This is a genomic window from Streptomyces sp. TRM70350 (assembly GCF_019219825.1).
GTDB lineage: Bacteria > Actinomycetota > Actinomycetes > Streptomycetales > Streptomycetaceae > Streptomyces.
Map to the genome: position 1 here is coordinate 1 of NZ_JAHUXH010000035.1, position 56,911 is coordinate 56,911.

Here is a 56,911-nt window from a genome sequence, read left to right on the forward strand (position 1 = left end):
CTAACCCGCGCCCCCGCTGATGCGATCGGCGGGAAGCGTCCGGCTGCACCGGACTTCGTCAAACGGGACTTCGCTGCCGAGGAACCCGATCTCGTCTGGGCGGGCGACGTGACAGAGATCGTCACCGAGGAGGGCAAGCTCTGCCTCGCCACGGTCATCGACCTGTTCTCCCGGCGCCTGCTCGGCTACGCGATGGGTGCCCACCATGGCGCGGACCTGGTCGTGGCAGCACTGAACATGGGCCTACGACATCCGCGCTCTGGAGATGGACTCGTACAGCATCGCTGAACGGCTGCGCTCCTGGCGCCTCGCCTGACCTCGTGGTCCCGGCTAGCGCCGGATTTCGAGAACGCAACGGCCGCTGGATAGCGTCGTGTTACACCGAACTGGGAGGGCAGTTTCATGGCCAGCGAGATCGTGATTGCGCAGACGACCATCGACGACGAGGAGCAGGCGAAGGTCCTCGCCCGCGGCGCGGTCGAGGACCGGTTGGCCGCGTGCGCCCACATCGACCATCCGTTCACCGCGGTGTACCGGTGGAAGAACGCTATCGAGACGGCTCAGGAGTGGCGGATCTCGTACAAGACGACCACGGACCGGCTGCCGGAGCTGGAGGCGTGGGTGTCCGAGAAGCACAGCTACGAGGTGCCTGAGTGGATCACCCTCCCGGTGACGGGGGGCTCCGAGGCCTATCTGGCGTGGGTCGTCGACGAGTCCGCGCCGCAGTCCGCCGGGTGACGCCTCACGCGGCGAACTGCCGCAGATGACGAGCGAACTCGCGCTCATGGGCGTCACCCGCGGGTGGCTGAACCGCATCTGGCGGCGCGAAGAGGTCCGCAGCGCGATAGAGCTGGCCACCCCCCGTTCCGACTGCAGCGGTCAAGGCCTCGGTCCAGGGCAGGCGGAGCGATCCCCGCCAGGTCCGCCGTACCGCGTTGTCCGCCGCCTCCTGCCTCCTGCGGTGGCGGCACCGCCCCACACCGCTCGGCCTGTTCGCCGGCATCGCTCCCCTATCCGCGGGGCCCCGGGTGAGCGTGCCGTAGCGAGGTAAGCACCGCGTTAGCGATCCGGCGCGACGCCGAGTGGTCACCGACATCATCCTGCGCCTTCAGTGAAGCCCCGAACTGCTGAAGCGGCTACCGCTGATCGCCAACAACGCCGCCCGTACCCGCGGCGACCGCGTCGCCGCCAAGCCCGGCCTCAACCACTCGATCCGCAGCGGGGCTCGGAGCCGTGCAGTGGCGTCTTACACCTGTACCGAACGGGCCACGCCCTCGTCCCGACTGCCGGGAGGGCAGTCGTCAGGCGTCCACGAGGCGTCAGGCCCGCCACCGCGAGAACACCTCAGGTGCACCACCACAGAAACCGATCGCACGTCTCCGAAGGCGACGGCTCCGGAGTCGGTTCCGACGTCGTCGGGTCCGCCGTCGGGGTCGGGGCCGGGGCCGGGGCTGGTGGGGCCGCCGGGGTGGAGGTCGACGGGGCGGGGGCCGTGTCCGACGGGGTCGACTCGTCCTCCTCCGTCGGGCTCGGCGACTCCTTGTCGTCCTTCTCGTCCTTGTCCGACTCCGACTCCGACGGGGACGGGGACGTCGAGGCATCCGGGGAGGCCGTGCTCCTGCCCGGGGTGATGCCCGTGGAGGCGTCGGTCAGCGGGTCGGTCGTCTCGTCCACCTCCTTCGACGCGCCGCCGTCCGCCGAGGTGTCCCCGGCCGCCGCCGGGTTCGGGGCCGACCCGGGGGCGTCCAGGCCGAGTTCGGCGAGGCTGAGGGCACCGGCGGCCAGCACGAAGCCCGCCGTGATCAGCAGGGTGCGGCGGCGTCGGCGGCGGTGGGCCGCGGCCTTGCGGTCGCGACGACTCACGCCCGGCTGGCGGCGCCTGGACTCCCGGCGCCCGGCGCGGTCGTCGTCAAGGGCGTCGGCGTCCTCGTCGTCCGGCTCGTCCGGCTCGTATGGCTCGTATGGCTCGTCCGGCTCGTCCGGCTCGTCCGGCTGCGCCGCCCGTACCACCGTGACGACATCCGTGCGCACGTCGGTCCGCACATCCGTCCGTACGACGGTGTGCACGACGGTCTCCTCCGCGTACGCGGGAAGCTGTTCGGCCGGCGTGCCGCACCCCGGGCAGGCCAGGGCGCCGTTCAGGTGCCGTCGGCACGAGTGGCAGTAGTCCATGACGCGGGAAGGTTAAGTTTTTGATCGGTAACGTTCATAGTCGCCGCTGTGAATGTTCTGTGCGGAACAATCGCTTCCGGCGCGTCGACTTGAGGGCAAGCCACTCTCATCATCCCGAAACCGGCCGTCGAAAGTGTCGAAACCGTTATCCGCCAGACCCATTGACACCCCCACCGCCGCGTCCTTACTGTCACGCCAGCATTTCGAACGTGTGACGAAATTTCGAACAGAGCCGACCTTCACGAGGGGCAACTGCCGTGCGCATCACCGGAATCAGCACACACGTGGTCGGGACGCCGTGGCGCAACCTGACCTACGTCCAGGTGCACACCGACGAGGGGATCACTGGAGTCGGGGAGACCAGGATGCTGGGCCACACCGACGCCCTCCTCGGCTACCTGAAGGAGGCCGAGGCCAACCACATTCTCGGCTCCGACCCGTTCGCCGTGGAAGACCTGGTACGCCGTATGAAGTACGGCGACTACGGGCGGGCCGGCGAGATCGTGATGTCCGGGATCGCCGTGGTCGAGATGGCCTGCTGGGACATCAAGGGCAAGGCCCTCGGCGTGCCGGTGTGGCAGCTGCTGGGCGGCAAGGTCACCGACAAGGTCAAGGCGTACGCCAACGGCTGGTACACCACGGAGCGCACCCCCGAGGCGTACCACAAGGCCGCCCAGGAGGTCATGGCGCGCGGCTACCGGGCGCTGAAGATCGACCCCTTCGGCACCGGCCACTTCGAGCTGGACCACCAGCAGACCCTCTACGCCGTCTCCCTCATCGAGGCGGTCCGCGACGCCATCGGCCCCGAGGCCGAGCTGATGCTGGAGATGCACGGCCGCTTCTCCCCCGCCACCGCCGTCCGGCTCGCCCACGAGCTGGCGCCGTTCAAGCCGGCCTGGCTGGAGGAGCCCGTCCCGCCGGAGAACCTCAAGGCCCTGGAGAAGGTCGCCGCCAAGGTGGACATGCCGGTGGCCACCGGTGAGCGGATCCACGACCGGATCGAGTTCCGCGAGCTGTTCGAGAGCCAGGCCGTCGACATCATCCAGCCGGACGTCGGCCACATCGGCGGCATCTGGGAGACCCGGAAGCTGGCCGCCACCGCCGAGACCCACTACATGCTGGTCGCGCCGCACAACGTGGGCGGCTCGGTGCTGACCGCCGCGTCCCTCCAGGTCGGCTTCACCTCCCCCAACTTCAAGATCCTGGAGCACTTCAACGACTTCGCCGACGCGGAGATCAAGAAGGTCGTCAAGGGCGCGCCCCAGGTGAACCCGGAGGACGGCTGCTTCCACCTCTCCGACGCCCCCGGCCTCGGCGTCGAGCTGGACACCGACGCGGCCGCCGAGTTCCCGCAGCAGCAGGCCCGATTCGACCTGTGGGCCGAGGGCTGGGAGCAGCGCAAGCCGAAGGCGACGAAGCCATGAGCACCGCCGTCCTCGTCGAGGCGCCCGGCGAGCACCGGCTCGTCGAGCACACGCCCCGCCCACCGGGCCCCGGTGAGGCGCAGGTGCGGGTGCACGCCGTCGGCATCTGCGGCAGCGACCGCGAGGTCTACCAGGGCAACCGGCCCGAGGGGTACGTCCGTTACCCGCTCACCCCCGGCCACGAGTGGTCGGGGACGGTCACCGAGGTCGGCCCCGGGGTCCCCGCCTCCCTGGTCGGCCGCAAGGTCGTCGGTGAGGGCTTTCGAAACTGCCAGGTGTGCGACCGCTGCCACGCCGGTGAGACCACGTTGTGCGGCGCGGGGTACGAGGAGACCGGGTTCACCCAGCCCGGCGCCATGGCCGCCACGCTCACGCTCCCGGCCCGGCTGCTGCACGTCCTCCCGGACGACTGCGACCTGACCGCCGCCGCCCTGCTGGAACCGGCCGCCTGTATCGCGGCCGCGGCGATCAAGGCGAACGCCCTGCCGGGCGAGCGGGTGGCGGTCGTGGGGACCGGGACGCTGGGCATGTTCGCCGTGCAGTTCCTGAAGGCGGGATCACCGGCCGAACTGCTCGTCGTGGGCACCCGGCGCGACCGGGAGCAGCTGTCGCGGCAGTACGGCGCCACCGACTTCCGCACCAAGGATCAGGAACTCCCGGACGACTTCGACGTCGTCATCGAGACCGCCGGGTCCGCCGACGCCGCGCGCACCTCCGCCGCCCTGCTCAGGCGCGGCGGGCGGCTGGTTCTCACGGGGATCCCTGCGCCGGGTGCGCAGGGGCTCGACCCCACCGATCTCGTCGTACGGCAGCTGGAGGTGCACACCGTCTTCGGGGCGCCGCCGGACGCCTGGGCGCACACGGTGCGGGTGTTCGGCGCCGGGCTGCTGGATCCGGTGCCGCTGGTCACCCACGAGCTGCCGCTGACCGAGTTCTCGCAGGCCATCGAGCTGGTCGGAGCCGGCGACCCGAAGGTCGGCAAGGTGCTGCTCCGCCCCTAGTCGTACGCCGGTACGGGGACAACCTGACGGCCGCCGTACCGGCGTACTCCCAGCCTTCGCATCCCCAGTGCCGCGAACCTCGTCCGAAATACCGAACACGAAGGACAGCTTGTGACCGACGCTTCCGCCACGGCAGCCCGCAGGCCCGGTGAGCAGGCGCTCACCGCCCTCGGCCTGGGCGCGCCCGCCCTCGACCCCGCCGACGCCTCACCGCACAGCTTCCCGGGCGGTGGCCGCTGGCGCACCGAGATCCCCTCGTGCGAGGGCCCCGAGGCGCTGGCGGTCGTCCTCAAGGAGTCCTCGCGCCTCGATGTGCCGATCCACCGGATCAGCCAGGGCAGCGGGGTGTGGATGCTGACCGACGCCGAGATCACCGAGATGGTGGAGGCGACCGGTGAACGTGACATCGAGCTCTGCCTGTTCACCGGCCCGCGCGGCACCTGGGACATCGGCGGGTCGACCCGTACCGACTCCCGCGGCGCCGGGCTGCGGGCGCGCGGCCACGACGCCGTCGCCGGATGCGTCGAGGACGCCGTACGGGCAACGGAGTTGGGCGTGAAGTGCCTGCTCGTCGCGGACGAGGGCGTGCTGTGGACACTGCACCGGGCGCGCGCACAGGGCATCCTCCCGGCCGACACCACGCTCAAGGTGTCGGCGCTGATCGGGCCCGTCAACCCGGCCTCGTACGCGGTGTACGAGCACCTGGGCGCGGACTCCGTCAACGTGCCCAGCGATCTGACGCTGGATCACCTCACCGAGATCCGCAGGGTGTCCGGCGCTCCCATGGACATGTACATCGAGGCCCCCGACGATCTCGGCGGCTATGTGCGGATGTACGAGGTCGCCGAGCTGATCCGGCGCGGCGCGCCGCTCTATCTGAAGTTCGGCCTGTCCAAGGCGCCCGGGATGTATCCCTACGGGCACCACCTGCGGGAGCTGACCCTGGCCACCGCCAAGGAGCGGGTGCGGCGCGGCCGGCTCGCCCTCGATCTGCTGGCCCGCCACGGAGCGGACGGCGACATGGCGCCGCTCGGCTCCCGGCTGCCGGGCGAACTGCGCCGGTTCGAAACCTCGTCATAACGTTCCGGAAAACGGGCTTACAAAACAAGACACAGCCGCGCACAATCCCACACACCTCGTCTCGGTTCCACACCGCACACATCAAGGATGACGATCATGCGTAACCGCAGAGCCGCACTCGCCGCCATAGCCACCGCCGCCTCCCTCGCCCTCACCCTGACCGCCTGCGGCCAGAACAGCGAGGGCGGCAGCGAGGAGGACCCGGGCAGCACCGAGGGCGCCACCATCGGCATCGCGATGCCGACCAAGTCCTCCGAGCGCTGGATCGCCGACGGCAACAACGTCAAGAAGGACCTGGAGTCCAAGGGCTACAAGACCAGGCTCGTCTACGGCGAGGACGACCCCGACCAGCAGGTCTCGCAGGTCGAGAACCTGATCACGCAGGGCGTGAAGGCCCTGATCATCGCGGCCATCGACAACAAGTCGATGAACAACGTCCTGCAGCAGGCCAAGGACGCGAACATCCCGGTGATCTCCTACGACCGCCTGATCCTCGGCACCGAGAACGTCGACTACTACGCGTCCTTCGACAACGAGAAGGTCGGCGAGCTCCAGGGCAACTACATCGTCGAGAAGCTCGGCCTGAAGGACGGCAGCGAGAAGGGCCCCTTCAACATCGAGCTGTTCGCCGGCTCCAACGACGACAACAACACCCGCTACTTCTTCCAGGGCGCGATGAACGTCCTGCAGCCCTACATCGACAAGAAGCAGCTCGTCGTCCGCTCCCAGCAGACCGACCTGAACCAGGTCACCACCCTGCGCTGGGACGGCGGCACCGCCCAGAAGCGCATGGACGACATCCTGACCTCCGCCTACCGGAGCGAGCGGGTCGACGCGGTCCTCTCGCCGTACGACGGCATCTCCATCGGCATCCTGTCCGCGCTGAAGTCGGACGGCTACGGCACCAAGAGCAAGCCGCTGCCGATCGTCACCGGTCAGGACGCCGAGGTCGCCTCGGTGAAGTCGATCATCGCGGACCAGCAGTCGATGACCGTCTACAAGGACACCCGCGAGCTCGCCAAGGTGGCCTCGAACATGGTCGACGCGGTGCTCAACGACAAGAAGCCCGAGGTCAACGACACCAAGACGTACGACAACGGCGCCAAGGTCGTCCCGGCCTACCTGCTGGAGCCGGTGGCAGTCGACAAGGCCAACTACAAGGAAACCGTCGTCGACTCCGGCTACATCAAGGAAAGCGACCTCAACTGACCGCCGCACCCTAGGGATTGGAAGGCACGACCATGGCGGGACCCGTCCTGGAAATGCGCTCGATCGTCAAGACCTTTCCCGGCGTCAAGGCGCTGTCGGACGTCACGCTGACCGTCCGGCAGGGCGAGGTCCACGCCATCTGCGGGGAGAACGGCGCCGGTAAGTCGACCCTCATGAAGGTCCTCTCCGGCGTCCACCCGCACGGCACGTACGAAGGGGAGATCCTCTTCGAGGGAGAGGTCTGCCGATTCAAGGACATCCGGGCGAGCGAGCACCACGGCATCGTCATCATCCACCAGGAACTCGCACTGGTGCCGTACCTCTCCATCGCCGAGAACATCTTCCTCGGCAACGAGCACGCCACGCGCGGGATCATCAACTGGACCGAGACGCTGAAGCACGCCACCGAGCTGCTGCGGCGGGTCGGGCTCAGCGATCACCCGGACACCCGGGTCGCCGACATCGGCGTGGGCAAGCAGCAGCTCGTCGAGATCGCCAAGGCGCTGTCCAAGAAGGTGAAGCTGCTCATCCTGGACGAGCCGACGGCCGCCCTGAACGACGAGGACAGCGGCAAACTCCTCGATCTCATCCTGGAGTTGAAGAAGCAGGGCATCACCTCGATCATCATCAGCCACAAGCTCAACGAGATCCGCAAGGTCGCGGACTCGGTGACGATCCTGCGCGACGGCCGGAGCATCGAGACGCTCGACGTGAAGGCCGCGGAGACCACCGAGGACCGGATCATCAGCGGGATGGTCGGCCGCGACCTGGAACACCGTTTCCCGGAACGGACCCCGCACGAGGCGGAGGCGGACGCCGCGCCCGCGCTGGAGATCCGCAACTGGACCGTGCACCACCCGATCGACCAGCAGCGCAAGGTCGTCGACGATGTGTCGATCCACGTGCGGCGTGGCGAGATCGTCGGCATCGCGGGCCTCATGGGCGCCGGGCGCACCGAACTCGCGATGAGCGTCTTCGGCCGCACCTACGGCCGGTACGCGGGCGGTTCGGTCGTCAAGGACGGTCGCGAGATCCGTACGAAGACCGTGGCGGAGGCGGTGAAGAACGGCATCGCGTACGTCACCGAGGACCGCAAGCACTTCGGCCTCAACCTCATCGACACCATCAACCGGAACATCTCACTGACCGCGCTGGGCAAGGTCGCCAAGCGTGGCGTGGTCGACGAGCACGAGGAACGGCAGGTCGCCGAGGGCTTCCGCAAGTCCATGAACATCAAGGCGCCGACCGTCTTCGAGCCGGTGGGCAAGCTGTCCGGCGGCAACCAGCAGAAGGTCGTCCTCAGCAAGTGGATCTTCGCGGGTCCGGATGTGCTGATCCTGGACGAGCCGACGCGCGGCATCGACGTCGGCGCCAAGTACGAGATCTACACGGTCATCGACCAACTGGCCGCCCAGGGCAAGGCGGTCGTCTTCATCTCCTCCGAGCTGCCGGAGCTGCTCGGCATGTGCGACCGCATCTACACGATGGCCGCGGGCCGGCTGACCGGTGAGTTCTCGCGGGCCGAGGCCTCACAGGAAACGCTGATGCGTCAGATGACGAAGGACAAAGAGGTAACCCGATGAGCACGGATGTGACCGCCAAGACGCCGGCCCCCGCGCCGCCCGGCAAGGGCGGTACGACCTCGGGCGCCGGACTGCTCCAGTTGCTGCTGGACGGCATGCGCCGCAACATGCGGCAGTACGGCATGCTGATCGCGCTCGGCCTGATCGTGGCGCTGTTCGCGGTGTGGACCGACGGCGACCTGCTGCTGCCGCGCAACGTCTCCAACCTGGTGCTGCAGAACAGCTACATCCTGATCCTGGCGATCGGCATGATGCTCGTCATCATCGCGGGACACATCGACCTGTCGGTCGGCTCGCTGACTGCGTTCATCGGGTCGATAGCCGCGGTGTTCATGGTCAAGAACGACATACCCTGGGTCCTCGCCGTGGTGCTGTGCCTGGCCGTCGGCGCGGCCGCGGGTGCCATGCAAGGCTTCCTCATCGCGTATTTCGGCATACCGTCGTTCATCGTCACGCTGGCGGGCATGCTGCTGTTCCGCGGTCTCACCGAGATCTTCCTGGAGGGCCAGACGCTCGGCCCGTTCCCCCGGGGCCTGCAGAAGGTCGCCAACGGATTCCTGCCCGAGGTCGGCCCGGAGACCAACTACCACAACCTGACACTGCTGCTGGGCTTCGTCGTCATCGCGTTCGTGGTGCTCCAGGAGGTCCGGGACCGCAGGCGGCAGCAGGAGTTCGCCCTGGAAGTGCCGCCCACCCAGCTCTTCCTGCTCAAGCTGGTCGCACTGGTCGCCGCCATCCTCACCGTCACACTGCTGCTCGCCAGCTACAAGGGCACCCCGATCGTCCTGCTGATCCTCGGCGTGCTGGTCGTCGGCTTCGGCTACGTCATGCGCAACGCGATCATCGGGCGGCACATCTACGCCATCGGCGGCAACCTGCCCGCCGCCAAGCTGTCCGGCGTGAAGGACAAGAAGGTCACCTTCCTGGTCTTCCTGAACATGGGCATGCTCGCTGCCCTGGCGGGTCTGGTCTTCGCCGCCCGCTTCAACGCGGCCTCGCCCAAGGCCGGCCTCAACTTCGAGCTGGAGGCGATCGCGGCCTCGTTCATCGGCGGCGCGTCGATGAGCGGCGGTGTCGGCACCGTGCTCGGCGCGATCATCGGCGGTCTGGTCCTGGGCGTGCTGAACAACGGTATGAACCTCGTCGGCATCGGCACCGACTGGCAGCAGGTCATCAAGGGCCTGGTGCTGCTGGCGGCGGTCGGCTTCGACGTGTGGAACAAGCGCAGGGTCGGTTCGTAAGTCCATCAGGGCCCCGCTCTCCAGAGCGGGGCCCCTCCATTCAGAGGAGCCGCACATGGAACTGAACAGACGAACGGTCATCGCAGGAGCCGCGGCGGCGGGCATGGCCGCCACCACGCTGGGCGGAACCGCGCACGCCACGGGAGGCAGGAAGCCGGTGAAGTCGCTCTTCGGGAAGCTCGCCGACGGCACCAAGGTGTACAGCTGGGCGCTGGAGAACGGCGGCACCCGGCTGAAGGTCCTCTCCTACGGCGGGATCGTGCAGTCCCTCGAAGTCCCGGACCGGCGCGGGCGCTACGCCAACGTCTCCCTCGGCTTCGACAACATCGAGGACTACGTCGCCAAGAGCCCGTACTTCGGCGCTCTGATCGGCCGGTACGGCAACCGCATCGGCAAGGGCCGCTTCACCCTGGACGGCAAGGCCTACCAGCTCTCCGTCAACGACGGCGAGAACAGCCTGCACGGCGGCGCCAAGGGCTTCGACAAGGTCGTCTGGGACATCGAGCCGTTCACCAAGGGCCGGGACGTCGGCCTGTACCTGTACTACACCAGCGTCGACGGCGAGATGGGCTACCCCGGCACGCTGAGGACCAAGGTCACCTACACCCTCACCCGGCGCGGCGACTGGCGCGTCGACTACGAGGCCACCACCGACAAGGCCACCGTCGTCAACCTCACCAGCCACGTCTACTGGAACCTGGCCGGCGAGTCGAGCGGCACGATCTACGACCACGAGCTGTCCATCGCCGCCTCCCGCTACACGCCGGTCGACTCGGGGCTGATCCCCACGGGCGAGCTGGCGCGGGTCTCGGGCACCCCCTTCGACTTCCGCCGCACGAAGACCGTCGGCGAGGACATCCGCGTACCGCACCAGCAGCTGCTGTACGGCAAGGGCATCGACCACAACTGGGTCCTCGACAAGGGCCTCACGGCCCGCCCGGAGCACATCGCCACGCTCCGCGACCCGTCCTCGGGCCGCACCCTGAAGATCGCGACCACCGAGCCGGGCCTGCAGTTCTACTCCGGCAACTTCCTCGACGGCACCCTCGTCGGCACCGGCGGCACCGTCTACCGGCAGGGCGACGGACTGTGCCTGGAGACGCAGCACTTCCCGGACTCGCCGAACAAGCCGTCGTTCCCGTCGACCGTGCTGCGGCCGGGGCAGACATACCGCACGACGACTGTCCACTCGTTCAGCGCGTGACTTCATACTTTCGTCACATGTGTTGAACGGGGCCACCCCGGCCTCCGTATGTATGGGCGGCCCGCGCTCCCCCGCGCGGGCCGCCCATGGACGGAGGTTCCCTTGGCTGACAACGTCACCTCGCTGTTTCGCAGCACCTCGGCGCACAGTCCGTCGATGGCCGCGCTGACGCGAGAGAGCGACGGGGCCGGGCCGGTGGACTTCTGCATCCCGTGCAACCCCTACTTCCCTACTCCCGCCATGTACGACGAGATGGCGGCCCGGTTGCGCGAGATCATCACGTACTACCCCTCCAGCGCCGACACCATCACCGCCGAACTGTGCAGCCTGCTCCAGCTTCCGCCGCAGTGCGTGGCGATGGGCAACGGCTCCACCGAGCTGATCACCTGGATCGACCACCTGCTCGTCCGGGAGTCCCTCGCCATCCCCGTCCCCACCTTCGGCCGCTGGACCGACCAGCCCATGGAGACCGGCAAGCGGGTCGACATGTTCCCGCTCCAGGAGTCCAGCGGCTTCGCCCTCGACCTCGCGCAGTACGCCGAGTTCATCCGCGCCCGCGGCACCCGGGTCGCCGTGATCTGCAACCCCAACAACCCCGACGGCGGCTTTCTGCACAAGCACGCGGTCGTGCAGTTCATGGACGCGATGGCGGACCGGGACCTGGTCGTGATCGACGAGTCGTTCCTGGAGTTCGCGGACGCCGAGGCCGAACCCAGCGTCGTACAAGAGGCCATGCTCCGCCCCAACGTCATCGTCCTGCGCAGCCTCGGCAAGAACTTCGGCCTGCACGGCGTCCGCTTCGGCTACCTGGTGGCCAACCCGGCCCTCGCGGGCCGCGTACGCTCCATGCTCCCGAAGTGGAACCTCAACTCCTTCGCCGAGCACGTGGTGTTCATGCTGAAGGAACACGGCACGGAGTACGCCCAGTCCCTCCAGCAGGTGCGCCGCGACCGCCTGGAGATGGCCAGCCAGCTCTCCGCGCTCCCCGGCCTCATGGTCTACCCCTCCCAGGGCAACTTCCTCTTCGTGCGCCTCCCCGTGGGCGCCGAGGGCACCGTGGTCCGGGACCGGCTGCTCACCGAGCACCGGATCCTGGTCCGTGAGTGCGGCAACAAGATCGGATCCTCCAGCCGCTTCCTGCGACTCGTGGTGCGCCCCCAGGTGGATGTGCGTCGCCTGGTGTCCGGCCTGGAACAGGTGCTCTACGGGACCAGGAGGGGAGCCGCCGTGCCCGAGCTGGGCACCGGGACCAGCTACAGCTCGGGTACGGCGGCGGTGGACCGGCTGGTCAGTGCCACCAACGGGGCCGGCATGCAGGGCCTTGCCGCTCAGGCCGTCGCTGCCGCCGGTCCCGTTGGTGCGGTCGGCGCCGGTGTGCCGATGCCGGCGCCGGCGGCTCAGACGTTCCCGCAGCCGCCGGTGCCGCAGCAGATCCCGCAACCGGCGATGCCCCAGCCCGCGATGCCCCAGCCCGTGCCCCAGCCTGCCGTGGCCCAGCCCGCCGTGGCCCAGCCTGCCGTGGCCCAGGCGGTCCCCCAGCCGACCCCCGTCCCCGCGCCCGCCCCCGCTCCCACCCCGCCCGGCGTCCCCGCGCGCGGCGGCCTCACCGCGGCGCAGGTGCGCGGCACCACGGGCACGGGCAGCCCGAGCGCCCCAGGCCTGACCCCGGCAGCGGCGACCGGGTGGCCGGGGGCGACCAGCTGGCCGAACGCGGCGGGGATGGGGCAGGCCGGGTAGGCGGGCGGCTGCGGGTCCGTTGTGGCTGGTCGCGCAGTTCCCCGCGCCCCTGAGTCGGCTGTCTACACCGGCGTCAGGCGCCACTGTTGGCAGGTGTTGTTCAGCCAGGACCACTGGCGTACGTCCGTCCCGTCCGCCGTCCCGCAGTTCGCCACGTCGGCCACCTTGCCCGTGGCCTGGTTGACGATGCGGACGTGACCGCTGTCCGTGGCCAGGAAACGGAACCGCTGGCAGGTGTTGTTCAGCCAGGACCACTGGCGCAGGTCGGCGCCGTCGGCGGTGGAGCAGTTCGCGGTGTCGAGGACCTTGCCGGTGGCGACATTGACCAAGCGGTGGGTGTCGTCCCCGAGGTCCTCAAGCCGCCACCGCTGATTGCTGCCACCGTGGCAGGCGTACTGCTGCACATTGGCGCCGTCGGCGCTGGAACCCCCGGCGACATCGAGGCACTTGCCGCTGTTCCGGTTGACCACGGTGTACGTCGTCGAGGCGGCCGCCGGTTCCCCGGACGGCCCCGCGAGCGAGGCGCCCAGCCGCACCGGCGTCCCGAGGTTCGGGGTGCCGTCGGCGTTCCAGGTGAACCTCTGCGCCCGGGTGGTACGGCCGTTGTCGCAGCCCTCGCTCGCGTTGTCGTTGGCGTGGTAGACGATCCAGCTCTCGCTGCCGTCCGGCGAGGTGAAGAAACCGTTGTGGCCGGGCCCGTACACCCCGTTTCCGTCGCTGCGCTGGAAGACGGGCGTGGACTTCTTCGTCCAGGAGGAGGCGGACAGCGGATCGGAGCCGGTCAGCTCCAGTTGCCCGAGCTTGTAGTCGGGTGTCCAGCAACCGCTCGCCGAATAGATCAGAAACGTCCGCCCGCCGCGCTGGAGGATCTCCGGCCCCTCGTTGACCGTGCCGCCCTGCCGCTCCCAGTCGTGAGTGGGCGTGGAGATGGTCGAGAAGGACCCGCTGACGGTGTACGGATTCGACATCCGGGCGGCGACGAGATTCTGCGTCCCGCCGCTCGCGCTGCCGAACAGATACAGCTGGCCGCCGATGGTCCCCACCGTCGGATCCAGCATCCAGGCGGAGTTGAGCTGACCCCGGTACGTGTACGGGCCCATCGGGTCGGACCCGGCGCTCTCCAGCACATGGCTGCGCTGGGTCGGGATGTAGTCGGAGACGTTCTGACCGGCGACGTAGTACAGATACCAGCGCCCGTTGAGGAAGTGCAGCTCGGGCGCCCAGATGTTGCAGCACCGGGACGCCGCGTCGCCCTGCCACACCTGCACGCTGGGCGCGGTGGCGAGCCCGGCGAGGGTGGGGGACGTGCGGATGGTGATGACGTCGGTCCAACTCGTACTGACCAGGTAGTAGTTCCCGTTGTGGTACGAGATCCAGGGGTCGGCGCCCTTGACGGACTTGACCGGGTTGGAGAACGAGGCCGCGCTCGCCGGGGACTGTCCCAGCCCGAGCAGGAAGACCAGCGCGGCGAGCATCATCAGTACGCGACGGGCCATCCGCTGCTCCAGTTCAGAAGGTTGATGCCGAGCTTGGGGGTGCCGTTGGCGTTGCCGTCGTAGTAGTGGTAGACGATCAGGTCCCCGTCGACGTCGTTCATGATCGACTGCCCGCCGGGTCCGATGACGCTGCCGTGCGATTCGAGGACGGGCGTGCCTCCGTTGTTCATCATCGAGACGCCGTTCCTGTCGTAGTACGGCCCGGTGACGCGCGTGGCCCGTCCGACCTTGACCTTGTACGTGGAGCTGGTGCCGGCGCAGCAGGTGTCGTACGAGGCGAAGAGGTAGTAGTAGCCGTTGCGCTTGACGATGAAGGGCGCTTCGACGGCCTTGGTGCCGGTCGGGCGGGAGGCGAGCGCATACCGGGTGGTGTTGGAGGAGAGCTGCTTCCCGGTGGACGGGTTGATCTGGATCATCTTGATCCCGGTCCACCAACTGCCGAAGGACAGCCACCACTTGCCGTCGGAGTCGACGAAGAGGTTGGGGTCGATGGCGTTGTAGTCGCTGGAGGAGCTGGAGGAGTAGACGATCCCCTGATCGGTCCAGCTGCCGGGGCGGCCGGTCGTGGAGGTGGCGAGGCCGATGGCCGAGGTGTTCGAACCGAAGGACGAGACCGAGTAGTACAGCAGGTACCGGCCGCCCTGGTAGGAGAGGTCCGGCGCCCAGGCCTCCGGCACGGAGGAGTAACGGGACCACCAGCTCGGGCGGGAGGAGAAGGCGTCGGCGCCCGCGCTGAAGGCGATGCGGTCGGTGGAAGTCTTGTTGGCGATGCCGCCGCCGGTGGCGTAGAGCAGGTACTGCCCGGAGGAGGTGCGGATCATGGTCGGGTCATGGGTGATGACGGACCCCGTGACCCGGCCGGGGTTGGGGTAGGCGCTCGCCGTGCTCGGGACGAGGGCGAGGAGGGCGGCTGCGGGGAGGGCGGCCAGGAAGGTGATTCTTCTGCGGCTCACGTGAACGCTCCTGTTCTGTATATCGAACAACGATCGCCACTGCGAACGGAACGTAGAATCGAACCACTTGCGCGTCAATGGTTTACGCAGAAAGGAGCCGAGCCGTCTGGGGCAGCAGGGGTTTACGCCTGTTGGTGACGTGACCGTCGGGGCCGCCCGCTTCTTTGCCGGTGTCGTGCTTCCACGGGCCGAGTACAGGGCGCTCCAGCACGGGTGAGAAGCGAGCGGGCGGCCCGGAAAGGCGGGTGGCCCAGGTCGGTTTGCGGGCAGCGTCGGCCGCGCGGCCAACCGGCGTCGGCGGGCGCGGTCGCGCCTGTCTGACTGGGGTGTTCTGCCCTCTCCGGGTGCCCAAATCGGCCAATTGCCGCTCCACGGGAGGTCCGCCCACCGGCCGAAAGCCACCCCGTGCTGGAACGGACCGGGTCAAGGGGCGGTCGCAGGCCGATCGCCGTCAGGCGACGCGACGCGCCCTTGACGCGGGCCGTGGAAGCACGACAGTGGCCAAGAAGCGGGCGGCCCCGACGGTCACGTGCCAGTCCCGGTCATCGTCCGGGCAGGGACAGCCAACCCGGCACATCGATCTCCGCGCGTACCGTCTTGCCCGGCGGTGGCTCTCGGTCCAGTACCTCCCAGCGGGCGGCCAGCGCGGCGACGAGTGCGAGGCCGCGCCCGGATTCCGCGAGCGGCTCCGGCGTCCGTACGGCGCCCGGCTCCGGCGGGCGTGGCTCCGTAAGGGTGTCGGTGACCTCGATGCGGACGCTGCCGGGGACCAGGGAGAGGCGCAGTTCGAAGTCCCTGCCGGGTACGCGGCCGTGGGTGACGGCGTTGGCGGCGAGTTCTGCGACGATCACCGCGGTGGCCTGTGCGGTGTCGGAGTCGTACGGGAGGCCCCAGGCCCGGAGTTGGTCGAGAACGAGGTACCGGGCGAGGCGGGCGCCTCGGGGCGTTGCGCTCAGGCGCTGAGTGAACACACGTACGGTAAGCGGGCCTTGTGGGGTCGAGGGTGCTGTCATGCGCCCAATGTGGCGGTGGGGAAGGGTACTTCTCCAGGTCGGCGCCGCGTACGCTGCGCGAGCGTACGCGGTGACAGACTGGACAGTACTCGTGACATCCCGTAACCATGAGCCCGGGAGGTGACCGGCTGTGGTCGATGGTGCGGTGGGTACGGGTGGCGAGCCGGAGTCGTCGGACAGTCTGCGGACGTTCGGGGCGGTGGTCCAGGCGTTGCGGGAGCATGCGGGGCTGAGCCGGGAGGAGTTCGGGGATCTGGTAGGGCTCTCCAAACACACGGTGGCGTCGGTGGAGTTGGGGCGACGGATGCCGGACCCGAAGTTCCCGGATCGCGCGGAACCGGTGCTCGGCAACACAGGGGCCCTGAGGCGGTCGGCGCAGCATCTGGTTCGACAGCCCGGACTGGCGGCGTGGTTTCGGCGGTGGGCGCAGCTGGAGGCCACGGCGATCACGCTGTACACGTACGAATGCCGGTTGGTTCCGGGCTTGTTGCAGACGGAGGCGTACGCACGGACGCTGTTCCGGAACCAGCTGCCGCCGCTGGACGACGAACAGATCGAGGCACAGTGGCTCGCACGGGCGGAGCGGCAGCGGTTACTCAGGGAGCGGCCCAACACGGCGTTCAGCTTCCTCATCGAAGAGCACGTGTTCCTGCGGCGGACGGGCGGGATGGAGGTTACGCGGGAGCTCATCGATCACGTACTGGAGATCTCGGAGCTGAGGAACGTCGAGATCCAGATCATGCCACTGGTACGGGAGACGCACGCGGGTCTGGACGGTCCCATCCGCTTGCTTGAGACGCCGAACAACAAGTGGTTCGCGTATTGCGAAGGGCAGCGAGGCGGCCTGCTCATCTCTGACCCGAAGGAGGTCAGCGTCCTCCAGATGCGCTATGCGAGGATGCGTTCACAGGCTCTCACCCTGGAGGACTCCGTGAGCCTGCTGCAACGGATGCGAGGAGCCTAATGACCACCACCGAACTGGCCTGGTTCAAGAGCAGCTACAGCGGCGGTGACGGCGACGACTGTGTCGAGGTCGCCCTCTCCTGGCACAAGTCCAGCTACAGCAGCGGCGGTGACGGCGACTGCGTCGAGGTAGCCACCTCCCCCACCACCATCCACGTCCGCGACTCCAAGAACAAGCGCGGCCCCCAACTGACCCTCTCCCCCAAGGCCTGGGTCGGCTTCATCTCCCGTATCTCAGTCCGCTGACGCAGCGGTTGGCCACGCGGGGGTGTGGAGCCCGACTCCCGCGCAGCGATCAAGGAGCTCGCGACGGAGTACCAGGTGCGGCGGGTGATCGACGGCGCGCTGACCGAGCCGTTCGACGCCTACGTACGGCGTGAGTTCGAGCCACTGATCCGGGAGGCCGCCAACGGCTGACTGCCGGGTCAGCCGAGCCCGGGCCACGCCGCGATCGGGGCGGCGACAGCGACATCACCGCGTACCATCGCACGCACACGAAAGGCTCGATGCATGCTGGACAAGGCGTCGCCGTTGTGGTGGCTCTTCGCCGCCCTGAGCGCGGCGCTCTTCATCGCCCTGATGCTGCCGGGCATGGTCAACCGACGGCAGAAGGTCTTCGTCTCCTGCGGCCCGGCAGTGAACTTCCTGGCGCTGGTGGGTTTCTCCCTCGCCTCCAAGGAGTCCCTGAACGAGTGGCTCCCCGTGTACTGCGCGGTACTCGTGGGCGGTGCCCTGTGCGCCGTCGGGCACTGGAAGGCAATGCGCACGTTCATGACCTGGAAGGCGGAGAACCCCGGCAAACCCGAGAGTGAAGGCCCGGGCACCCCCTGGATCCTGCAGCTGGCTTTCACCCTTCCCCTCCTGATGATTCCCGCCTTCCTGTACGTCACCTGAGCTGACCGAAAACGGGCTGTCCCCCGGCATTGCCTTCTTCCGCGCGCTGGTTCACGGTGTCCAGCAGGTCCGGCCGAGGAGGGGGAAACGCCGTGCGGAGACGGAGATTTCTGGGTGGGGTGGGGGCGTTGGTGGGCGCGGGGGTCGGCATCGCAACCGGCACCGGCACCGCTGTCGCGTGGGACGGCGCCGCGCCCCGGGAGTGGGAGGCCGTCGGTGCGCCCGAGTGCACGCCCGCCGCGCAACTGATCGACGTGGCCGCCGCCGGGACCGACCTCGCCTGGGCCGTCGGCGAGGAGGGGCGCAACGGCAGCACCCGGGGCACGCCGCTCGCCCTGGTCCGGTCCGGCGGGGCGTGGACGCGGGTCGGCCTCGCGCACCTCGGCTTCGGTGGGGCCCTGCACTCCGTCGCCGGTACCTGCGCCCGGTCCGCCTGGGCCGTCGGCACCGGCGCCCACCTGCTCGCCTGGGACGGCCGCACCTGGCAGGAGGCCGAGTTCCCGGGGCGCGGCCAGTCCGGCACCACTCTCACCGGCGTCGCGGTCGCCCCCGACGGGGAGGTGTGGTGCTCCGGCCGCACCAGCGACGGCTCGGTGCTGATGCGAGGCGCGCGGACGTGGCTGCCCCCGCTTCCCAGCGGGAGCACCGCCACCCCCTCAGGCGTCCACGTGGCACCCGACGGGCAGGTCTGGGTCTACGGCCCCGGCATCGTTGCCCGCTGGAACGGCACTGCCTGGACCGAACTCCCCGCCTACACCGGCATCCGCCTCACCGTCACCGGACTGCTCCCGGTCGCCCACGACGACATCTGGCTCACCGGCTACGACTACGGAGTCGGCGGCCCGCCCGGCAAACCCCCCGGCGTCACCCTCCTCCACGGCGACGGTTCAACCTGGCAGAGCGTCACCGCGCCCTTCACCGTCGGCATGCTCACCGGGATCGTCGCCGACGAACGGGGACGGCCCGACCGTATCTCCGGCTGGGACTTCTGGGACCAGAACCGGGCGCACCACCTGCGCTGGGACCACGACGGCGCCGCGTGGGTGAGCGAGCGGGGGGCCGCGTCCGATACGCCCGTGGTCATCAACTCCCTTGTGTCCGTGCCGGGTTCGGCCGGTGCGTACTGGGCGGTGGGTACGACGTCCTCCTCGCCGTATCCGCCCGCCCAGGTGCGCATCGAGCGGTGACGGCTTCCAAGCCGCAGTTTCTACGCCAGCCGGATCACGTTCCAGGACAGCGGCTCCAGGACCGCCGTCAGACGGCCGTCCTCCAGGGTCGTGCCCTCGACGGCGTGCGGGGTGACGCGGTCGGGGTCGGTGAGCGTGTTGCGGGCGTCGGGGTCGGCGTCCGCGAGCGCGCTGTGCTCGACGACCCGGGTCACGTCCAGGGCGCTGACGGCGACTTCGAGGGGCAGCGGGTTCGTGCGGTCGCGGTTCACCGCGAAGAGCGTGACCGAGCCGTCGTCGGCGCGTACGGCGGTGGCGTGCAGCAGGGGGGTCTCGCCGTACTTCTGTGTCATGTACGTCGGTGAGTCCACGCGGACGTCGAGGACCTCGCCCCGGCCGTACTTCGACGCCTGCGCGAAGGGGAAGAACGTCGTCTGCCGCCAGGCCGGGCCACCGGGCTCCGTCATGATCGGGGCTATGACGTTGACGAGCTGCGCCAGGCAGGCGACGGTGACGCGGTCGGCGTGGCGGAGCAGCGCGATGAGGAGGGAGCCGAAGACGACGGCGTCGGTGACGCTGTAGTTGTCCTCCAGGAGGCGGGGGGCCTCCGGCCAGTCGAGGGGGTCGGCCTCGTTCTGCTCCTGGAATGTCGACATGTACCAGACGTTCCACTCGTCGAAGGAGAGGTTGATCTTCTTCTTCGACTTGAGTTTCGCGCCCACGTGGTCGCAGGTCGCGACGACGTTCTCGATGAAGGACTCCATGTCGACGGCGGAGGCGAGGAAGGAGTCGATGTCGCCGTCGTGGGGTTCGTAGTAGGCGTGGAGTGAGATGTAGTCGACCAGGTCGTAGGTCTCCTTGAGGACCGTTGCCTCCCATTCGGCGAAGGTGGGCATGCCCTGGCCGGAGGAGCCGCAGGCGACGAGTTCGACGGTGGGGTCGATCTGGCGCATGGCGCGGGCGGTCTCGGCGGCGATACGGCCGTATTCCTCGGCGGTTTTGTGGCCGGTCTGCCAGGGGCCGTCCATTTCGTTGCCCAGGCACCACAGGCGGATGTTGAAGGGGTCCTTGTCGCCGTGGGTGACGCGGAGGTCGGAGAGGGCGGTTCCGGAGGGGTGGTTGGCGTATTCCTGGAGTTCGAGGGCTTCTTGTACGCCTCGGGTGCCGAGGTTGACGGCCATCATGGGTTCGGCTTCGGGGCCGAGTTTGGTGAGGAAGCGGATGTATTCGGAGAGGCCGAACTGGTTGGTTTCGGTGGAGCGCCAGGCGAGGTCCAGGCGGCGGGGGCGGGTCCCTGCGGGGCCGACCGTGTCCTCCCACTTGTAGCCCGAGACGAAGTTGCCGCCGGGGTAGCGGATGGTGGTGACGCCGAGTTCGCGGATCAGGTTCAGGACGTCTGTGCGGAGGCCTTCGGGGTCGGCTGTGGGGTGGGTGGGTTCGTGGATGCCGGTGTAGACGCAGCGGCCCAGGTGTTCCACGAAGGAGCCGAACAGGCGGGGGTTTACCTGGCCGATGGTGAAGGTGGGGTCGAGGGTGAAGCGGGCGGTGGGCATGGGGTCCTTTCGCCGTGTGGGTTGCTCTTGTGGTGCGTTCAGGTTGCTCGTGGCTGATCGCGCAGTTCCCCGCGCCCCTGAGGCCAACTGTCCCTGGGGCGTTTTATTGGCCTGCCAAGCCTGTGTGGGCCACCCCCGCCACTATCTGGCGTTGGAAGAAGATGAAGACGATCACCAGCGGGAGGCCTGCCATCAATCCCCCCGCCATCAGCTGGGCCCACTGGATGCCGTACGAGTTCATCACCGTTGCAATACCGTTCGGCATCGTCATCAGGTCGGGATTGTTCGTCACCATGTACGGCCAGAGGAAGTTGTTCCACGAGGCGATGAACGTGAAGATGCCCACCGCCGACAACGACGGGCGGGACAGGGGGAGAACGATCGTGAAGAAGACCCGCCAGCGGCCCGCGCCGTCGATGAACGCGGCCTCCTCCAGTTCCTTCGGGATGCCCTGGAAGAACTTGTAGAGGATGTACACCATCGCCGCCGGCGCGCACTGCGGGAGGATCATGCCCCAGTAGGTGTCGACCATCCCCATCGCCTGGACGGTCGTGAAGAGCGGTACGCCCAGCACTGCCGGGGAGATCATCAGGCCCGCCATCACCAGGCCCAGCAGCGCCTTCTTGCCGCGGAACTCCGTGCGGGCGAAGCCGTACCCGGCCAGGGCGCTCACCAGGACCACGATGAAGGTGACGCAGACCGAGACCACGACCGAGTTGACGAACCAGTTGGTGATGTTGCCGGTCTCGAAGATGTTCCGCCAGGCCTGGAGCGTCCAGTCCTCCGGGAGCCAGTGGGTGGGGACGGCCACCGCCTCGGTCTCGCTCTTGAGGGAGGTGAAGAGCGTCCAGAGGATCGGGGCCGTCATCACCGCGGAGACCAGGGCGCCGAGGGTGGTGAGGGCGATCTGGCTCGGGGTCCAGCGGCGGCGTATTCCGGTGGCGGCACTCATCGGACGGCCTCCTCACGCTTGCGCAGCAGCCACATCCGGGCGAGGGCGACGGCCGCGATGATCAGGAAGAAGAGGATGGAGATCGCGGAGGCGTAGCCCACGCGGTAGCTGGTGAAGCCCTGTTCGAGGGTGTACTGGACGAGCGTGCGGGTCGATTCCTCCGGTCCGGGGCCGAACTCGTACATCACCACCACCTGGTCGAAGACCTGGAGTGAGGCCAGGATCTGGAGGGCCACGACCAGTCCGGTGACGTTGCGCAGCATGGGGAGCGTGATGTGGAGGGCGCGGTGCCAGGCGTTCGCGCCGTCCAGGGCCGCGGCCTCGTAGAGGTGGGGCGGGATGTTCTGGAGGGCGGCCAGGTAGAGCAGGAAGCTGAAGCCGACCGTCCACCAGAGGGTGGCGATGACGACCGCCGTCATGGCCGTCGACTTCTGGGTGAGCCAGGCCGACTCAAGGTGGAAGACGTGGTCGATCAGGCCGGTGTCGGGGTTGAACATCCAGCGCCACATGTTGCCGACGACCGTGGAGGGGAGGAGGAACGGCGCGAAGAAGCAGAGGCGCCAGAGCCACTTCGCGTGGTGGATGTGGTGGGCCAGCATCGCCAGGAGGAAGGCCAGCACCGTGATGCAGGGGACCACCAGGAGCGTGAAGTAGGCACTGTGGCCGAGCGAACTCCAGACCAGGGGGTCGCCCAGGGCCTCCGTGTAGTTGTCCAGGCCGACGAAGCTCGTGCCCTCGCCGGTGATGTTGGCGTCCGTCAGGCTCAGCCAGAGGCCGCGGGCGACGGGGGTGAGGACGAACAGGGCGTAGAGGAACAGGAAGGGGGCGACGAACCAGCCGCCGCGCTGGAGGGAGCGGCCGAGTCGGGCGCGGGCGCCGGTCGTGCCGACGGTGGCTGCGGGGCGTACGACCGCGGCCGTGGTGTCGAGGGTGGTCATGCCGTGCCGCCTCCCATGGGGTTCGGCATCTCCAGGAGTTGGGTCAGGACCTGGCGCATACGGCGGGCCGCGGCGCCCGGTGTCATGGAGCCGAGGTTGGCGGCGACGACGACCGGGCCGATGCGCTGGGCGAGGGTGCCGGAGGAGCCCGCGAACCAGGCGGGGGGTTCCAGGGCCAGGTGGTCCATGGCGGAGGCGTACTCGGACTGCGGCGTGAGCCTGTGGTACGCGGGGTCGGTGAGGGTGGGGGTGTACGCCGGGATGTGGCCGCCCTTCGCCCAGTCCACGGCGTGCCGCACGATGTACGCGGCGAGTCGGTGCGCGGCCTCGTTGGCGGCGCCGCCCCGGTCGGACTGGTGGGGCAGGACGAAGGCGTGCGACTCGGCCTGCGTGGCGGGCTCACCGAAGAGCGGCGGCAGCGGGGTCGCGCCGTACGGGATCTTCGGGGCGTCGTAGACCGGCACCGACCAGCCGCCCTCCCAGACGAAGGCGCCGCCGTTCATGAAGTGCTCGGCGTCGGGGCTGCCCGCGATGTTGTAGCCGTCGGTGATGTGGCGGCGGAGGAACTCCAGGATCTCGGTGGCCTTGTCGGTGTCGAAGGTGACGTCGGTGAGGTGCTCGTCGTAGTAGGTGCCGCCGGCCTGGGCGTAGAAGGACATGAAGAACCACCAGGCGAAGTTCTGGTCGAAGGCGTGCAGGCCGATGGTCTGCAGGCCCTTCTTCACCACCTTCCGGGCCTCCTTGAGGGCGTCGAACCAGTCGTCGGGGGAGGTGAGGGTGATCAGGTTGCCGTCGTCGCCGATGAGGCCCGCCTGGGCGCAGATGTCCTTGCGGTAGAAGTTCAGCTGGGGGTGGATGTCGAGGGGCAGGGCGTACAACTGGCCGTCGATGAGTGAGCGTTGCCAGAGGATGGGGTTGAAGTCCTCCTCCCGCACGCCGTGTTCGGCCAGGAGGTCGATGTCGAAGGGGTCCAGCTGGCGTTCGGGGGCGAAGCCCGCGAGGCGGCCCAGGTGGAGGACGGCCAGGTCGGGGGCGCGGTTGCCCGAGGCCGCCATGGCGAGCTTGGTGTAGTACGGGTTGCCCCAGCGCAGGGTGGAGTCCTTGACGTCGACGCCGGGGGTGGCGGCGCGGAAGGCGTCCAGCATGTCGATCATGTTGACGCCGTCGCCGCCGCTGAAGAGGTTCCAGTAGCGGACCCGGGTGCGGGCGTCGGAGGCGAGGGCGTCGGCGCCCGTGCCGAGGGCGGCGAAGCCGAGGCTGCCGGCCACGGTCAGGCCGCCCAGTGCGGTGAGCAGTTGCCTGCGGTTCAGGCCAGGTTGTCCCATTCCCTGCCCTTACTCTTCGAGAGACGGTCAGCTGACTCGTGCGACGCGTTCGATATATCGACCATCGCCCGTAACTTCGAACGGGACCGTAAAGTCGAAGGACGTGCGCGTCAATGGGTTGCGCACGACTTTCGGCGCCCAGTGATCGTTCTCGATTGAACAACGGTCGCGGGACCACATGACGCGGACAGTTCCGGCCGCGTACTCTCGAACCGCCCGCCGTACGGCGGTGGAAGGGGGTGCGATGGATCTCGCGGCGCTACGGCGGTGGCGGCGCGCTCGGGCCATGCGCACGCTGGTCGCCGAGCTCGGCACCGCCCTGCGGACCCGCCCCCGTCCCCCCGCCGACGTACGCGAACTGTGCCGGGCGCTGTGCGAGGCGATGAGCGCGCAACGCGACGGACGGCCCGTCGAGCTGCTTTTCGAACGGTTCCCCGACGAGATCGAAGTGACCGGCCTGTGGGTGGAGTTCCAGGACTTCGACCTCGTCATCGTCGAGGAACGCGCCGAAGCCCAGCAGCAACTGGTCATCCTCGGACACGAGTTGTGGCACATGCACGCCGGACACGACCATCAGCACCTCACCGGGACGGCCGCGGCGCACGCCCTCGCGGGCCCGTCCGGCCGGAAGGGCGCCGCCCTCGCCGTCGCCGCCCGCAACGGCTCGCGCCGACGGGAGGAGGCCGAGGCCGACGACTTCGGCCACCGGCTCGCCGCACTGTTCCGGCCCCTCCTCTGCGGCGACCGGAGCGCCGACGCCTCGCTCGACCCCGTGCACCGGTCCATGGGCTACCGCGGACGAAAGGGTGTGCGGCGGTGACCAACGCCTCCGGCCTCGTGGGCGGTCCTCCCCTCGCCGACGGCCTCTTCAGCCAGGTGCACCTGACCTTCTGGGTGCCGACCGCCGTCCTGACCGCGGCCCTGGCGATCAAACTGCCCAGCATCATCAAGATGTGGCGGGACCCGCTGCTGCGGGCCGTCGGTGGTCTGCTGCTCTTCGCCTGCGCCGTGTTCGTCTTCGCGGCCCCGCGGACCGTCGCCTGGACGAACCGGGTCACCGGAGTGCCCAACATCTCGGCACCCTGGGTGTACTCCCTGCTCACCGCCCTGTGCGCGTCCTGGCTGCTGCTGATCATCGCCTGGCGCAACGGCCTCACCGACCGCGCGGACCGCACACGCCTCGCGGTCCGCTGGGTCGTCTCCGTCTACGCCGGTGTGATCGTGGCCCTGTGGGTGCTCTTCTGGCTGGCGGACGCGCCCGTGGAACGCCTGCGCGACCTGGACACGTACTACGCCACCACCCCGTTCATGCGCGAGCAGATCCTGCTCTACCTGACCGCGCACACCGTGGCCTGCGCGATCACGGCCCGGCTGATCTGGAACTGGATCCGCACCGACGGCCTCGACGCCTGGCTGCGCTGGGGGCTCAGGCTGCTGGGCGTCGGCTACGCGACGAACCTGTTCTTCGACGCGTCCAAGCTCACCGCCATCGTCGCCCGCTGGACCGGCCACGACCTGGACTGGCTGAGCACCGATGTGGCGCCGCTGGCCGCCTGCGTCTCCGCCACCCTCGTCGCGATCGGCTTCATCGTCCCGCACGCCGGCCAGTACCTCCAGGAGCACTGGCGGGTCCGGGCCCGCCACCGGCAGCTGCGCCCCCTGGTCCTGCTGCTGCGGACCGTCACCGGCGTCCGCGAGCCCTTCGCCCCGCACGCCCCCGCCGAACTGCGCCTGATCCGCCGCGAGACGTTCATCCGTGACGCGCTCCTGCAGCTCTCCCGCCATCTCGACGAGGAACTGCTCCGGCGCTCCCACGAGGCCGCGCTCGCCCTCGGCCGTCCCCCGGCGCGGGCGCAGGCGCTGGCCTCCGCCATCGCCGTCCAGGACGCCGTCGAGCGCAGGCGGCGGGCGCCGGACAACGACAGCACCGGCGACCCCGACACCACGTACCTCCTGCGGGAGATCCACGCCGTGTCCCAGGCCCTTCGCAGTCCCGACGAGATCAAGGCGGTCCGCGCCCGCGCCGCCGCCCCGGCAGAGAGTGTCCCCACGCATGACTGAACCGTCCGTCCCCGCCAGAACCGCCGTCGTCCTGGGGGGATCCCACACCGGCATGCTCGCGGCGCGCGCCCTGACCGAGTTCGCCGACCGAATCGTCGTCGTGGAGCGGGACGTGCTGCCCCAGGGACCCGCCCCCCGCAAGGGGCTGCCGCAGGCGCGGCACGCCCACATGCTGTGGTCGGGCGGTGCGCGGGCCGTGGAGGCGCTGCTGCCGGGCGTCACCGACGCCCTGCGGGACGCCGGGGCGCGCCGGGCACCCGTCACGACGGACGTGGTCGCCCTGTCGCGACAGGGCTGGTTCCGCCGCTGGCCCGAGTCCCACCACGTGCTCCTGGCCGGGCGGGACCTGCTGGACGCGACGATCCGCGCGCAGGTCCTCGCGGACGACCGGGTCGAGGTCCTCCAGGGCACCCGGGCGGTGGGGCTGGAGGGCACCGCGGCGGCCGTCCACGGGGTCCGTGTGCGCGAGCCCGACGGCGGCGAGCGCGTCATCCGGGCGGGCATGGTGGTCGACGCCACCGGGCGGGGCTCGGGGGCGGCCCGGTGGCTGACGGACCTCGGGCTGCCCGCGGCCCGGCAACAGAAGGTCGACTCCGGTCTGGCGTACGCCAGCCGCCTCTATCTCGCCCCCGAGGACACCTGGTCCGGCTTCCCGGTCGTCAACGTGCAGCCCGACCCGCGCGACGGCGGACCGGGCCGGGCGGGCTTCCTGCTGCCCATCGAGGACGGCCGGTGGATCGTCACCCTGTGCGGCACCCGCGGCGGCGAACCCTCCGACGCCGACGACGACTTCGTCCGCTACGCCCGCGAGGACCTCCGGCACCCGCTGATCGGCCACCTGCTGGAACAGGCCGAGCCCCTGTCCGGCGTCTCCTGCACCCGCACCACCGTCAACCGCCGGTACTTCTACGAGCGGATGCCGGCCTGGCCCGAGAACTTCACCGTCCTCGGCGACGCCCTCGCCGCCTTCAACCCGGTCTACGGTCACGGCCTGGCGGCCGCCGCGCGCAGCGCCCTGATCCTGCGCGACCTGACACGGCGCCACGGATGGGGGGCGCCAGGGCTGTCCCGCCGGGTCCAGAAAGCGGTGGCCCGACCGGTCGGCGCCGCCTGGGACATGGCCATCGGCCAGGACGTGTTCTACCCCGGCGCCACGCCGAACGGCCCCTCGCTCAGGGACCGGCTCGTGGCCGCGTACGTCGACCGCCTCATGTACACGGCCACCGGCAACGGGCGCATCGCCCGCCGCGTGACCGACGTGACGTCCCTGGAGCGGGGCACGGAGGCACTGCTGGCGCCGGGGATGGTCCTGGCGGCACTGATCGGCCCCCTGAAACCACCACTACCCGGCCCACCCCTGACGACAGAGGAGCGAAAGGCGGCGGGCCTTTCCTAGCCGACAGTCCGGCAACGCCCCAAAGGGGCGCGGGGCTGCGTTGACTTGCGGCTCCGCCGCGCGGGCGCGACCAGCCCCAACGGCGCCGCAGACACACGACGGCACAGCGCGGCACCGCCTTCACGGCTCACAGCGCGAACGCCGGTTGGACCAGCCCCTTCCCCGCTCCCCGAACCACCAGCAGCGAGCCGGACAACGGCGCCGGGGCCGCCAGTCCGACGCGGGCCGTGGTGATGTACAGGTCCGTCAGATCGGCCCCACCGAAGGCGCACGCCGTCGGACGGGGCACCGGAAGCCGAAGAACCCGGTCCAGCTCGCCCTCAGGCGTGTAGCGGCGTACCGCGCCTCCGTCCCACAGCGCCACCCACACACAGCCGTCGGCGTCGACCGTGAGGCCGTCGGGGAAGCCGGCGCCCTCCTCGATCTCCACGAGGGCGCGGCGGTTGGCCACGTGGCCGTCCACGGCGTCGAAGACGTCGATACGGCGGGTCGGGGAGTCGACGTAGTACATGAGGCGGCCGTCGGGGCTCCAGCCCGTGCCGTTGCTCACCGTCACGTCGTCGAGGACGACGTCCACCGAGCCGTCGGGCGCGACACGGGACAGCGTGCCGCCGCCCGGTGCCTCGTCGTAGCGCATGGTGCCCGCCCACAGCGCCCCGTCCGGCGCCACGGCGGCGTCGTTGGCGCGGCGGCCGGGGACCGGGTCGTGGTGCAGCCAGCGGAAGGTGCCGTCCGGGTCCAGCAGGCCCACTCCGTCGCGGAGGTTGAGGACCAGGCCGCCGTTCGCGCGGGGTTTGGCCGCGCCGACGTGCTGGGGCGTGGTGCGGGTGGTGCGGCGGCCGGTGGCGGGGTCGTAGGTGTGCAGGCGGGAGGCGAGGATGTCGATCCAGATCAGCCGTCCGGCCGCCGCGTCCCATGTCGGGCCCTCGCCCAGCGTCGCCTCGGCGCGCACGGCCACCTCGTACGGCGTCATGCGGCGCTCCGGTGGCCCAGCCGCTCCGACAGCTCGGCCGCGCCCTTCGCGGCGAGCTGCTCCAGCTCGGCGCGGCGCTCGTCGCTCCAGCGGATCATCGGCACGGAGATGGACAGGGCGGCCACCACCCGGCCGGTGCGGTCCCGGACCGGCGCGGCGACGCAGGAGACGTCCGGGTTGGACTCGCGGTTCTCCACCGCGATGCCCCGCTGCCGGATCCCGGCCAGTGCCTCGCGCAGGGCCGCCGGGTCGGTGATGCTGTTCGGCGTCATCGCGGCCAGCTTCACGCTGTCGGGGACGCGTGCGGCGAGCTCCTGCTCGGGCAGCGAGGCCAGCAGCATCTTGCCGACCGACGTGCAGTGGGCGGGCAGGCGGCGGCCGGCCGCGGAGACCATGCGCACGGCGTGCGTGGAGTCGACCTTGGCGATGTAGATGACGTCCGTGCCCTCCAGGATCGCCACGTGCACCGTCTCGTCGCAGGTCTCGGCGACGGACCGGGCGACCTGCTGGCCCTCGGCGGCGAGGTCGAGCTGCTCGGCGTAGCGGCTGCCGAGCTGGTACGGGCGTACGCCGAGCCGGTAGCGGCCCGGCTGGCCGGGGACCTGGACGATGTAGGACCGGGCGGCGAGCGTGGTGACCAGCTCGTGCACGGTGGTGCGCGGCAGCTGCAGCTTGCGCACGATGTCGGGGGCGGAGAGCGTGCCGTCCCCGTCGAGGAAGAGCTCCAGGATGTCGAGAGCCCGGGTCACGGCAGGTACGAGGCGTCCCACGACCGGCCCCCTCCCTTGCGTTCTGAGACGTGTGTCTGTTGGCTAGAGCGTTGTCTGCGGTGGTCTGAGTTTCGGTCTGACGATGGAGTGTCGATCCGAGCCGCTGTGTTCGAAATTTCAACACGCGGTCGGAATGGCGAACACAGGCTACTCATGGAGTGTTTGCCTGGGCAATGGCCTTGCACGGGCCAGGTGAGGCGGTGGGCGCGCTCAGTCCGCGCGCAGATGCCCGAAGGCCGTGCGGAGCAGTTCCTCGGCGACGGCCGGCGTGCGCTCCTCCTCCGGCAGCGCCGCGTACGCGAACAGCGCGGAGCGGATCGCGCCGAGGGCGGCCCGGGAGAGCACCGCGGCACGCAGGGGCGTGGCCGTCTCGGGGTCGTGCCGCGCGAGCCGTTCGCGCACGGCCTGCGCGAGTTCGTCCTCGAACTGGCTGAGCACCGGCAGGAACTGACGCACCGGCTGGCCGGGGAAGCGCTGCGGCGGCCCGCTGAACATCAGGCCGACACCGCCGTCGGCGACGAGGTCGAGCGCCGCGCCCAGCACCGCCGAGTACGGGTCCTCACCGGCGGGCCGGGCGATCACCCGGGCCCGCATGACGGGCACGAGGTCCAGGGTCTCGTCGAGGACGAGGTCCTCCTTGGACGGGAAGTAGCGGAAGAACGTCCGCTCGGTGACCCCGGCGGCCGCCGCGATGTCGCGCACGGTGGTCCGGGCGTATCCGCGCTCCTCGAACATGCGGTGCGCCGCCTCCTGGAGCGCCTTGCGCGTGGCCGCCTTGTGCGCCTCGCGCCGACCGCGGGGCGCGGCGGGGGGAGAGTCGAGGGTTGCCATGTGAGGAGTATCGCAGGCGGAAAACCGACGGTACAGAATCTGTCAGTCATGACAGATTGGCTATGCTGTCAGTCATGACACTTTTTCGGAGGGGGCGTACGGTCCGCAGGCCGATCTCCCGGCGGGCCCGGCTGGTCGCCCTGGGCGTGGCCGGCGCGGTGCTGGCCGCCGGAGGTGTCGCCGAGGCGGTGGCACGCGACCGGGCGGCCGACCGGCTCGCGGACCGTATGGAGCGCCGGCTGCACACCGCGCTGGACGTCGGCTTCGGCCCGACCCCCGTGATGGTGCAGCTGGCCCGCGGATCCTTCCCCCGCGTGGAGGTCTCCGGCGAGGGCGCGACCTTCCGCCGGTTCACCGGGGTGGATCTGCACGCCGAACTGGACGACGTGGTGCGCACCGGCGACGGGCTGTCGGTGGCCGACTCCCGGGTCAGCGCCGAGCTGGCCGACGCCGCCCTCGCGGACGCCGTCGCCACGATGACCGGGGGCGCGCTGGGCGCCGCCGCCGTCACCACCGACCCGGGCACGGGCGAACTGGTCGTGCACGCCGGGCCGGCCGGGCGGATCGCCGTCGGTTTCCGGCCGGTGCTGCAGGAGCAGGGCATCCGCTTCGAACGCACCACCGTGCAGGTGGGCGACCGCACGATTCCGGACGCCCTCGCCGCGCAACTGCTCGGCGAGACCCCGCAGGAACTGGACCTGTCCGGGCTGCCGCTCGACCTGACGCCGCGGCGGCTCGCCGTGACGTCGAGCGGGCTGCGGCTGGAGCTGACGGGGGGCAGTACGACCGTGCAGGCCTGAGCCCGGCCCACGCCGACCGTCGTGCCCCCTTTCGAAGACGACCCCCCTCGCACTGCCACTACTGCACGAGGAGCATCTCCGTGGCGACTTGGCTCTATCGGCTCGGTCTCGGCGCATACCGCCGCCGGCGGCTCGTCCTGGCGGCCTGGCTGGCCGTGCTGGCCGGTGCCGTCTGTGCGCTGGTCGTCGTGGGCGGCAAACTCGACAACGAGTTCACGATTCCCGGCTCCGAGTCCCAGCGGGCCCAGGACACGATGGCCGAGGACTTCCCGGCGGCGGCCGGGACCAGCGCGCAGATCGTGTTCACCGCGCCCGAGGGACGCAGGGTGAGCGATCCGCAGGCGGCACAGGGCATCCAGCGCACGCTCGCCGCCGCGCAGGACGCTCCGCAGGTCGCCGCCGTGATCCCGCCGGACCGGGCCGGGACCGTGACGCCGGACGGGCGGACCGCGCTGGCGCAGGTCAACTACGACGTGACCCGGTCCGCCCTGGACGACGGCACGCTCGACGCGCTGGAGGAGACCACGCGGGCCGCCGAGGAGGCGGGGCTGGAGGTGTCCGTCGGCGGGCAGGCGTACGGCAACGGTGTGCTCACCCCCAGCGTGCTCGAACTCCTCGGCGTGGTCGTGGCGTTGGCGGTGCTCGCCCTCACCTTCGGCTCGCTGCTCGCCGCCGGGATGCCGCTGCTGACCGCGTTCGTCGGCGTCGGCACCGGGCTCGCGGGGCTGCTGGCGGTGTCGTCGGGGGTGACGGTGTCGTCGACCGCGCTGAGCCTGGCGCTGATGCTGGGGCTGGCGGTCGGCATCGACTACGCCCTGTTCGTGCTGTCCCGGCACCGCACGCAGCTGGCCCAGGGGATGGACCCGCGTGAGTCCGCCGGGCGGGCGGTCGGTACGGCGGGCAGCGCGGTGGTGTTCGCGGGGACGACGGTCATCATCGCCCTGGTGGGTCTGCTGGTCGTCCGCATCCCGTTCCTGACCGTCATGGGCCTGAGCGCGGCGGCGACCGTGCTGATCGCGGTGCTGGTCGCGGTGACACTGCTGCCCGCGCTGTTCGGCCTCGCGGGCGCACGGCTCGCGCCGCGTCCGGGGTCGCGGGCGGCCCGGCGGGCGGGGGTGGTGGCGGGGCACACCAAGGACACCGGGGACACCAAGGACACCGAAGACACCGAAGACACCGATGACACCGCGGGCATCAAGGACACCGAGGACACCGAGGACACGGCCAAGTCACGCGCGTCCGTCATGGGCCAGCGCTGGGCCCGGCTGGTCACCCGCCGCCCCCTCCTCGTCGTCGTCGCCACCGTCGCCGCCCTGGTCACCCTCGCCCTCCCCGCCGCCGATCTGCGCCTCGCGCTGCCCGACAACGGCACGGCGGCGCACGGGACGTCACAGCGGGAGACCTACGACACCGTCGCCGACTCCTTCGGGCCCGGATTCAACGGGCCGTTGCTGGTGCTCGCCGAGGCGGACACGCCGGGGCAGGACGGGCAGCGGCAGGTGACCACCGTGGCCGGGCGGTTGCAACAGCTGCCGGGAGTGGTGAAGGTGGGGCAGCCGCAGTACGCGCCGGACTCCGGGCGGGCGGTGATCCAGGTGGTGCCCGAGGGCGGCCCGCAGGACGAGTCCACGCAGGATCTGGTGGACGCCATCCGCGACGACGCGGCCACGATCGAGGGCGAGACGGGCGCCGCCGTCTCCGTCACCGGCACCACCGCGATCGGCATCGACGTCTCCGACCGGCTGAGCGCCTCGCTGCTGCCGTTCGCGGCCGTGGTGGTGGGCCTGTGCCTGGTGCTGCTGCTGCTCGTGTTCCGGTCCCTGGTCGTGCCGGTCAAGGCGACGATCGGCTTCCTGCTGTCGGTGGCGGCGTCCTTCGGCGCGGTCGTGGCGGTGTTCCAGTGGGGCTGGCTCGCCGACGCGCTGGACGTGGCCCGGACCGGACCGGTGGTCAGTTTCCTGCCCATCGTGCTGATGGCGGTGCTGTTCGGGCTGGCGATGGACTACGAGGTGTTCCTGGTGTCGAGCATGCGTGAGGAGTGGGTGCGCACCGGGCGGGCCCGGGACGCGGTGGTCGACGGCGCCGGGCACGCCTCACGGGTGGTCACGGCGGCGGCGCTCATCATGTTCGTCGTCTTCGCCAGCTTCGTGACGACCGAGGACGCCATCGTCAAACCCATCGCGTTCTCCCTGGCGTTCGGTGTGCTGGTGGACGCCTTCGTGGTGCGGATGACGCTGGTGCCGGCGGTGCTGGCCATGGTGGGCCGCGGCGCCTGGTGGCTGCCACGGGGACTGGACCGGCTGCTGCCCGACCTGGACATCGAGGGGGCGCGGCTGCACGACGGCCCGCACAAAGAGCCCGTACGGCCGCTGACCGAAATCAAAGCGGGCTCTGGCTGAAATTCCCCGGGAAAACACTCCACCGGCCCGCCTCTCGGGTTCACCGAGAGGCGGGCCGGCATCTTTTGCCGTTAATTTTTCCGCCACGGAAATTAACAGCGGAACATTTGATTCCACCGAAGCCCTTGTGTTTGACTGAAGGCATCGAATCGACATCCGGTTCGAACGGGGGGAGAGCTGACCACTCTCTCGTCAACCTTCGTACGCCCACCTGGCGTATCTTCACTCAGCGCCATCCAATGGTCTGGCCTGCGCAAAGAGGCGCGGGCCGGATTTCCTTTGGCACGCACGATTCCCTCTGCCGTCTTTCGCCCGAGCGGTCGTTTCCCGCTGCCCGAAACAAAGGAATCACGCATGCACCTCGAAGAGAAAATCGCCCCTGCCCGCCGCGCACTGCGTACCGCGGCGCGCCCTGTCATCACCGGCTCCTCGCATTCCTTTCCGGGCACCCGGAGCAGCCAGGACGACCTGTGGCAGGACTTTTTCCTGGATCATTACGAGGGTTTTCCGCTGGCCCGCCGGATATTCGAGAATTCCGGCATCAGCTCCCGCTCCACGGCCGTGGACCCGCGTGCCGAGAAGGAGGTGTCCGGCTGGAGCACCGGGCAGCGCATGGCCCGCTACATCGACGAGGCGGTCCCGCTCGGCAAGCGCACCGTCGCGGGCGCCCTGGAGTCGGCGGGCCTGGCCCCGCAGGACGTCGGCCTGCTGGCCGTGGCCTCCTGCACCGGCTACACCACACCCGGCCTGGACTTACGCCTCGCCGACGAGCTGGGCATGAGCAGCAGGGTCCAGCGGCTGTTCATCGGCCACATGGGCTGCTACGCCGCCGTCCCGTCCCTGGGCGCGGTCTCCGACTTCGTCGCCTCACGCGGCCGCCCGGCCGTGCTGCTGTGCCTCGAACTCACCTCGCTGCACGTCCAGCCGCCCACCCGCGACATCGAACAGATCGTGGCGCACGCCCTGTTCGCCGACGCGGCCGCCGCCGTCGTCCTCGAACCCGACGCGGACTCCGGCTACGAGGTGATCGACGTCGTCGCGGTCACCGACCACTCCACCGCCGACCACATGAGCTGGCAGATCACCGACCTCGGCTTCAAGATGGGCCTGTCGCCCAAGGTCCCGGACGTGCTCGCGCAGCACGTCGGCGAGGTGGTCCGCGACCAGCTGCTCGCCCCGCACGGGCTCAGCCCCGAGGAGGTCACCGGCTGGGCCGTGCACCCGGGCGGCAAGCGGATCCTGGAGGTCGTCGGCGAGCGCCTCGGCCTGCCGGCCGGCGCGCTGGACGCGTCGTACGGCGTCCTCGACGAGTGCGGCAACTGCTCCTCGCCGACCGTCCTGATGGTGCTTCAGCGGCTGCCCCGCACCGACGGCCCGGTGGTCGCCATGGCCTTCGGCCCCGGCCTCACCCTCTACGCGGCCCTGCTGCGCCGGTCCTGACACCGGCCGGGCACCTTCCCGCACCACCCACGGACACCACCCCAAGGACGCACGGAAGGAACAGCTGCGCATGCCCACCCCGACCTCACCGGCACCGGGCCAGGTCTTCGTCACCGGCACCGGCCGCTGCGGCTCCACCCTGGTCTCCGAGCTGCTGCGCGAACACCCGCAGGTCCTCAGCCTGTCGGAGCTCTTCAACCACCTCACCGACATGTACCGGATCACCGCCCGGGTCTTTCCCGAAGGCCCGCTCACCGCGGCGGAGTTCTGGCGGATCCTGTCCTCCCGCAACACCGTCAACAAGCTCCTGACCGCCCACGGACTGGCCCCCAAGGAAGTCCTCTACCGCCCCTCGGCCACCACCCGCTTCCAGGCCGACACCGGCGTCCCGGCCGTCCTCCTCACCACGCTCCCCCACCTCACCGAGACCCCGGACGAGCTGTACGACGAACTCGAGGCCGCGGTCGCCGAGTTCCCGGACGCCGGTGTCGGCGAGCACTACCACCGCCTGTTCGGCCGGCTGTGCGCCCGCTTCGGCAAGGCCCTGTGGGCCGAGCGCAGCGGCGGCTCGCTGATCCTCGCCTCGCAGTTCCGCGAGCACTTCCCCGAGGCCCGCTATCTGCACATCGTGCGCGACGGCCGGGACACCGCCCTGTCCATGAGCCGCCACACCGGTTTCCGCATGGCCGCCGTGGTGATGGCGCTGCACCTGACGCTGGGCCACGACCCGTACGCCGAGCAGCCGTCGCTCGACGCCGAGCGGGACCTGGGCTTCGTACCGGAGGAGCTGCTGCCGTTCCTGCCGGAACGTTTCGACGCCGCCGCCGTGCGCGACTACCGGGTCCCGGTGTCGCTGTTCGGCACCTACTGGGCGGACGAGATGCAGCGCGGCATGGCGGCGCTGTCCGCACTGCCGCAGGAGAACGTGCTGCACCTGTGGTACGAGGACCTGCTCGCCGCGCCCGAGGAGTCCCTGCACCGCATCGGCGAGTTCCTCGGCGCCGAGTTCGTGGACGCCGACTGGGAGCGCCGCTGCGCGGCCAAGGTGGGCGCGCCCTCGTCGTCCTGGCGGGATCTGCCCGACGCCGAGCGGGAGGAGCTGGAGCAGGCGTGCGCCCCCGGCTTCTCGGTGCTCGCCGCGCACGGGGTCGTCCCCCTGGCCGGTACGGCGGCCCCGGCGGCGAGGAGCGGCGCATGAGGACCCCGCCGACCCAGGGCGCCACGGTCTGGCTGACCGGGCTGCCCAGCTCCGGCAAGACGACCCTGGCGCAGGCGCTGGCCAGCCGCCTCACCCGCGAAGGGCACCGCGTCGAGGTGCTCGACGGCGACGAGATCCGCACCTTCCTCAGCGCCGGCCTCGGCTTCACCCGTGAGGACCGCGACACCAACGTGCAGCGCATCGGCCTGGTCGCCGAGGTGCTGGCCCGCAACGGCATCCTCGTGCTGGTCCCGGTCATCGCGCCGTACGCCGACAGCCGCGAGGCGGTCCGCAAGCGGCACGAGGCGAGCGGGACGCCGTATCTGGAGGTGCATGTCGCCACCCCGCTCCAGGTGTGCGCCGTCCGCGATGTGAAGGGCCTGTACGCGCAGGCCCGGGCCGGGCGGCTGTCCGGGCTGACCGGCATCGACGACCCCTACGAGCCGCCGCAGTCGCCGGACGCCAAGGTGGAGACCCAGCTCCAGTCCGTCACCGAGTCGGTGGACGTCGTGCACGCGCTGATGGCGGATCGGGGGCTGCTGTGACCGCCGTGGCCGCCCGGCTCACGCACACCGACGTGCTGGAGTCGGAGGCGGTGTACATCTTCCGCGAGGTGGCCGGGGAGTTCGAGAAGCCGGTGCTGCTGTTCTCCGGCGGCAAGGACTCCGTGGTCATGCTGCATCTGGCGCTGAAGGCGTTCGCGCCGGCGCCGCCGCCGTTCCCGCTGCTGCACGTGGACACCGGGCACAACTTCCCGGAGGTGCTCGCCTACCGGGACCGTGTGGTGGCCACCCATGGGCTCACCCTCCATGTGGCGTCCGTACAGGACTACATCGACCGGGGTGTGCTGCGCGAACGTCCCGACGGCACCCGCAACCCGCTCCAGACGCTTCCGCTGCTGGAGGCCATCAGCGGCGGCGGCTTCGACGCGGTGTTCGGCGGCGGGCGGCGCGACGAGGAGAAGGCCCGCGCGAAGGAGCGGGTGTTCTCGCTGCGCGACGAGTTCGGTACGTGGGACCCGCGCCGCCAGCGGCCCGAGCTGTGGCAGCTGTACAACGGCCGCCATCTGCCCGGCGAGCACGTGCGGGTGTTCCCGCTCAGCAACTGGACCGAGCTGGACGTGTGGCAGTACATCGCCCGTGAGGAGATCGAGCTGCCGTCCATCTACTTCGCGCACGAGCGCGAGGTGTTCCTGCGCTCCGGCATGTGGCTGGCCCCCGGCGACTGGGGCGGCCCCAAGGACGGCGAACCGGTGGAGAAGCGCCGGGTGCGCTACCGCACCGTCGGCGACATGTCCTGCACCGGCGCGGTCCTGTCCGAGGCGTCCGACGTCGACGAGGTGATCGTCGAGATCACCGCCTCCCGGCTCACCGAGCGCGGCGCCACGCGTGCCGACGACCGGCTGTCGGAGGCCGCGATGGAGGACCGCAAACGCGAGGGGTACTTCTGACATGACCGCCGACCTGACGGCTTTCGGCCACCCCCCGCATGTCACCGCCGCCCTGATGATGCGCGGCATCTTCCAGGAGGCCCGGTCCCGGCTGACCGTCGGGGCCGGCGCACAGGAGGGACACGTGAACCCCATGCCCACCCATCCTCTTGAGGCCCCGGCGGCCGAGGCGGACCTGCTCCGCTGGGCCACCGCGGGCTCGGTGGACGACGGCAAGTCCACCCTCGTGGGGCGGCTGCTGCACGACTCCAAGTCGGTCCTCGCCGACCAGCTGGAGGCCGTGGCCCGCGCCTCCTCCGGGGAGGGACCCGACCTGGCCCTGCTCACCGACGGGCTGCGCGCCGAGCGCGAGCAGGGCATCACCATCGACGTGGCGTACCGCTACTTCGCCACGCCCCGCCGCCGGTTCATCCTCGCCGACACCCCGGGCCATGTGCAGTACACCCGGAACATGGTCACCGGCGCCTCCACCGCCGCCCTCACCGTGATCCTCGTCGACGCCCGCAAGGGCGTGGTCGAGCAGACCCGCCGGCACGCGGCCGTGGCGGCGCTGCTGCGGGTGCCGCACGTGGTGCTCGCCGTCAACAAGATGGACCTCGTCGGCTACGAGGAGTCCGCCTTCGCCCGCATCGCCGGGGAGTTCACGCGCCTCGCGACCGGACTCGGCATCCCCGAGGTCACCGCGATCCCGATCTCCGCGCTCGCCGGGGACAACGTCGTCGAGCCGTCCACGCGCATGGACTGGTACGGCGGCCCGACCGTCCTGGCCCATCTGGAGAACGTGCCCGTCAGCGAGGAGGCCGCGGACGCGCCCGCCCGCTTCCCGGTCCAGTACGTCATCCGCTCCGGCGACCGGCGCCTGTACGCCGGTCAGCTCGCGACCGGCGCCCTGCGCGTCGGCGACCGGGTCACCGTGCTGCCGTCCGGGCGGACCACCACCGTCACCGGCGTCGACGTCCTGGGCGCCCCGGCCGAGCTGGTGCGCTCCCCGCAGTCGGGCGCGCTGCGCCTCGCCGACGACCTGGACGTCTCCCGCGGGGACCTGATCGTCCCGGTGGCGGCGTTGCCGGAGGTGTCCCGGGACGTCGAGGCGGCCGTGTGCCATCTGCACGAACGCCCGCTGCGGCCCGGGGACCACGTGCTGCTGCGGCACACCACACGGACCGTGCGCGCGGTGGTCCGGCAGATCCGGGGCGCCGGGCGGCTGGACCTCAACGAGATCGGGCAGGTGGCACTGCGCACCGCCGAGCGGCTGGCGTTCGACCGCTACGAGGACAGCCGCCGCACCGGCTCGTTCGTGCTGATCGACCCGGCCGACGGGGCCACGCTGACCGCGGGCATGGTCGGCGCGACCGCTCCGGGGACCCCCGATGCGGCTGCCTGAGCGCCGCCGCACGTCCCGCCGCTCCCGGCGTCCGCTCCGAGCGGCCCTGGCGCTGCTCCTGCTGCTCCTGCTCGGCGTGGCGGGCTGCGGCTACGGGTCCCGGGCGCCGGGCGCGGCGGCGGCCCCGGCCGTCGGCACGGGTCCGCCGCTGTCGGCGGAGTCGGTCTCCGTCGGCTACTTCGCCAACGTTGCCCACGCCACGCCGCTGGCCGCCGTCCAGGAGGGCTACCTCACCCGCGAGCTGGGCGGCACCCGGCTGCGCACGCAGGTGTTCAACGGCGGCCCGTCGGCGCTGGAGGCGCTCAACGCCGGTGCGGTGGACATCGCGTGGATGGGCCCGTCGCCCGCGATCAACGGCTTCCTGCGCTCCGGTGGCCGTGGCCTCAGGATCGTCTCGGGTGCCGCCTCGGGCGGGGTCGCGCTGGTCGTCGACGCGGACACGAAGGTGCGCGGCACGGACATCCGGGGGCTGCGGATCGCGACGCCCGAGGCGGGCAGCACGCAGGACGTGGCGCTGCTGCACTGGATCCGGCAGCAGGGCTGGAAGGTCGACCCGCGCACCGGACGCGGTGACGTGACGGTCGTACGGCAGTCCGTCAAGGAGATCCCGACGAGCTTCCGGCGCGGCGCGATCGACGGGGCGTGGGTGCCGGAGCCGGTGGCGGCGCAGCTCGTCGCGTCCGGTGGGCGGGTGCTGGTCGACGAGGCGGACCTGTGGGACGGCGGCGCGTTCGTCACCGCGCTCGTGGTGGTCGACCCGTCGTTCCTCGAAGACCATCCGGACGTCGTCGAGGCCGTGCTGCGCGGCGCGGTGCGCACCAACGCCTGGCTGAGGACCCGGCCCGCCGAAGGGCGGGCGGCCGTCAACCGGGCCATCGAGACGCTGACCGGCCGCCCGCTGCCGGACCGGGTCCTCGACGCGGCCTGGCGGCACGTCCGCCTCACCGCCGATCCGCTCGCCGCGACCCTCGCCGAGGAGGCCGACCGGGCCGAACGGCTCGGCCTGCTCGGCGGCAGCCGTGACGCCCTGGACGGAATCCTCGATCTGCGCCCCCTCAACCGGGTCCTCGCCCAGCGGGGCGAGGCGGCCGTGGACGACGCCGGGCTCGGTGCCGCGGCCTCTGGGACAGCCCCCTGAGACAGCCCTCTGAGACCTCCCCGAACCAAAGGATTTGATCCCATGTCAGAAACGGTGCTGCGGGCCGGCGCACCGGCCCGCCCCGTCCTCGTGGCCGAGGCGGAGCGACCCGCCGTACGCCTCACCCATGTCTCCAAGTGGTTCGACACCGCCGGGCGCCGCCAGACGGTCCTCGACGACATCGGGCTGACCGTCGGCCGCGGCGAGTTCGTCTGTGTGCTGGGCGCCTCCGGCTGCGGCAAGTCCACGCTGCTCAACCTGGTCGCGGGCCTGGACCGGCCGTCCACGGGCGCCATCGACGTGCCCGGCGGGCGGCGGCCCGCGCTGATGTTCCAGGACCACGCCCTGTTCCCCTGGCTCACCGCCGGGCGGAACGTGGAACTCGCCCTGCGGCTGCGCGGGGTGCCCCGGCGCGAGCGGCCCGAACAGGCGCGGCGGCTGCTCGACCTGGTCCGGCTGAAGGACGCGTACGGCAAGCGGATCCACGAGCTGTCCGGCGGGATGCGCCAGCGCGTCGCCCTGGCCCGCGCGCTGGCCCAGGACGCCGACGTGCTGCTGATGGACGAGCCGTTCGCCGCGCTCGACGCCATCACCCGCGATGTGCTGCACGAGGAACTCACCCGGATCTGGGCCGAGAACAACCTCACCGTCCTGTTCGTCACCCACAACGTCCGCGAGGCGGTCCGGCTCGGGCAGCGGGTCGTGCTGCTGTCCTCCCGGCCGGGCCGGATCGCCCGCGAGTGGGCCGCCACCGGCACCCCGGAGGCCGCCCTCACGGCCCTGGTCACCGACGCGTTACGGGAGGAGATACGCCGCCATGGCCGCCGGTGAGACGGTCACGACCCGCAAGGTCCAGGAGACCGCGGCCGTCGAGGCGGGCCTGGACGCGCTGGACAGCGCGCCCGCCGGGTCCGCCCGGACGCCTGTCGGACGGCTGCTGCGACAGCGGCTGCTGCCGCCCGTGGTGGCCGTCGTCCTGGTCCTGCTCGCCTGGCAGGCCGCGTACGAGGCCGAGCTCAGGCCGGACTATCTGCTGCCGTCCCCGGCCGACGTGGGGCGGGCGCTGTCCGACCAGTGGTACGAGGGGACGCTGTTCTCGACGGTGTGGACCAGCATGGAGCGCGGCGCGCTCGGTTTCGCCGTGGCCGTGCTCATCGGGACCGGGACGGGGCTGCTGCTCAGTGCGCTGCGGCCGCTGCGGGTCGCCGTCGGGCCGGTGCTGTCCGGGTTGCAGTCGCTGCCGTCGGTGGCGTGGGTGCCGGCCGCGGTGGTGTGGTTCGGGCTGACCGACGCCACGATCTACGCGGTGATCCTGCTCGGCGCCGTACCGTCCATCGCGAACGGGCTGCTGACCGGGGTCGACCAGGTGCCGCCGCTGTATCTGCGGGCCGGGCGGGTGCTCGGCGCCACCGGGGCCGCCCGGGTGCGGTACGTGCTGCTGCCGGCGGCGCTGCCCGGCTACCTGGCAGGCCTCAAGCAGGGCTGGGCGTTCTCCTGGCGGTCCCTGATGGCGGCCGAACTCATCGCCAGCTCCCCGGAGCTGGGACTCGGCCTCGGCCAGCTCCTGGAGAACGCCCGCTCCTACCAGGACATGGCGCTGGTGCTCGCCACCATCGGGGAGATCCTCGTCGTGGGCATCGCGGTGGACCTGCTGCTGTTCGCCCCGCTGGAGCGGCGGATGCTCCGGTCGCGAGGTCTCGCGGGGGCCCGGTGACGGTAGCGCCGGGGCGGGTCGTATCTGCTGTACTGGCCGGGTGAGCGGGTCGTCGTGGCTGCTGCGGCTGGCGCCCTCGGCGGCGCCGCCGGAGCCGGTGTGCTCCCCCGAGACCCTGGCCGCGGCGCGCGGGCCGCTGGGGCCGGGGCCGGTCGGCTGGGCCGTCGAGGTCGCCCGGGACATGGCGGCGCACATCGTGCGGCACGTGCCGGAGCACGGCGGGCCCGGCGCGTATCCGCCGTTCCACCGGGCGGTGGAGGCGACGGTGCTGCAGGCGCTGCGCGGGCTGCTCACCGAACCGGAGCCGAAGGGCTCGCTGGTGGTGCCCGAGGCGATGGCGAGCAACGCCGAACTGGCCCGCCGCAACGTTCCGTTGGAGCGGGTGCTGCGCGGGGTGCGGCTCGGGCACGCCTATCTGCACGGGCGGCTGATGGAGGCGCTCGACAAGGAACCGGACGACGTCCGGATCCAGGAGAGCCACCGGGTCAGCGAGCTGCTGTTCGTCTACGCCGACGTGCAGGCCAGCCGGCTCGCCGAGGAGTACGTCGCCGAGCGGGACCGGTGGCGGCGCGGCCGGGAGGCGGCCCGCCGCCGGATCGTGGACGACCTGCTGGCCGGGCGGCTGGTCGGCGGGGCGGTCGCGGCCCGCACGCTCGGCTACGAAATGGCCCGCCACCACGTGGCGTTCATCGTCACCTCCGGTGCGCCCGACACATCCGTGGAGGAACTGCGGCTGCTGGCCGGTGAGTTGAGCCGGGCGGCCGGGGCGGAGAGCCTGCTGAGCGTGGCGGCGGGCAGCGCGGAGCTGTGGGCGTGGGCGTGCTGGCCGGCCGAGCCGCCGCGCGACGCGCTCGCCCGCCTGCCGAGGCTGGTCCCCGAACGCCGGCCACTCCTGGCCGCTCTGGGGCCGGTGGGGTACGGCGCGGAGGGCTTCCGGCGCAGCCACCGCGGCGCCCGCGAGGCACAGCGCGTGGCCCGCTTCGGCCACACGGGCTGGCTGTGCGACTACGCCGACGTGAGCACGGCGGCCCTGCTCACCGCCGATGTGGAGCATGCCCGGTGGTTCGCCGCGCGGGTGCTCGGGGGGCTGGGCGCCGATGATCCGCGGGTGCGGGAACTGCGGGAGACGCTGCGGGTGTATCTGGCGGAGGGCCGCAGCCCGCAGGGGGCTGCGGAGCGGCTGTTCGTGGCGCGGAACACGGTGACGTACCGGGTGCGGCGGGCGGTGCGGCTGTTGGGGCGGCCGCTGGAGCAGGACGCGCTGGAGCTGCGGATGGCGCTGGAGATCGTGCGGCTGCTGGGGCCGGGGCAGTGAGCGATGTGGCTGGTCGCGCCCACGCGGCGGAGCCGCATATCGATACAGCCCCGCGTCCCTTCAGGGCGTTGCATGAAGCCCGTGTCCCAAATATCTGCCGGAGTTTGGGCGGTCGGACCAACGCCCGCGGCGCCCAACGGTCGTTGACTGCTTGACGAGGTCGAACTTCCGGGGCCCGGCAGGGCAACGGGAGAACAACAGCACCCGACTTCGCATCCGCACCGCGTACCCGCAGCCCCGTACGCCCCCTCAGCCTCCCCCGGGATCCGCCATGCCCACCTTCCCCGCACCCACCCGCCGCACCCTCCTGCGCACCGCCGCCGTCGCGTCCGGCATCACCGCGGCCGCCGCGCTCCCCCTGCGCCCCGCCCCCGCGGTCGCCGTACCGCACAAGGGCACCCAGCTCGTGCTGCTCGGCACCAGCGGCGGCCCCGTCCCCATGCACGGGCGGGCCGGTATCTCTTCCGCGCTGGTCGTCGACGGGCGGGCCTATCTCGTGGACTGCGGGCCGGGCACGTTCGGCCGGTACGCGGAGGCCTGGCTGACGGCCGAGCAGCTCACCGCCATGTTCGTCACGCATCTGCACTCCGACCATCTGTCGGACCTGTACCCGCTGCTGTGGCTGCGGTTCGGCGGGTTCCAGCCGCTGGGCGGGCCGGTGCACATCTACGGCCCCGGTTCCGCCGGGACACTCCCCGCCGTCCATCCCGCCGGGCGCCGGGTCCGGACCGTCAGCCCGGCCGATCCCACCCCGGGCACCAAGGACCTGATCACCGCCCAGATCGCCGCGACCGCCTACGACATCAACGTCCGGATGCGCAGCGAGGGCTGGCCCGACATCCGGGAGCTGATCGTGCCGCACGACATCCGGTTCCGCCCGCCCAGGGGCGCCGGGCCCCGGAAGCTGATGGCGCCGCCGATGGAGCCGTTCGAGGTGATGCGGGACGAGCGGGTGCGGGTCACGGCGGTGCTGGTGGAGCACCCGCCGGTCTACCCGTCCTTCGCCTACCGCTTCGACACCGCCGACGGGTCGGTCGTGTTCAGCGGCGACACCGCGCCCTGCGCGAACGTGGCCCGGCTGGCGCGCGGCGCGGACATCCTCGTGCACGAGGTGGTGGACCTGGACACCCTCGCCCTGGGCGGGCTGAAACCGGCCCAGCAGCGGCACATGGAGATCAGCCACACCGACGCCACCCGGGTCGGCCCGCTCGCCGAACGCGCCGGTGTGCCCACGCTGGTCCTGAGCCACCTCGTGCCCGGCGCCACCAACATCGTCCCGGACACCACCTGGCACGCCAAGGCGAGCCGGGGCTACTCCGGGCGCGTGGTCGTCGGCCGTGACCTCACCCGCCTGCCGGTCGGCGCCGCCGCCCGCCCGGACTGAGCGCCGCCCCGGCCGATCTCGCCGCGCAGCCGCCGGGCGCGCAGCACCAGTTCCAGTTCGAAGCGCCGGTCGGGGTCGTCGATCTCGTCGCCCCACAGCTCCCGTATCTGCCGCAACCGGTACCGGACGGTCTGAGGATGCACCCCGAGCCGCGCCGCCACCTCCGGCGCCCCGCCCCGCGTCTCGAGCCAGGCCAGCAGCGTCTCCGCGAGCCGCCGCGCGTGGGCGGGCCCGCAGTGCGCGAGCGGGGCGAGGCAGCGCAGCGCCAGGTCGTCGAGGAGTTCCTCGGGCTGGAGCAGCACCAGCGCCTCGGTGTGCTCGGTGCAGAACAGCACCTCCCCGGCGGGCAGCAGCCGCCGCTCCATCAGGCGTACGGCGGCCTCGGCCCAGCGCAGCGACTTCGCGGCGTCGGCCAGCGGCACCGGCGGCCCGATCGCGCCCGCCCAGCCGCCGAGCGCCCGTTGCAGCAGCTCGACGCGCCCGGCGGCGTCCGGCTCGGGCACGACCATACGGGGCTGCTCGTACTCCAGGTCGAGCAGCACGCCCTGTCCGACCGCGGGCGCGACCGCCTCCCGCGCCGGGCGCAGCAGCACCCCGACGGCGACCTTCTCGGGCAGCGGCCAGCCGATCCGGGCGGCGCGTTCGGCGAGGGCGTCGGCGGGGTCGCCGCGGTGACGTTCGGTGAGCAGCAGCTCCATGAGGCGGCGCTGCAGGCGCAGGCGTTCCCCGGCCTGGCGGGCGGCGGCCTCGGCGTATCCGCGCACGGACTGGTCGACCAGGCCGTCGAGGTACTCGTAGCCCGCGTCGACCAGCTCGTACATCGCGGGCGGCGGGATCTGAACGCGCTGGCCGATGTCGGCGAAACGGCGCCAGGCCAGCCGTACCCCCATCCGGTAGATCGCCTGGAGGGAGTCGAGGGTGCGGCCGTTGTAGCCCTCGCCGCGGCCGAAGTCCTGGAAGACGCCGGGCGGCACGGTGGGGCGGCCCGTCGAGTAGTCGGCGTGCTCCAGGTGCTGCACGAACACCTCGATGGCCCGCCGGATGCCGACCAGCGCCATCGGCTCGCCGTTCTCGTCCAGCACGAGCGGCAGGTGCGGGTACTCGCGGCGGATCTCGCGCAGGATCTCCTCGGCCAGCGCGGGTGCCTCGGCCATGGCGATCGCCGCGAACCGGCGCACCTGGAGCCGGGGCACCTCGTGCCAGGCGGAACGGGACGCGCCGGCCGTGCCGGTGGGGGCGGCCGGGGCGGCCTGGGTGACGGTTGCCGGGCGGGCGGTCACCGGTCAGCTCCCCTGACCTGCTTGTTCGTAGGTGATCAGCGGACTGTTGGGTTGCTCGGGGGTGGCTTCGAGCAGCGCGACGACGCCGAGCGCGGCGGCCACGGCGAGGGCGGCCGCGACCACGACGGTCACGGTGGCGGCGATCAGTCTGGACATGCGGGGTCAGCCTCTCTGGTCCGGAGTCCGGAGGTCGTCCCACCCCGGCGCGCCCGCCCCTGCCCGTCGGCCCAGTCTCGGCGCGTGTTCGAGTGCCGTCAAGGGCCGGTATCGGACCGACGCTCACGTTGTGACGTGACGTCAGGTACAACAAGCGCCGAAATTGTCATGCCGGTGAGTAGCCGCGACGAACGCCTGGGCGAAAACTGTCCACCCCACCCCGAGCACAGCCTGTCCACAGCCCCGGCTCAACAGGTACCCCCCTTCCCCACATCGAGTACCGCACCCCGAGACGAGTTGGAGCACCCATGCCCCAGCACGTGCCGCCCCCGCTGCGCGCCGCGCTCCCCCGGCCGCAGCAGCACCACTCGGCGCTTCCCCCAATCCCGCGCCGCATCGTTTTCCTCGCCCACCGGGACCTCGGCAACCCGGCCGCGGGCGGCTCCGAGCTGCTCGTCGACCGGCTGGCCGAGGGCCTGACCCGCCTCGGCCACCAGGTCACCCTCCTGTGCGGCGGCCCCGCGGCCTTCCGTGAGTACCGGGTCGTCTCGGCGGGCGGCCCCTACGGCCACTATCTGCGCGCCCGCTCGGCCTTCGCCCGCCAGGTCGGCGACTGCGACCTGCTGGTCGAGGTGTGCAACGGCATGCCCTACCTCGCCCCCCTGTGGCATCGCGGCCCCACCCTGTGCCTGGTCAACCACGTCCACTCCGACCTGTGGCGGATGCGCTTCGGCGGCCCGCTGGCGCCCGCCGCCCGGATCGGCCGAAGACTCGAACACTGGGCGCTGACCGGGGTGCAGTCCCGCGGTCTGCTGGTCGCCGTCTCTCCCTCCACCGCCCATGCGCTGCGCGCGCTCGGCGTGGAACGCGAACGCATCCGGGTCGTCCACAACGGCGTCGAGGAACCCGGCCCGCGCGCCGACCGCTCGCCCGAGCCGCTGTTCGTGGCGGTCGGCCGACTCGTCGAGTACAAGCGCATCGACCTGCTGCTGCGGCTGTGGGAGCGGGTCCGCCCGGTCACCGGTGGCCGACTGGTGATCGTGGGCGACGGGCCGGAACGGGAGCGGCTCGCTGCGCTGGCCGGGCCGGGGGTCGAGTTCACCGGGCATGTTTCCGAGGCCGAGAAGCACCGGTTGCTGTGTGCGGCGTGGCTGCTGCTGCATCCGTCGGCGGTGGAGGGCTGGGGGCTGGTCGTGACGGAGGCGGCGGCGCGGGAGACGCCGACGGTCGGGTTCGACGTGCCGGGGCTCAGGGACTCCGTGGTCGACGGTGAGACCGGTTTGCTGGCCGCGGGTGAGTCCTCCTTCGCGGCGGCCTGGTGCACGCTTGCGCTGTCGCCGCATCGCCGTGAGCTGATGGGGAAGGCGGCGCGGGATCGGGCGGCGCGGTATCGGTGGGACCGGACGGTGCGTCAGTTCCGGGCGGTGGCCGCGGAGGCCCTGCGGGGCTGGGTGCGATGACGCCTATTCGCCGTGCGCCTACGGCCGTCCGGCGACTGCGGGTCGTTCGTGGCTGGTCACGCAGTTCCCCGCGTCCCTTCTCGGCGTCACCTCACCGGGGTTTCAAGGATCCGTCTTTCCGTCGCTCCCTTGCCCTCTTCCGCGCCTTCCGGCACGAGCAGGACGACCCCGACGCCTGCTACTCCCTCCTCGCCCGTGATGCCGTCGATCAGGTCGAGGCGTACGACGGGTCGGTTGCCGGACGGGTCGTCGTGGACGTCGGTGGGGGCAGTGGGCACTTCACCGAGGAGTTTCGGAGGCGGGGTGCGCACGCCTACCTGTTCGAGCCCGACGTGCGCGAGCTCGGCGAGAAGCCGCCCGACGGGGCGGTGATCGCCGACGGCTATCTGCTGCCGCTGTCCGACGGGGTCGCCGACGTCACCTTCTCCTCCAACGTCCTGGAGCACGTGGCCGACCCGCAGACCTTCCTCAGCGAGTTGGCGCGCGTGACCCGGCCCGGCGGGCTGATCTACGTGTCGTTCACCAACTGGCTGTCGCCGTGGGGCGGGCACGAGTGGGCCCCGTGGCACTACTTCGGCGCCGAGCGGGCCCGCGCCCGCTACCGGCGCCGTACCGGAAAGCCCGCCAAGCACACCCTCGGCGAGAACCTCTTCGCCGTGCACATCGGTCCCACCCTGCGGCAGGTCCGCGCCCGCGACGACGTCACGCTCGTCACGGCGCGCTCCCGCTACTGGCCCTTCCTCCCGGAGGCCGTCGTCAAGGCACCCGGCATCCGTGAGGTGGCCACCTGGAATCTCCTCCTCATCCTCCGGCGGTGTCCCCCATGACGACCACGGTCCAGGCCCCTCCCCCGGCAGCCGTCCCCACCACCGCGACCACCGCGGGCCCCCCGGAGGGCCCGCGGTCGCGGCGCTGGCTGCTGGGGTTCTGGGCCGTGGTCCTCGTGCTGTTCCTCGCGGTGCGGCCGGGCCGGCAGACCTTCGACACCAAGCTCGGGGTGACCGTCGACCCCGGCCAGTTCCTCGCCGATCTCGGCCAGCTGTGGCACGACCGGGGCGGCTTCGGCGGCATCCAGGACCAGTACGTCGGCTATCTGTGGCCGATGCTTCCCTTCCACTGGCTGTGCCGGGCGGTCGACCTGCCGGTGTGGCTGGCGGAGCGCCTGTGGATGTCTCTCGTGGTGTCCGTCGCCTTCTGGGGCGCGCTGCGGCTGGCGGAGCGGCTGCGGATCGGCAGTGGCGCGTCCCGGCTGCTCGCGGCGGTGGCGTACGCGCTGTGGCCGGTGTTCACGATCGTCGTCGGCTCGACGTCGGCCGCCGCGCTGCCCGGCGCCTTCCTGCCGTGGGTGCTGCTGCCGCTGACCGACGAGCGGTACAGCGCCCGCGTGGCCGCGCTGCGGTCGGCGCTGGTCATCCCCTTCATGGGCGGGGTGAACGCGGCCTCGACGCTGGCGTCCCTGCTGCCGGTGGGCCTGTATCTGCTGTCCCGCCCGCCGGGTCCACGGCAGCGGAAGCTGATCGCCTGGTGGGTGCCCGGCATGATCGTGGCGACCGCCTGGTGGTGGATTCCACTGCTGTTGCTGGGCGTGTACGGGGAGAACTTCCTTCCGTACATCGAGAGTTCCGCCACGACCACGGCCACCATGTCGGCCACGGAGGCACTGCGCGGCGCCGGGAACTGGGTGGCGTATCTGCACTTCGGTGAGGCGTGGCTGCCGGCCGGGTGGACCGTGGCCTCCTCGGTGATCGTGATCCTCTGCTCGGCGTTCGCCGCGGGACTGGGGCTGGCCGGGCTGGCGCGGCGGGACATGCCGGAGCGGCGCTGGCTGGTGCTGACCGTGCTCGTGACCGGGCTGGTCCTGCTCGCGGGGTACGGCGGCGCGTTCGGGGCGCCCTTCCACGACACCGTGCAGGACTGGCTGAACGGCTGGCTGGCGCCCTTCCGGAACATCTACAAGTTCCAGACGGGCCTGGCGCTGGCCCTGGTCCTGGGCCTCGCCCACCTGGTCGCCGTGGCGGCGGAACCGCGCGGGGCCCGGCGGGTACGCGGACGCCGGTTCGCCCCGCTGGTCGCGGCGGTGCTGGTGCTGCCGGGGCTGGTGTGGCCGTACCTCAACGGGTCGATCCTCAACCCGGGGTCCTTCCAGGAGCTCCCCAGGTACTGGCAGGCCACCGCCGACTGGCTGGAGAAGTACTCCCCCGACTCGCGGGCCCTCGTCGTCCCGGCGACCGCGCACGGCATCTACACCTGGGGCTCCCCCATCGACCAGCCCCTCGACGTGCTCGCCGAGTCCCGCTGGGCGCAGCGCGACTACGTCCCGTTCGGCACGCCCGGCAACCGCCGCGCGATGGACGCCGTGGAGCAGGCCCTGCTGACCGGCGGCGAAGTCCCGGGCCTGGCCGACTACCTGAGCCGTGCGGGCATCCACTACGTCGTCGTACGCAACGATCTCGACCCCGACCAGATCGGTGCCGTCCCGACCACGATCGTCAAGCGCACGCTGGAGCAGTCCGGCTACCAGCGGGTGACCGGGCTCGGCCCGGTCATGACGGGCGGGCGGATCGCGGACGACACCCCGCTCCAGGTCGAGGGCCTCTACCCACGGCAGCGGGCGGTGGAGATCTACCAGCCCCCGGGGGAGGGGGTGCCGCGGCCGGGACAGGCGGGGTTGTACCCGATCGCCGACACGGCCGTCGTCTCCGGCGGCCCCGAGTCCCTGCTGCCGCTCGCCTCCGACCTGCGCGGCCGGGCGACCGTGCTGGCCGGTGACCACCACCCCGGCCTCGGCTCCCCGCCGCTGCAGGTGACCGGCGACGGGCTGCGCCGCGCGGACACGCGGTTCGGGCTGGTCAACGCCAACACCTCGTACACGTACACCAAGGACGAGCGGAACGCGCCCGACGCCCACCAAAACGCCGGTGAGCCACCGCACCAGATCCTGCCGGTGACCGGCCTCGACCACCAGACGGTGGCCGAGCTGCGCGGGGCGCGGTCGGTGACGGCGTCCTCGTACGGCAGCTGGCTCTTCCATCTGCCGCAGTACGACCCGGTCAACGCCTTCGACGGCAACCCGGACACCGCGTGGACGGAAGGGTCGGACGGGTCGCCGAACGGGCAGTGGCTGCGGATCGAGTTCGCGGGCTCGGGCTCGGGCTCGGGCTCGGACGAGTACGACATGCCGTCGTCGTTCGAGGTGACGCCGCTGCCGCAGGAGAGCGTGCGGGCGGCTCCGACACGGGTGCGGGTGGAGACCGAGCGAGGGTCGGTGACCAGCTTCCTCCAGCCGAACGGGATGACGCAGAGCGTCAGGGCCCCGGCGGGCGCGACGCGTTGGATGAAACTGACGATCGTCGACTCGGTGGCCCGCAAGGCCGGGCTGACCGGGGCGGGCTTCGCCGAGATCCGGCTGCCGGACGTGCAGGTGACGCGCCTGCTGCGGCTGCCGACGGACGTCTCGTCGGCGGCCTCGGAGATCGTCTCCCTGCACCGCCCGGCCGACCCCACCGGCATCTCCCCCACCGGCACCGAGGCGGGCCTGCACCGGCGCTTCACGACGACCGGGGCGGGGACGTACGAGGTGAAGGCGAGCGCGGTGCCGGTGCCGGGCGAGGAACTGGACCGGCTGCTCTACGAGATCGCGCCCGACCAGCGCAGCCGCATCACCGCCACCGCCGACTCCACGGCCCGGCTCGGCGCGGGGCTGTCCGCGCGCAACCTCACCGACGGCGACCTGACCACGGCGTGGATCGCGGGCGACCAACCCACGATCCATCTGCGCTGGCAGGGCAAGCAGCCGGTGAGCGAGCTGGTGCTGGCGGCGGCGGGCGGCCTGTCCACCCGCCCCACCGAGGTGCGCATCAGCTCCCCCGACGGGGCGGCGAGCGCCGGAGTGGACGAGAACGGCTGGGTGCGGTTCCCGGCGATCACGACGGACCGCCTGGACATCACGGTCACCGAGACGGCCCCGCTCACCCTCTACAACCCGGTCGTCGACGAGGACCTGCACCTGCCGGTGGGCCTCACCGAGGCCTACCTCCCGGCCCTCGACAGCTACCGCACCCCGCAGCCCCGTCCCGACCGGGAGTTCTCGCTGCCGTGCGGTCGGGGGCCGGTGCTGGCGGTGGACGGGGAGCTGTACCGGACCAGCGTCAAGGGCACGGTACGGGACCTCACGGAACGCCGGCCGGTGGAGGTGTCGCTGTGCCCGTCGGACGGTGTGGAACTGTCCGAGGGCGCGCACCGGGTCGAGGCGGGCGACGCCGGTCCGCTGGTCCTGACGGACGTGACCCTGACGCGCGGCACCGTGACCGAGCCGGTGTCCACCGGCCGTGACCTGCGGATACGCGACTGGCTCGGCGACCGCCGCGAGGTGACGGTCGGCTCGGGCGCGGCCTCGTACCTGACGACGTACGAGAACTTCAACGACGGCTGGGAAGCCACGCTGAACGGCGAGGAGCTGACCCCGGTCCGGCTGGACGGCTGGCAGCAGGGCTGGCGGATCCCGGCCGGGGCGGGCGGCACGGTCAAGCTGTCGTACGAGCCGTCGACGACGTACGAGGCCGGGCTGGTCGGCACCGGGGTGGGGCTGGCCGGGCTGGTCGGCCTGGTGCTGTGGCGGCGGCGCGCACCCAATCCCGACGCGCCGCAGCCGGTGCCCCCGACGCCGGGCCTGTGGCTGGGCACGGTGGCGCTGACGCTGGTCGGCGCGGTGATCGCCGGGTGGTTCGCGCTGCTGGTGCCGGTGCTGGCCGTGCTGGCGTACCGGCGGCACGCGCTGCTGGTGCCGGTCGCGTTCGTGGCGCTCGCGGGAGCCGGTGTGGTGGCGGCGACGGGGGCGGGTGAGCCGGCCGGGGACGGCGGCGGCGCCTTCTCGCACGCGGCCCAACTGCTCGCGCTGATCGGCCTGTTCGCGGCGCTGGTGAGCGTGCGGGAACGGCGCGGTGGAGACACCACGGCGGTCCTGCCGCCGGTGGCGGACCCGACGCAGCCCCTGCCGCGCCGCAGGAGGGCCGTGCAGGACCCGTTCCCGCGCGCGGAGGCCGGGCCACCGGTCTCGGCGCGCGGTCCCGGCAGCCCGGAACTCAAAGGGGGAGACGGCATCCGATGACCGCACTGGACAACGCGACGCCCCGCCCGGCGGTGCGGATCCCGTTCCCGGTCGTGGACGAGGTGGCCCGCCACTGCCTCCAGGACGAGGAACCGGAGACGGTCCACATCGAGGTCCACCTCCCGGGCCCCCTGGACCCACCGCGCCTTCGCAAGGCTTTCACGGAGGCGTTGCGGCGCCATCCCCGCATCCTGATGCGCGAGGCTCCGGGCCCGTGGTACCGCCGCCGCTACGAGTGGGAGCTGACGGAGGAACCGGATGTGGAGGTGGTGGGCTTTCCGGCGCCGGGCAGGGATGCGCTGGAGGACGCCAGGACGAGGGCCCTGACCCAGGCCCCGCCGCTGTCACTGTCCCCGCCGGTCCGGTTGGAGGCGGTGAGCGTCCCCAACGGCACTGTCCTCTTCCTGACCATCAACCACACCGCCCTCGACGGCCCGGCCTGCCTGCGCGTCCTGGCCACCGCGGCGGAGCTGTACGGCGGCCGCGACAACTCGCCCGCGGCCCCACCCACCCGTGCGGCCGAAGCCGTACCGCCCGCCGAGGCCACCCCCTCCCACTGGACCCCACCCGCCCGCGTGGCCCCCGGCACCCCCGACCCCTCCCCCGGCAACGGCATGCTCGTCACCGACCTCCCCCTCCCCCACCGCCCCAAAGGCGCCCCCTACACGGTCAACGACCAGCTCATGGTCACCACCGCCCTCACCCTCGCCCACTGGAACCGCGAACACGGCGCCCGTCCCCGCCCGCTCCGCATCACCATGCCCGTGGACGACCGGCCCCGCGACACGACGATGCCGATGGGCAACGGCACCCGTCTGGTGGAAGTCCCCTTCTCACCGGCCGAGTTGACCACGCAGGACATGCCCGCCCTGCTGCGCCGCACGGCCCGCCGCACCCGCGCCCTGAAGTCCCTCCCCCGCCCCCAACTGGGCCACGGCGCCGCCCTCCTGACCGCCCCCGTCGTCCCCGTCCGCTGGCGTGCCGCCCTCACCCGCACCCTCCGCCGGGCCGCCGCCCCGTGGACCTCCACGACGCTCCTCAGCAACATCGGCCGCATCCCGTATCCCCTGGACTTCGGCGAGGAGGCGGGCCGCGCGCACGCGGTGTGGTTCTCGGCCCCCGCCCGCATGCCCCGCGGCCTCACGGTCACGACCGCCTCCACTGCGGGCCGCCTCCACCTGGCCCTGCGCTGGTCCCGCACCCTCCTCGGCCCCGGCGACGGCGCCCACCTACGGGACCTGTTCGAGCACTACCTGCACACGACGGAGGTCCCCCGATGACCACCACCGCACCCCCAAGGGGCCTCCGCGACTTCTACGAGAACCCGGCCGTCCCGGTCGCCTCCGGCACCCCCCGCAGCCTCCGCCAGGCGCGCATGCTCGCCACCGCCCTCGGCGCGAGCACCGCACCGGGCCTCATCCTCGACATCGGCTGCGGCGACGGCACCGCCGCCGCCACCGCCGCCCCGCTCCTCCCCGGCCACCGCATCATCGGCGTCGACTGGTCCCAGGACGCCCTCACCCGCGCCCGCCCCCGCCTCGCATGCGCGATCCGCGGCGAACTCACCGACGGCGGCCTGCCGTTCCGTACCGCCGCCGCCGACGCCGTCCTGTTCAGCGAGGTGATCGAGCACCTGACCGACCCGGACGCGGCCCTCGACGAGATCCGCCGCGTGCTGCGCCCGGGCGGCCACCTGATGCTCTCCACCCCCAACCTCGCCGCCTGGTACAACCGGGCCCTCCTCCTGGCCGGCGTCCAGCCAGTCTTCTCCGAGGTGAGCCTGCGCGCCATCCACGGGCGTCCGGGCCGGGAGGTCGTAGGACATCTGCGGCTGTACACGGCCCGCGCGCTGCGGGAGTTCGTCGCGGCGGCGGGCTTCGAGGTCGTACGACTGGAAGGGGCCCCCTTCCACGGCGTACCGCGTCCGCTGCGCGCCCTGGACCGGCTCGCCTGCGCCCGACCACCCCTCGCCTCGATCCTGCTGCTGCACGCGCGAAGGACCTAGGCCGTGTGGTGGGGAGTGGCCGCGGCCCTGCTCGCGAACGTCCTGTACAGCAGCGGCTTCGTGCTGGAGAAACGGGCGCTGGCCGCGCTGCCCGAGGTCACCGTCCGCCGCCCGGGCCGCCTGCTGCGCCTGGTGCTCGGCAGCCCGCTGTGGATCGGCGGCTCGCTCGCCCTCGCGGCCGGTTTCGCCGCCCAGCTCATCGTCTACCGCACCCTGCCGATCGCGGCCGCGCAGGGCATCTTCGTCTCCGGACTCGTGCTGCTCGTCCTGCTCTCCGCGCGGCTGCTGGGCGAGGAGACCAGCGGACGGGAGCGGTACGCGCTCGCCGCGATCCTCGCCGCGCTGCTGATGGTCGTCCTCTCCCTGGACGAGGGCACGGACACCGTCAGCCGCGGCGCCCCCTATCCGCTGGTGCTGCTGCTGTGCGTGCCGTCGCTCGCGTGCGGCGTCTGGCTGTACCGCGCCGCCGAGCGCCGCGCCCTGCGCCGGCACCGGATGCCGACGACGGGCGTGGAGTACGGGGTGGCGGTGGGCCTGCTCTACGGGGTCAGCTCGCTCGCCATCAAGGGCCTCTCCGGCTACTGGTCGGCCAGTGACATCGGCGGCGCGCTGCTCGCCGTACTGCGCTCCCCGTACCCGTACCTGCTGCTCTTCACCGGCGCGTTCGGCCTGGTCATGTCGCAGGCGGCGCTGCAACGCTGCCGGGCCTCGCTGATCGTGCCGGTGTGTACGACGGTGACCTGCCTGTACACGGCGGTGCTCGGCACGCTGTCGTTCGGCGAGGCGCTGCCGGACGATCCGCTGCGGCTCGCCCTGCGGCTGGCGGGCACGGCGCTCGCGGTCACCGTGCTGCTGACCATGCCGAAGCACGACACCGCTCCCCAGGCCCCCGCCTCCCCCAAGGAGTTGACCCCACCATGAGTTCCTCCCCGAGCACCTCCACGGGTATCGACGACCAACTGCTGAAGATCCTGGCGTGCCCCCTCGACAAGGGCCCGCTGCACCTGCTGCCGCCGGACGAGCCCGGGACGTCGGCCCAGGTGCTGTACAACCCGCGCCTGCGCCGCCGCTACCCGATCGTCGACGGCATCCCGCAACTGCTGCCGTCGTCCGGCGAACAGGTCTCCGAGGACGAGCACGAGGACTTCCTCAAACGAATGGGCCCATGACGATGGGCGTGCGCATGGGCCCTTGACCGGACCGCCCATGGCGCACGGTCCAAAACAGGACGGCGCAAGACGCTCGACCAAAGACGGACGGCACATGACGCACGGTCCATGACGAGCGGCGCAAGACGGACGGCCCAAGACGGACGGCCCAGACGCACAGCCCAGACGCATAGCCCGAGGCGCACGGCCCAAAGACGGTCCAAGACGCTCGACCCAAGACGCACAGCCCGAGACGCACAGCCCGAAGACGGACGGCCCGAGACGGACGGTCCAAGACGCACGGCCCAAAGACGGACGGCCTCGGACCCGAGGCCTCGGAACCGGAAACGGAAGGCCCCATGACCACGCTCGCCGCCCGCCTCGCCCCCTTCCTCCCGGCCCGTCTCGTCGCGGCGGCCGCCCGCGCGGTCTACCCCCGCTTCGAACCGGAGCTGGCGAGGATCGCCGAGCTGTGCCCGCCCGGCTGCGGTACGGCGGTGGACATCGGCGGCTGGTACGGGCCCTGGACCCGCCGCCTGTCCCGCCACGCCCGCCAGGTGGTGACCATCGAACCGGTCCCGCACCTGGCCCACCTGCTCTCCGCCACCGCGCCGCCCAACGTCCGGGTGATCCAGGCCGCCGCCGCGGACCGCCCCGGACGGGCGCGCCTCTGGCTGCCGCCCGACGGCACCGGCAACCGGGGCGTGTCGTCCCTCGTCCGGAGGGACATCCACGCCCACGCGGTGGACGTCCGCTGCGTCGCGCTGGACGATCTGAGCCTGCGGGACGTCGGTTTCATCAAGATCGACGTGGACGGCAGCGAGCTGGCGGTCCTGCGCGGCGGGACGGCTCTGCTGACCCGCGACCGCCCGGCTCTGTTCGTCGAACTGGAGTCCCGTATCCAACCCATCTCGCCCGTCCTGACGTATTTGGCGATGCTCGGATATGACGGCTGGGTGCTCCCCGGTGACCGCTGGATCCCCCTTGCCGACTTCCCCCTGGAGGCCCATCAGGCAGCCACTTCGCACGTCGCGTCACACGGACTGCTCAGGCGGGTGCTCCCATTACACGACCGGACCCGATACGTCAACTCCGTGCTGTTCCTTCCGGACGGACGGCGCCCGGGAAGGGGCCGAATGGGCGACGATGGTTCGCATGCCGTCCTCCGCAGAGAACCCCACTAGCCCCTTCAGCCCTGTCGAGTTCCAGGTGGTCCTGCTGCGCCGCATGGCCGACCACAATCCCGACCTGGTCGAGGACGCCCGCCGCGAACTGGGCGTCTCCATCACGCGGATGCAGGAGGTGAACCGGCGCTGGCAGATGCTGCTCCGCTCACCGCGCGTCCGCGCCGCCCAGAGCCGGCACCGGGCGATCCTCGGCGCACCCGAGTGGACGACCTCCCGCCGTATCGGCGAGCTGGACTGCGAGGCCTGGCAGTGGCCGGTCGTCCTCTGGCCCGACCTGCGTTTCGAGGTGCTGCTCGCCCCGGGCGGAACGGTCTGGAACGAGTGGCTGGTCCGCGCGCCGGACGCCAAGCCCGCCGAGCTGCACACGGTCGAGGACCTCTACCCCTGGTCCTGCACGGTCGACGACGCCGC

General features: G+C 71.4%; 52 protein-coding genes and 1 pseudogene (1 of these 53 cut by a window edge). 40 read left to right on the forward strand and 13 right to left on the reverse strand.

Going from position 1 to position 56,911, the window contains the following annotated elements; all coding sequences use genetic code 11:
* The 3 genes and pseudogenes from KWI83_RS32660 to KWI83_RS39300 form a co-directional block, all read left to right on the forward strand.
* Positions 1-288 (forward strand): DDE-type integrase/transposase/recombinase (locus tag KWI83_RS32660; protein WP_218518010.1); only part of this gene is annotated, 288 nt, incomplete at its 5' end.
* Positions 289-402: 114 nt separating this feature from the next.
* Positions 403-738 (forward strand): divalent-cation tolerance protein CutA, encoded by a 336-nt coding sequence (gene cutA, locus KWI83_RS32665; protein WP_218518011.1) that lies wholly within the window; start codon positions 403-405, stop codon positions 736-738.
* A 194-nt stretch (positions 739-932) separates the two neighbouring features.
* A pseudogene (locus KWI83_RS39300) lies at positions 933-1,043 on the forward strand (lantibiotic dehydratase); the annotation flags it as partial.
* Between the two features lie 301 nt (positions 1,044-1,344).
* On the opposite strand, the gene KWI83_RS32675 reads toward KWI83_RS39300, so the two are convergent.
* The gene (locus KWI83_RS32675) at positions 1,345-2,172 is read right to left on the reverse strand and encodes a hypothetical protein (protein WP_218518012.1); all 828 of its coding nucleotides are present in this window, start codon (positions 2,170-2,172) and stop codon (positions 1,345-1,347) included.
* Positions 2,173-2,429: 257 nt separating this feature from the next.
* Here KWI83_RS32675 and KWI83_RS32680 point away from each other — a divergent pair, with 257 nt between their 5' ends.
* From KWI83_RS32680 to KWI83_RS32715, 8 genes are all read left to right on the forward strand, one after another.
* Entirely contained in the window at positions 2,430-3,596 is a 1,167-nt protein-coding gene (locus KWI83_RS32680; RefSeq protein ID WP_218518013.1) for a mandelate racemase/muconate lactonizing enzyme family protein, read from the forward strand.
* Positions 3,593-4,597 (forward strand): zinc-binding dehydrogenase, encoded by a 1,005-nt coding sequence (locus tag KWI83_RS32685; protein WP_218518014.1) that lies wholly within the window; start codon positions 3,593-3,595, stop codon positions 4,595-4,597. Before KWI83_RS32680 ends, KWI83_RS32685 begins: the two co-directional genes overlap by 4 nt.
* 111 nt (positions 4,598-4,708) lie before the next feature.
* Positions 4,709-5,677 (forward strand): hypothetical protein, encoded by a 969-nt coding sequence (locus KWI83_RS32690; RefSeq protein ID WP_218518015.1) that lies wholly within the window; start codon positions 4,709-4,711, stop codon positions 5,675-5,677.
* 96 nt (positions 5,678-5,773) lie between these two features.
* Positions 5,774-6,886, forward strand: a complete 1,113-nt coding sequence (gene chvE / locus KWI83_RS32695) for a multiple monosaccharide ABC transporter substrate-binding protein (protein ID WP_218518016.1) — start codon at positions 5,774-5,776, stop codon at positions 6,884-6,886.
* 32 nt (positions 6,887-6,918) lie between these two features.
* Positions 6,919-8,469: a multiple monosaccharide ABC transporter ATP-binding protein gene (mmsA, locus tag KWI83_RS32700; RefSeq protein ID WP_218518017.1), complete on the forward strand. Its 1,551-nt coding sequence runs from the start codon at positions 6,919-6,921 to the stop codon at positions 8,467-8,469.
* The gene (mmsB, locus tag KWI83_RS32705) at positions 8,466-9,710 is read left to right on the forward strand and encodes a multiple monosaccharide ABC transporter permease (protein WP_218518018.1); all 1,245 of its coding nucleotides are present in this window, start codon (positions 8,466-8,468) and stop codon (positions 9,708-9,710) included. Before mmsA ends, mmsB begins: the two co-directional genes overlap by 4 nt.
* 55 nt (positions 9,711-9,765) lie before the next feature.
* Positions 9,766-10,914 carry an aldose epimerase family protein gene (locus KWI83_RS32710; RefSeq protein ID WP_218518019.1) on the forward strand — a complete coding sequence of 383 codons (1,149 nt, stop codon included), beginning with the start codon at positions 9,766-9,768 and terminating at the stop codon, positions 10,912-10,914.
* A 102-nt stretch (positions 10,915-11,016) separates the two neighbouring features.
* On the forward strand, positions 11,017-12,651 hold the full coding sequence (locus KWI83_RS32715) for a histidinol-phosphate transaminase (protein ID WP_218518020.1): 1,635 nt from the start codon (positions 11,017-11,019) through the stop codon (positions 12,649-12,651).
* 62 nt (positions 12,652-12,713) lie between these two features.
* On the opposite strand, the gene KWI83_RS32720 is transcribed toward KWI83_RS32715, so the two are convergent.
* From KWI83_RS32720 to KWI83_RS32730, 3 genes are all read right to left on the reverse strand, one after another.
* Positions 12,714-14,147 carry a family 43 glycosylhydrolase gene (locus tag KWI83_RS32720; RefSeq protein WP_218518021.1) on the reverse strand — a complete coding sequence of 478 codons (1,434 nt, stop codon included), beginning with the start codon at positions 14,145-14,147 and terminating at the stop codon, positions 12,714-12,716.
* Positions 14,129-15,100 carry an arabinan endo-1,5-alpha-L-arabinosidase gene (locus KWI83_RS32725; protein ID WP_218518022.1) on the reverse strand — a complete coding sequence of 324 codons (972 nt, stop codon included), beginning with the start codon at positions 15,098-15,100 and terminating at the stop codon, positions 14,129-14,131. Before KWI83_RS32725 ends, KWI83_RS32720 begins: the two co-directional genes overlap by 19 nt.
* Positions 15,101-15,642: 542 nt before the next feature.
* On the reverse strand, positions 15,643-16,113 hold the full coding sequence (locus KWI83_RS32730; RefSeq protein ID WP_218518023.1) for an ATP-binding protein: 471 nt from the start codon (positions 16,111-16,113) through the stop codon (positions 15,643-15,645).
* A 130-nt stretch (positions 16,114-16,243) separates the two neighbouring features.
* Here KWI83_RS32730 and KWI83_RS32735 point away from each other — a divergent pair, with 130 nt between their 5' ends.
* The 5 genes from KWI83_RS32735 (at position 16,244) to KWI83_RS32755 (ending at position 19,157) form a co-directional block, all read left to right on the forward strand.
* On the forward strand, positions 16,244-17,077 hold the full coding sequence (locus KWI83_RS32735; protein ID WP_218518024.1) for a helix-turn-helix transcriptional regulator: 834 nt from the start codon (positions 16,244-16,246) through the stop codon (positions 17,075-17,077).
* On the forward strand, positions 17,077-17,322 hold the full coding sequence (locus tag KWI83_RS32740; protein ID WP_218518025.1) for a DUF397 domain-containing protein: 246 nt from the start codon (positions 17,077-17,079) through the stop codon (positions 17,320-17,322). The genes KWI83_RS32735 and KWI83_RS32740 overlap by 1 nt, the downstream gene beginning before the upstream one ends.
* 24 nt (positions 17,323-17,346) lie before the next feature.
* On the forward strand, positions 17,347-17,493 hold the full coding sequence (locus KWI83_RS32745) for a hypothetical protein (protein ID WP_218518026.1): 147 nt from the start codon (positions 17,347-17,349) through the stop codon (positions 17,491-17,493).
* Between the two features lie 93 nt (positions 17,494-17,586).
* Complete coding sequence (locus KWI83_RS32750; protein WP_218518027.1) at positions 17,587-17,970, forward strand: hypothetical protein; 384 nt, start codon at positions 17,587-17,589, stop codon at positions 17,968-17,970.
* Positions 17,971-18,062: 92 nt separating this feature from the next.
* Complete coding sequence (locus KWI83_RS32755; protein ID WP_218518028.1) at positions 18,063-19,157, forward strand: hypothetical protein; 1,095 nt, start codon at positions 18,063-18,065, stop codon at positions 19,155-19,157.
* A 20-nt stretch (positions 19,158-19,177) separates the two neighbouring features.
* Here KWI83_RS32755 and KWI83_RS32760 read toward each other — a convergent pair whose 3' ends face one another.
* The 4 genes from KWI83_RS32760 to KWI83_RS32775 form a co-directional block, all read right to left on the reverse strand.
* The gene (locus KWI83_RS32760; protein WP_218518029.1) at positions 19,178-20,689 is read right to left on the reverse strand and encodes an alpha-N-arabinofuranosidase; all 1,512 of its coding nucleotides are present in this window, start codon (positions 20,687-20,689) and stop codon (positions 19,178-19,180) included.
* 103 nt (positions 20,690-20,792) lie between these two features.
* Entirely contained in the window at positions 20,793-21,641 is an 849-nt protein-coding gene (locus KWI83_RS32765; RefSeq protein WP_218518030.1) for a carbohydrate ABC transporter permease, read from the reverse strand.
* Positions 21,638-22,579: a carbohydrate ABC transporter permease gene (locus KWI83_RS32770; RefSeq protein ID WP_218518031.1), complete on the reverse strand. Its 942-nt coding sequence runs from the start codon at positions 22,577-22,579 to the stop codon at positions 21,638-21,640. The genes KWI83_RS32765 and KWI83_RS32770 overlap by 4 nt, the downstream gene beginning before the upstream one ends.
* The gene (locus KWI83_RS32775; protein ID WP_218518032.1) at positions 22,576-23,904 is read right to left on the reverse strand and encodes an extracellular solute-binding protein; all 1,329 of its coding nucleotides are present in this window, start codon (positions 23,902-23,904) and stop codon (positions 22,576-22,578) included. Before KWI83_RS32775 ends, KWI83_RS32770 begins: the two co-directional genes overlap by 4 nt.
* Positions 23,905-24,148: 244 nt before the next feature.
* Between KWI83_RS32775 and KWI83_RS32780 the strand changes: the two genes are divergently transcribed.
* The 3 genes from KWI83_RS32780 to KWI83_RS32790 are packed head-to-tail and all read left to right on the forward strand — an operon-like array spanning position 24,149 to position 27,361.
* Positions 24,149-24,724 (forward strand): toxin-antitoxin system, toxin component family protein, encoded by a 576-nt coding sequence (locus KWI83_RS32780; protein WP_218518033.1) that lies wholly within the window; start codon positions 24,149-24,151, stop codon positions 24,722-24,724.
* Between the two features lie 17 nt (positions 24,725-24,741).
* Positions 24,742-25,965, forward strand: coding sequence for an MAB_1171c family putative transporter (locus tag KWI83_RS32785; protein WP_218518069.1), 1,224 nt, complete (start codon positions 24,742-24,744; stop codon positions 25,963-25,965).
* Positions 25,958-27,361, forward strand: a complete 1,404-nt coding sequence (locus KWI83_RS32790; RefSeq protein WP_218518034.1) for an NAD(P)/FAD-dependent oxidoreductase — start codon at positions 25,958-25,960, stop codon at positions 27,359-27,361. Before KWI83_RS32785 ends, KWI83_RS32790 begins: the two co-directional genes overlap by 8 nt.
* A 127-nt stretch (positions 27,362-27,488) precedes the next feature.
* Here the strand turns inward: KWI83_RS32790 and KWI83_RS32795 are convergent, their stop codons facing one another.
* The 3 genes from KWI83_RS32795 to KWI83_RS32805 all read right to left on the reverse strand — a co-directional run bounded on the left by KWI83_RS32795 (position 27,489) and on the right by KWI83_RS32805 (position 29,935).
* Positions 27,489-28,334 (reverse strand): SMP-30/gluconolactonase/LRE family protein, encoded by an 846-nt coding sequence (locus KWI83_RS32795; protein ID WP_218518035.1) that lies wholly within the window; start codon positions 28,332-28,334, stop codon positions 27,489-27,491.
* Positions 28,331-29,104, reverse strand: coding sequence for an IclR family transcriptional regulator (locus KWI83_RS32800; protein ID WP_218518036.1), 774 nt, complete (start codon positions 29,102-29,104; stop codon positions 28,331-28,333). Before KWI83_RS32800 ends, KWI83_RS32795 begins: the two co-directional genes overlap by 4 nt.
* Before the next feature lie 210 nt (positions 29,105-29,314).
* Positions 29,315-29,935 (reverse strand): TetR/AcrR family transcriptional regulator, encoded by a 621-nt coding sequence (locus tag KWI83_RS32805; RefSeq protein WP_218518037.1) that lies wholly within the window; start codon positions 29,933-29,935, stop codon positions 29,315-29,317.
* A gap of 74 nt (positions 29,936-30,009) precedes the next feature.
* Here KWI83_RS32805 and KWI83_RS32810 point away from each other — a divergent pair, with 74 nt between their 5' ends.
* The 12 genes from KWI83_RS32810 to KWI83_RS32865 all read left to right on the forward strand — a co-directional run bounded on the left by KWI83_RS32810 (position 30,010) and on the right by KWI83_RS32865 (position 44,157).
* Entirely contained in the window at positions 30,010-30,735 is a 726-nt protein-coding gene (locus KWI83_RS32810) for a DUF2993 domain-containing protein (protein ID WP_218518038.1), read from the forward strand.
* Between the two features lie 80 nt (positions 30,736-30,815).
* Positions 30,816-33,134, forward strand: coding sequence for an MMPL family transporter (locus KWI83_RS32815; RefSeq protein WP_218518039.1), 2,319 nt, complete (start codon positions 30,816-30,818; stop codon positions 33,132-33,134).
* Positions 33,135-33,488: 354 nt separating this feature from the next.
* Complete coding sequence (locus KWI83_RS32820) at positions 33,489-34,574, forward strand: type III polyketide synthase (RefSeq protein WP_218518040.1); 1,086 nt, start codon at positions 33,489-33,491, stop codon at positions 34,572-34,574.
* Positions 34,575-34,644: 70 nt separating this feature from the next.
* Positions 34,645-35,772: a sulfotransferase gene (locus KWI83_RS32825; RefSeq protein WP_218518041.1), complete on the forward strand. Its 1,128-nt coding sequence runs from the start codon at positions 34,645-34,647 to the stop codon at positions 35,770-35,772.
* Positions 35,769-36,317 carry an adenylyl-sulfate kinase gene (gene cysC, locus KWI83_RS32830; protein ID WP_218518042.1) on the forward strand — a complete coding sequence of 183 codons (549 nt, stop codon included), beginning with the start codon at positions 35,769-35,771 and terminating at the stop codon, positions 36,315-36,317. Before KWI83_RS32825 ends, cysC begins: the two co-directional genes overlap by 4 nt.
* A complete protein-coding gene (cysD, locus tag KWI83_RS32835) occupies positions 36,314-37,222 on the forward strand; it encodes a sulfate adenylyltransferase subunit CysD (RefSeq protein WP_218518043.1) in 909 nt (302 codons plus the stop codon). Before cysC ends, cysD begins: the two co-directional genes overlap by 4 nt.
* Positions 37,223-37,355: 133 nt before the next feature.
* Positions 37,356-38,606, forward strand: coding sequence for a sulfate adenylyltransferase subunit 1 (locus tag KWI83_RS32840; protein WP_256363137.1), 1,251 nt, complete (start codon positions 37,356-37,358; stop codon positions 38,604-38,606).
* Positions 38,593-39,744 (forward strand): ABC transporter substrate-binding protein, encoded by a 1,152-nt coding sequence (locus KWI83_RS32845; protein ID WP_218518045.1) that lies wholly within the window; start codon positions 38,593-38,595, stop codon positions 39,742-39,744. The genes KWI83_RS32840 and KWI83_RS32845 overlap by 14 nt, the downstream gene beginning before the upstream one ends.
* A gap of 42 nt (positions 39,745-39,786) precedes the next feature.
* Positions 39,787-40,575 (forward strand): ABC transporter ATP-binding protein, encoded by a 789-nt coding sequence (locus KWI83_RS32850; protein WP_218518046.1) that lies wholly within the window; start codon positions 39,787-39,789, stop codon positions 40,573-40,575.
* Entirely contained in the window at positions 40,562-41,458 is an 897-nt protein-coding gene (locus KWI83_RS32855) for an ABC transporter permease (RefSeq protein WP_218518047.1), read from the forward strand. Before KWI83_RS32850 ends, KWI83_RS32855 begins: the two co-directional genes overlap by 14 nt.
* A gap of 40 nt (positions 41,459-41,498) precedes the next feature.
* The gene (locus KWI83_RS39310; RefSeq protein ID WP_218518048.1) at positions 41,499-42,773 is read left to right on the forward strand and encodes a CdaR family transcriptional regulator; all 1,275 of its coding nucleotides are present in this window, start codon (positions 41,499-41,501) and stop codon (positions 42,771-42,773) included.
* 271 nt (positions 42,774-43,044) lie between these two features.
* Entirely contained in the window at positions 43,045-44,157 is a 1,113-nt protein-coding gene (locus KWI83_RS32865) for an MBL fold metallo-hydrolase (RefSeq protein WP_218518049.1), read from the forward strand.
* Here KWI83_RS32865 and KWI83_RS32870 read toward each other — a convergent pair.
* A complete protein-coding gene (locus tag KWI83_RS32870) occupies positions 44,085-45,437 on the reverse strand; it encodes a PucR family transcriptional regulator (RefSeq protein ID WP_374106425.1) in 1,353 nt (450 codons plus the stop codon). The two genes, KWI83_RS32865 and KWI83_RS32870, sit on opposite strands and share 73 nt — an antisense overlap.
* A gap of 3 nt (positions 45,438-45,440) precedes the next feature.
* Positions 45,441-45,593 (reverse strand): hypothetical protein, encoded by a 153-nt coding sequence (locus KWI83_RS32875; RefSeq protein ID WP_218518050.1) that lies wholly within the window; start codon positions 45,591-45,593, stop codon positions 45,441-45,443.
* A gap of 308 nt (positions 45,594-45,901) precedes the next feature.
* Between KWI83_RS32875 and KWI83_RS32880 the strand changes: the two genes are divergently transcribed.
* The 9 genes from KWI83_RS32880 to KWI83_RS32920 all read left to right on the forward strand — a co-directional run.
* Positions 45,902-47,053: a glycosyltransferase family 4 protein gene (locus tag KWI83_RS32880; RefSeq protein ID WP_218518051.1), complete on the forward strand. Its 1,152-nt coding sequence runs from the start codon at positions 45,902-45,904 to the stop codon at positions 47,051-47,053.
* Positions 47,050-47,880, forward strand: a complete 831-nt coding sequence (locus tag KWI83_RS32885; RefSeq protein WP_256363127.1) for a class I SAM-dependent methyltransferase — start codon at positions 47,050-47,052, stop codon at positions 47,878-47,880. The genes KWI83_RS32880 and KWI83_RS32885 overlap by 4 nt, the downstream gene beginning before the upstream one ends.
* Positions 47,877-52,160, forward strand: coding sequence for an alpha-(1->3)-arabinofuranosyltransferase (locus KWI83_RS32890; RefSeq protein WP_218518052.1), 4,284 nt, complete (start codon positions 47,877-47,879; stop codon positions 52,158-52,160). The genes KWI83_RS32885 and KWI83_RS32890 overlap by 4 nt, the downstream gene beginning before the upstream one ends.
* Positions 52,157-53,440, forward strand: coding sequence for a condensation protein (locus tag KWI83_RS32895; RefSeq protein WP_218518053.1), 1,284 nt, complete (start codon positions 52,157-52,159; stop codon positions 53,438-53,440). Before KWI83_RS32890 ends, KWI83_RS32895 begins: the two co-directional genes overlap by 4 nt.
* The gene (locus KWI83_RS32900; protein ID WP_218518054.1) at positions 53,437-54,165 is read left to right on the forward strand and encodes a class I SAM-dependent methyltransferase; all 729 of its coding nucleotides are present in this window, start codon (positions 53,437-53,439) and stop codon (positions 54,163-54,165) included. The genes KWI83_RS32895 and KWI83_RS32900 overlap by 4 nt, the downstream gene beginning before the upstream one ends.
* A 15-nt stretch (positions 54,166-54,180) precedes the next feature.
* Entirely contained in the window at positions 54,181-55,086 is a 906-nt protein-coding gene (locus KWI83_RS32905; protein ID WP_218518072.1) for a hypothetical protein, read from the forward strand.
* A complete protein-coding gene (locus KWI83_RS32910) occupies positions 55,083-55,334 on the forward strand; it encodes a Trm112 family protein (RefSeq protein ID WP_218518055.1) in 252 nt (83 codons plus the stop codon). The genes KWI83_RS32905 and KWI83_RS32910 overlap by 4 nt, the downstream gene beginning before the upstream one ends.
* Before the next feature lie 338 nt (positions 55,335-55,672).
* Positions 55,673-56,497, forward strand: a complete 825-nt coding sequence (locus KWI83_RS32915) for an FkbM family methyltransferase (RefSeq protein ID WP_218518056.1) — start codon at positions 55,673-55,675, stop codon at positions 56,495-56,497.
* On the forward strand, positions 56,469-56,911 hold the 5' portion of the coding sequence (locus KWI83_RS32920; RefSeq protein WP_374106426.1) for a hypothetical protein. 163 nt of this gene lie beyond the right edge of the window; the window shows 443 of its 606 coding nt (coding positions 1-443); the start codon lies at positions 56,469-56,471; its stop codon lies off the right edge, out of view. Before KWI83_RS32915 ends, KWI83_RS32920 begins: the two co-directional genes overlap by 29 nt.

What these genes read in the sequence shown, in the direction of transcription:
- KWI83_RS32900 (WP_218518054.1), top strand. Translation starts at nt 53,437, where the DNA reads ATGACCACCACCGCACCCCCAAGGGGCCTCCGCGACTTCTACGAGAAC.
- KWI83_RS32765 (WP_218518030.1), bottom strand. Translation starts at nt 21,641, where the DNA reads ATGAGTGCCGCCACCGGAATACGCCGCCGCTGGACCCCGAGCCAGATC.
- KWI83_RS32875 (WP_218518050.1), bottom strand. Translation starts at nt 45,593, where the DNA reads ATGTCCAGACTGATCGCCGCCACCGTGACCGTCGTGGTCGCGGCCGCC.
- KWI83_RS32895 (WP_218518053.1), top strand. Translation starts at nt 52,157, where the DNA reads ATGACCGCACTGGACAACGCGACGCCCCGCCCGGCGGTGCGGATCCCG.
- cutA (WP_218518011.1), top strand. Translation starts at nt 403, where the DNA reads ATGGCCAGCGAGATCGTGATTGCGCAGACGACCATCGACGACGAGGAG.
- KWI83_RS32740 (WP_218518025.1), top strand. Translation starts at nt 17,077, where the DNA reads ATGACCACCACCGAACTGGCCTGGTTCAAGAGCAGCTACAGCGGCGGT.
- KWI83_RS32820 (WP_218518040.1), top strand. Translation starts at nt 33,489, where the DNA reads ATGCACCTCGAAGAGAAAATCGCCCCTGCCCGCCGCGCACTGCGTACC.
- KWI83_RS32750 (WP_218518027.1), top strand. Translation starts at nt 17,587, where the DNA reads ATGCTGGACAAGGCGTCGCCGTTGTGGTGGCTCTTCGCCGCCCTGAGC.
- KWI83_RS32730 (WP_218518023.1), bottom strand. Translation starts at nt 16,113, where the DNA reads ATGACAGCACCCTCGACCCCACAAGGCCCGCTTACCGTACGTGTGTTC.
- KWI83_RS32675 (WP_218518012.1), bottom strand. Translation starts at nt 2,172, where the DNA reads ATGGACTACTGCCACTCGTGCCGACGGCACCTGAACGGCGCCCTGGCC.
- KWI83_RS32685 (WP_218518014.1), top strand. Translation starts at nt 3,593, where the DNA reads ATGAGCACCGCCGTCCTCGTCGAGGCGCCCGGCGAGCACCGGCTCGTC.
- KWI83_RS32775 (WP_218518032.1), bottom strand. Translation starts at nt 23,904, where the DNA reads ATGGGACAACCTGGCCTGAACCGCAGGCAACTGCTCACCGCACTGGGC.
- mmsB (WP_218518018.1), top strand. Translation starts at nt 8,466, where the DNA reads ATGAGCACGGATGTGACCGCCAAGACGCCGGCCCCCGCGCCGCCCGGC.
- KWI83_RS32810 (WP_218518038.1), top strand. Translation starts at nt 30,010, where the DNA reads ATGACACTTTTTCGGAGGGGGCGTACGGTCCGCAGGCCGATCTCCCGG.
- KWI83_RS32825 (WP_218518041.1), top strand. Translation starts at nt 34,645, where the DNA reads ATGCCCACCCCGACCTCACCGGCACCGGGCCAGGTCTTCGTCACCGGC.
- KWI83_RS32880 (WP_218518051.1), top strand. Translation starts at nt 45,902, where the DNA reads ATGCCCCAGCACGTGCCGCCCCCGCTGCGCGCCGCGCTCCCCCGGCCG.
- KWI83_RS32855 (WP_218518047.1), top strand. Translation starts at nt 40,562, where the DNA reads ATGGCCGCCGGTGAGACGGTCACGACCCGCAAGGTCCAGGAGACCGCG.
- mmsA (WP_218518017.1), top strand. Translation starts at nt 6,919, where the DNA reads ATGGCGGGACCCGTCCTGGAAATGCGCTCGATCGTCAAGACCTTTCCC.
- KWI83_RS32805 (WP_218518037.1), bottom strand. Translation starts at nt 29,935, where the DNA reads ATGGCAACCCTCGACTCTCCCCCCGCCGCGCCCCGCGGTCGGCGCGAG.
- KWI83_RS32840 (WP_256363137.1), top strand. Translation starts at nt 37,356, where the DNA reads ATGCCCACCCATCCTCTTGAGGCCCCGGCGGCCGAGGCGGACCTGCTC.
- KWI83_RS32795 (WP_218518035.1), bottom strand. Translation starts at nt 28,334, where the DNA reads ATGACGCCGTACGAGGTGGCCGTGCGCGCCGAGGCGACGCTGGGCGAG.
- KWI83_RS32885 (WP_256363127.1), top strand. Translation starts at nt 47,050, where the DNA reads ATGACGCCTATTCGCCGTGCGCCTACGGCCGTCCGGCGACTGCGGGTC.
- KWI83_RS32845 (WP_218518045.1), top strand. Translation starts at nt 38,593, where the DNA reads ATGCGGCTGCCTGAGCGCCGCCGCACGTCCCGCCGCTCCCGGCGTCCG.
- KWI83_RS32770 (WP_218518031.1), bottom strand. Translation starts at nt 22,579, where the DNA reads ATGACCACCCTCGACACCACGGCCGCGGTCGTACGCCCCGCAGCCACC.
- KWI83_RS32710 (WP_218518019.1), top strand. Translation starts at nt 9,766, where the DNA reads ATGGAACTGAACAGACGAACGGTCATCGCAGGAGCCGCGGCGGCGGGC.
- cysC (WP_218518042.1), top strand. Translation starts at nt 35,769, where the DNA reads ATGAGGACCCCGCCGACCCAGGGCGCCACGGTCTGGCTGACCGGGCTG.
- KWI83_RS32760 (WP_218518029.1), bottom strand. Translation starts at nt 20,689, where the DNA reads ATGCCCACCGCCCGCTTCACCCTCGACCCCACCTTCACCATCGGCCAG.
- KWI83_RS32915 (WP_218518056.1), top strand. Translation starts at nt 55,673, where the DNA reads ATGACCACGCTCGCCGCCCGCCTCGCCCCCTTCCTCCCGGCCCGTCTC.
- chvE (WP_218518016.1), top strand. Translation starts at nt 5,774, where the DNA reads ATGCGTAACCGCAGAGCCGCACTCGCCGCCATAGCCACCGCCGCCTCC.
- KWI83_RS32850 (WP_218518046.1), top strand. Translation starts at nt 39,787, where the DNA reads ATGTCAGAAACGGTGCTGCGGGCCGGCGCACCGGCCCGCCCCGTCCTC.
- KWI83_RS32780 (WP_218518033.1), top strand. Translation starts at nt 24,149, where the DNA reads ATGGATCTCGCGGCGCTACGGCGGTGGCGGCGCGCTCGGGCCATGCGC.
- KWI83_RS32910 (WP_218518055.1), top strand. Translation starts at nt 55,083, where the DNA reads ATGAGTTCCTCCCCGAGCACCTCCACGGGTATCGACGACCAACTGCTG.
- KWI83_RS32720 (WP_218518021.1), bottom strand. Translation starts at nt 14,147, where the DNA reads ATGGCCCGTCGCGTACTGATGATGCTCGCCGCGCTGGTCTTCCTGCTC.
- KWI83_RS32790 (WP_218518034.1), top strand. Translation starts at nt 25,958, where the DNA reads ATGACTGAACCGTCCGTCCCCGCCAGAACCGCCGTCGTCCTGGGGGGA.
- KWI83_RS32865 (WP_218518049.1), top strand. Translation starts at nt 43,045, where the DNA reads ATGCCCACCTTCCCCGCACCCACCCGCCGCACCCTCCTGCGCACCGCC.
- KWI83_RS32890 (WP_218518052.1), top strand. Translation starts at nt 47,877, where the DNA reads ATGACGACCACGGTCCAGGCCCCTCCCCCGGCAGCCGTCCCCACCACC.